Below are 57289 nucleotides of genomic sequence, written 5' to 3'. Positions count from 1 at the left end.
AGAAGTAATCTGCGTGATACCTGTGGACCATTTCGTGGAAGAGGAGTTCTTCCAGCGGATTAAAGAACTTGAGCAAATAATCAATGAAACCGATACGGACTTAGCCTTACTGGGTGTACGCCCGACACAACCGGATGAAAGATTCGGATATATCATACCGAAAAATCCAGGGGGGGCTGAAGGAAACTATCTACAGGTAGATTCTTTTATAGAAAAGCCCAATCTGAAACTGGCGGAGGAATTGATCGAAAAAAGTGCCTTGTGGAACTGTGGAGTGTTTGCTTTTAAGCTAAAGCATATGATTTCTGTCATCTCAAATGAAAAATGGCCGTTAGCGTATGAGAAAATGATAGACATATTTGAGAAATTGCCTAAAACAAGTTTTGATTATAAAGTAGTTGAAAAGACAGAGAGAATGATTGTTGTTCCTTATGCGGGTAAATGGCAGGATCTAGGCACTTGGAACTCATTAACGGAACAGCTCGATACAAACGTTTTAGGAAAGGGATTCATTAGCCCAGACTCAAAAAACACTCATTTAATAAATGAATTGAATCTTCCAATAACGATTTTAGGTTTATCAAATACAGTGGTGGCCGCAAGTCCTGATGGTATCCTTGTGTCCGAGAAACAAGCAAGTCCAAGAATCAAACAATTAACAGAAAACCACAATGAAAGACCCATGTATGAAGAAAGGCGTTGGGGCTGGTACAAGGTTTTGGATTACACTTCTTATGAAAAGGGAGATAGTGTGCTTACCAAAAAAATTGGGATCCATTCAGGTAAGAATTTAAGTTATCAAACCCACAAAAAGAGAAGTGAAGTATGGACGATTATTTCCGGAGTAGGGGAATTCGCCTTGAATGGAGATATTATCCAAATAAAAGCCGGTGATATTTTAATGATACCGGTGGGCGCGAAGCATGCCATTAAGGCCATTACTGATGTTGAATTAATTGAGGTTCAACGAGGAAGCGAGCTCATCGAGGAAGACATTGATCGACTTCTGTTAAGTTGGGAGGAGATCGAGAAACATTGTCGGAGAGTATAGTTGCTCTCTTTTTACGAAAGAGGGTAAGCTTGAATAGGATGATTGGCTAGAACATGTCTTTGCAGGTGCAAATTTTATTGGGAGAGATGTAAGTGAAACTGGGGATTATGTGCGGGATGCCACTTAGCGGAAAATCAACATACGCTAAAATGTTTCAGGAGCAAGGATGGGTACGTGTATCTCTTGATGATATCAGGCTAGCGTTACATGGGCAGATTTATAATGCAGAGGCTGAACCAGTCGTATGGGGAACCGCTGAACTCATGGTCAGGTCATTACTTAAAAGTGGACATAAAGTGATTGTTGATACGACAAACAGAACCAAAGAACGTCGTAAAAGATGGATACAGGTCGCTAAAGAATTCGGGCTTATTTTGGAAATTTACTACCTTGATACTGACTATGAAACTTGTAAAGAACGTAACAAAGCGCTAAATCGGCTATCTAAAAATTATCTAAAGCAAATATACAAAGAATTCGAGAAACCGACTTCTGATGAAGGAACCATTATTATGGTACTTTAGCCATAAAACTATCCAATATGGGACATGGGGGAGTTAAATGAAAAAGTATCTTTCTTTTGATATAGGTGGGTCAAAAATAAAACATGGACTCTTATTAGAGAATGGAACTATCCTTTCAAAAGATAGCTACAAAACCATGAACAATGATCTAGATATATTTTTAAAAGATATGGTAGAGACCATTAAACTGTACAAAAAAAATAACGATTTAAGTGGTGTTGCTATTAGTTTACCAGGATTTATTAATCCCAAAACAGGTTATTCCGAACGAGGGGGTGCTATTACAGCATTAGATAACCAGAATCTTAAAAAATTATTGGAAAAAAGGTTTTCCCTGCAAGTTGAAATTGAAAATGATGGGAACTGCGCTGCATTAGCAGAAAAAATAAGTGGTAACGCAAAAAATTGTACCGATTTTATTTGTGTAGTAATTGGTACTGGAATCGCAGGGGGAATCTTTGTCAACGGGAAAATTTTGAATGGTCACAGTTTTAGAGGCGGGGAAATTGGTTTTATCATTACCCAAACTGGAAAGGAATATTATGATTTATGGAATCACACAGGTTCTACTTCTGCTTTAATTCATTCTTATAAAAAACTAAAGGGTATTGATGAATACGAAAACATAAAGGGAGAGACAGTTTTTTTAGAAGCAGCTAAAAGCAATTCAGTACGAAAACTACTTGATGACTGGATTAAAATCAATAGTTATGGAATTTTTAACTTAGTTGCAACTTTAAACCCACAAAAAATTTTAATCGGTGGTGGAGTAAGCGCCCAACCAGGCCTGATCGATTCTATTAACGATGGACTTGACAAGATTTATCCTTGGAGAGACATTAAAGTTCCGGTTGAGAGTTGTAAATATCAAAATGACGCAGGGATGATTGGTGCCATGTACCATTTATTACAAAAACAAGGTCGGTTACGTTACTAAATGAATGACTCCCCTGTCTTTGCGGAGCTAAATAATGACTTAGTGTTTAAAAAAGAGAGCCTTTCACACAATCGAGATGAAAGGCTCTTTATATTTGACTATTTTCACTTTACGGCCAAACCTTATTTTACACTTTTCCAACAAACTAGCCCTTCGCTTGTTCTACAAACAAGCTGGTATCTTTCATTCTCTTTTTGATGCAGCATAATCGGTACTGCATCCTCATCAGTAATAAGATAGGGTCCTTTCCACTGGTAATCTTTAGCTGTGTTTTTCCGAATCCAATAGGCGATGCCACCAGTCTCTAAACTGCAAACAGCCATAAAATTCTTATCCTTATTCTCTATGAAAAGGGGTGTTCCTGTAATTCCTTTCGCAAATTTTTCAGTTTTGGTCCAGACATCTCGATCAGGGTCCTTCCAGTAATGCACTAAAGCCCCCCCTATTCGTACGACGATTTCTTTATAGCCAAAACTGCTTTCAAGTAACAGGGATGGTGATACGTCAACTCCAAACCAAGGATAATCTTCTGTTCTATATTGCGTTGTATATTTAATAGTTAAATGCTGAATTAACTTTCTTACGGGGTCTTCCTTATCCAAGGTGATCGGGTGGCAAAGCCAGCTTTCTTTGATATTATTTATATAGTATATTATTTCATCCAGAGTAAAATAAGGTCGATAACGAATTAATTTTGAATCTGTCTGATTGGGGTATCTTTTTACTCTTAATCCTAGTTTAACAGCCATGTTTACAAAGAGGAATTCATCTGTACCAAAAGAGATTGTTTCTTGAAGCGCCTTCTTAAGTTTTTCTTTTGTATCGGATTGAAGCAATGCTCTTACACATGATCTTCTCATGATTTGGCCTACATTAAAAATACCTAAAAAGGGATTAACATCAAATAATTCGTTCCATCTTGACAGGTCCTTTTTTAGTTCTTTTCCAATGTACCAATCACTCTCAGGTACCCTTAACTTCACGGCCATATAATCTATGCCCTGCATATGTGTTTGGACGAATTCTTCATACCCATGTCTGAAAAAAAGAGAATCCGAGTCAAGATTAATAAAATATTCATATTCGATTCCCAGCTCTTCCATCCATTCCATAGTTTCAAGAAAATATATGGTGGTATATCCCCGCTCAAGTTTTCTGCTTGTTGGGCAAACCGGTACATCTAGACCGTCACACAAATGGGGGTCTTTTCCGCCGTTGAATAAAACAATTGAACTATTCGGACAGTAGTACTTTACATTGTCAATCAATTGCTTCACCAGGTCACGGTTTTTATGAACTAAAATAGAGAAACAAATTTTACTTTTTGGGTTTCTTGTTATTTCGGTTTGTTTGATAAGGCTTTGTTGATTGCTTTGTTGCTGATATCGTTCACTAATAATTCTCATCGTTTCTTCCTTATTTCCACTAGCTTCAATATAACGGTTCAGCAAAGCAATGTTAGTTTTTCTGTTCGGATTCGAATGGTAGCTGGATGAAGGATGCCACAAGTGAAATATTGAGCCCTTATAATTAACGAAATAACCACAAATGGTATTAACTGCATGAGAAAAGGCATCATCTTCCCCTCCCCAACCAATAAATCGCTCATCAAACCCTCCTACTGCTTCAAAATTCTTTCTAGGAATGATGTTAATCTTTCCAGCAAACCCATTATATAGCCAATTTACTTTATTGCATTTTTCCTTGTTAATATCGATAGGTCCTGTTGGTTCTGTTTTCAACAGGTTTCTAGTCAATTCATAAGGAACATCATAGATCTTGGTAAATGGAACAACCCATGCTGCTTTATCAAGTAATTTAATTGATTCCTCTATAATTTCACGGGAAACAACAATATCAGCATCCAATATGACAAATATATCTCGGGTTGCTTTTTTTGCCGCTAAGTTTACAGCTTTTGCTTTATTTACATCATTTTCATTAATTGTTCCTATAACTATTTCCGCTTCAGGCATAACAATCGAATAATACTTTACAAGCCATTTAAAAGCGGCCTCTCTTGGTCCATTGTCTGTTTGGAATGGAATAATAATAGAAACGTTTTCAAACATTCAGCATTATCCTTTCTTATTTTTTCCATTGCAAATCAGCAATTCAGGACTTTTAAATAGGAAGTTCTTCTAGCCGTTTATTTTTATACATCACTGCTACAACATCATTGGTTAAAAGCATTCCCAATCCTTTGAATTACTGGTCCTTCTTGTACTATATATGCAGAATTTCATTATAAGTAACTGACACCGACCTACGAGCAGTATGTGAAAGTGGACAGATTGCCGCTTTAAATAAAGAACAGAAAGGATTTATATGTATTAATGGAAAAAATTTTGTTCGACCGTTGAAGATGTCTATATATGTTGTACAAGTTTTCATATTATACAAAGAATGGTTTATTAATTGAGGTGATTTATTTGAAAGGAATACTCCTATGTGCAGGACAAGGAAGTAGAATGCTTCCATTTACGTTAACAACGCCAAAGACACTTTTACCAGTAGTGAACCGCCCCATGCTGGACCATAGTATTGAAAAATTGAGGGATGCAGGTGTTAACGAGATTGGGGTGGTAATCAATCCATCACAAACTCAAATTATTGAACACTTAAACACCATGTATCCCTGTCAAAATATTAAGGTTTTTGAACAAACAGAGCCTCTTGGCGTCGCACATGCAATTCGTTCTATTCAAAAGTTTGTCGAAGAGGACCCATTTGTCCTGTTACTTGGTGACAACTTATTTGTTGAACCGCTAGATAAACTAATAAAGCTTTCCGAAGGAGGAAAAACTACTGTTCTTTTAGGGGAAGTTTCTAATCCTCAAGAGTTTGGAATTGCATTAATTGAAAAAGGTAAAATAGTCAAACTGGAGGAAAAACCAGCAAACCCCAAAAGTAATTTGGCTATTATGGGGGCTTATGTCTTCCAACCGAGCATTTTTGAAGCTATTTATAAAATTCCCCCTTCAACACGTGGTGAATACGAAATTACAGACGCAATTCAATGGCTGATTGATCAAAAACAGACGATATGTTATGTAAATTCAGAACTACCTATTTTTGATGTTGGTACTCTTGATCGATGGCTGGAAGCAAACTCATTTCTCTTGGCAGAAACGGATTCCAATATGTTGAAAGTAGGCACTAACACTCGTATAGAAGGTTGTAAAATAATAGGGAATGTGATAATCGGAGATGGATGTGATCTTACGGATGCTGTTATTGGTCCGAATGTAGCAATCGAGGATGGATGTATTGTCCGTCATTGTAGTATTGAAAATAGCATTCTATTAAAAAATACGTTAGTAGATACCCCATGTTTAATAATAAATAGCATTCTTGGGAGAGAATCCATCTTACAGGGTGGAAACATTGCACAAAAAATAGTTCGGTGTATCCTTGAGGATTATTCCATGTACAAGCTTAATTAACTGTGTCAGACGTTGATAAATCGGAGTGCAGTGCGCTGATAACGGTTTAATGGGCTGGGCCATGATTACTTCAATTAGTCCAACTAGCTTAGAGTTAATTTTTTTGAACCAATTCTTTTTAAAAAACCAATGCCCCTTGTGCTACAAGGAATTAGGCTATTCTTTAAAGTTAATTCAAAAGTGAGGTGGAATGAATTTGGAAGAAAAAGCGATGTTTTTGACTAGTAGTGATGTAAAGTTAATTCAATTGTGGATAGAAGGAATTGGAAGTCAAACATTTAAAAGAAGGGAAAGAATGGCAAGGAGGAATTACAACCATTTTATAGGACTTTCTTACAATATAATAGGCTATGGAATGTCCCGAGTCGTATTTGATTTAAACAATGGTTTTGCTTTAAAGGTTGCCACTAATGCTGAAGGAATTAATTGCTGTAAAGTAGAGAACATAATATACAATTTTGCGCCCTCTTCCGTGAAAAAGTACCTTGCTGAAGTCAAAGAGTATGGACATGGGTGGATTATCATGGAGAAGATGAATAAAGTTCCTGATACCGAGGAAAATAGGGAGAAGGTACTCCGCATGAAAGAAAAGTTCATAAAATACGGAATACATGCCGGTGATATAGTGGACGCAGAGAATAAGCCGAAATGGAAAAATATCGGTATAAACGAAGAAGGTAAAATCAAAGTGGTTGATTACGGCCATTTTATAATACTTCACAATAAGGGAGAATGGAACTAAGAAAGATAAAATACTAGGGTTCCTTCCGCTTTAGCTTCCGCATGTTTAATCCCCTTAAACGTCTCGAATAATGAATCTAGATTGTCCGCAGATTTTCGAACTGTCCTTTCCTTTTTCATATGATTTCCTGCTAGTTTTTCAGCCAAAATAAAAACGCCTCCTGTTCAGTTAAATAAACGGAACATAAGACGCATAAACCCAGCGCTACCCTGCCGAAAATAGGGGCGCAACACTGATGATAAGTCAACGCATAAGTCAACGAAAATAAAAAACGGTGAAACCTCGTGGCAACAACGAATTTCACCGTCCGGATGACCTGTACAGGGATCGAACCTGTGACCTCAACCCTGTCAAGGTTGCGCTCTCCCAGCTGAGCTAACAGATCAAATATAAATGGTATATATCTAATTATAATTAGAAAACCTAAAAAGTCAATAGCTTTTTGAAATCGAAAATCACCGCTAATACTTTTTGGAACATTTGTTCTTATTTTTATTGAATAAAGAACGAATGTTCGGATATAATAATAGTATAAATAAGAAAGGCGGCGAGTTTGATGGATGGGCTTTTTTTACGATCGATTGAAGAAAATATCCCGTTAGAGATGATTTATCTATCAGAAAATCAGGAGCTTTCCCAGCGAAAATTGATTGTGAAGGAAGTGAACGATGAGTATATTCGAGCTTATTGTCTGCTGCGCAACCAAATGCGTACATTCCGCCGCGAAAACATTCTATCCGTTATGCCGGAATCGCGCATGAAAGGCCGATGGCTTCATTGAGCTGTTTTTAACCTGCTAAGGGGGATTTCCCTGCTATTAAACTCCACTACTATCACCTCACTAAAAAATTTCTCCCCCCTCTGTTTGTAAAAAGGCATTTCCATTTCAATTATGATAAAATGCATGTGAAAGATTCGAAATTACGGAGGAAATTGTCTATGACATACCCAAAAGGAACAATCAAGGAGCATACCTTCCAAAGTACAGAGCTTAGAGAAGAGATGCAGCTGCTCATCTATCTTCCTGCTAATTTTTCACCGCTCTATAAATATTCCTTATTGATTGCACAAGATGGGAAAGATTATTTTCAACTTGGCCGCATCGGCCGATTGGCAGACGAGATGCTTTTTGAAAAACAAATTGAAAATCTAATCCTTGTTGGGATCCCCTACAAGGATGTAAAGGACCGCAGAAGAAAATATCATCCTGACGGGGAACAGAATGACCAATACATACGCTTTCTTGCTCATGAATTAATCCCATTTTTGGATCAGGAATTTCCAACCTACCATATGGGATCGACAAGGGCATTGATTGGCGACTCCCTCGGAGCCACTGTATCATTAATGACAGCCCTACAGTATCCGCATACATTTGGGAAAGTGATCCTCCAATCTCCATTTGTGGACAACCAGGTCATCAACCAGGTGGAAGAGTTTAGCGAACCGCATCTTTTGGACATCTATCATGTGGTCGGAACGGAAGAGACAAAGGTCCCGACTACCGATGGCGGCGTGAGTAACTTTATTGAACCAAACCGAAGGCTGGCAGAAATTATTGCTAAAAAGCAATTTACTCACTTTTTTGAGGAGTTTAACGGAACTCATACATGGACCTATTGGCAACCGGACTTGCGACGGGCGCTTAATATGATGTTTTAAGGCGGCTTCCTAAAACACTGGGCCTATGAGGAAAGTTACTTTATATTTTTTGAAAATTTGCTATAATATGAAGAAAGCTTTTAATGTAATAATTTTCATTTCGGACTCACCTAACTATTTATAGAAAATGATTCTATTAACGGAGGTATACGTATGAAATTTGGTGTTGTTATTTTCCCATCGAAAAAAATTCAAGATCTAGTGAATTCTTATCGAAAACGTTATGATACGCATTATGCCTTAATTCCACCACACTTAACCTTAAAAAATGCATTTGAGGCTAATGATGAAGAAGCAGCTCAATTAGCTGAAAAATTACAACGAGTCGCCCGTAATCACCATGCTTTTTCTATCAAGACTTCTAAAGTAAGCTCCTTTCAGCCTGTGAATAATGTTATTTATTTGAAAGTAGAACCAACGGATGAGCTTTCCCATTTGCATGCCGAAATCAATCATGTGTTAAATCAGCAAGACTCAGAGTATTCTTTTGTTCCGCATATTACACTTGGCCAAAATCTTTCAAACGATGAGCATTCTGATGTCTACGGTTCATTGCGAATGAAAAAATTCGAGCATGAAGAAACGATCGACCGCATCCATCTCCTCTATCAGCTGGAGAATGGCTCTTGGACCGTATATGAAACATTTCGTCTTGGGAAGGAACAATAGACAGTGACCGTTAAAATAGTGGAAAATCAACATGAATTAGAAGATGCATATTCGGTAAGAAGAACCGTTTTTATCGATGAACAATGCGTCCCTGAAGAAGAAGAAATCGATCAGCATGAAAATGAAGCCACTCATTTTGTGTATTATCAAGATGGCATTCCCATTGGTGCCGGCCGCTTTCGCTTTGTTGAAGGTTATGGAAAAGTAGAAAGAATTTGTGTGTTAAAGGAAGCGCGTGGAACCGGTGCCGGGAAAGCGATTATGAATGGGATTGAAGACTATGCCCATAACCAAGATATTCATAAATTAAAGCTGAATGCGCAAACTCATGCCATTCCTTTTTACGCCAGTCTAGGTTACGAGGTCGTCTCTGAGGAATTTCTGGATGCCGGCATACCACATAAAACGATGGTGAAAGAGATATAACATAAAGAAAAGACGTGTAAACTTGCACGTCTTTTCTTTATGTTAACTAAATTTGTTGATATCCGTTAAAAATCTGTCGATATTTTATATTTTTGTGTTGATATAATGAAAATTTGCGTTGATATCCTGGAAAAATATGTTGATATCTAAAAGTTTTGTGTCGATATCCGCTAGAAAAGTGTTGATAAAATCAAACCGCCTTATAATTCGATATTTTTTGCGAGTCCAAAAAGGAAAATGCTCTTCTTTGTCAACTCTTTTAGTTCATCTCATCATTTGATATGATTAAACATGTCTTTATTTTTCGATATAGAGGAAAAAACTATGAAAACAGCAATCTATCAAAATAAACAAATTGTTCTTGAGCAATTGGACCGAGACCAATATCAAAAAATATATCTGGCTGGAAAAAATGGTGAACTGTCTTGCTCAAGTTGCCAGGAGATGGTGCGGCTTTTCCTTGGCATTCAGGGCTCTCCCCACTTTTTCCATACAAATTCAGCCCTCAAGGATTGCCGAGAACCTGAAGTGAAGCCATTGCAAGCAACAGCCGAAGAGCCGAAACAAATTCATCAGGAAGTGAATGGATTTCGCCTACCACAGGGTAGAACAATTGTTGAAAACACGAGTCCTGACACCATTCATCCCTTCAAAACGGCTAAAAAACTAGAATGCAAGATTCCTTTTAAAAAATCCGTGCTATCTGCTATTCCTAATCAACAACCATATTTACAAGATTTAGCGGAACATCATGTTGTCCTTGATGATGCCCAGGCAGCAGCTGTTTTGGAAACTGAAGGTGCTTTGCTCGTTCTTGCCGGTGCCGGGAGCGGAAAAACGCGGGTGTTAACGGCAAGAACCGCGTACATGCTTGAGGTTAAACAAATTGACCCGCGCTCCATCATGCTTGTCACCTTTACTTCAAAGGCGGCATCGGAAATGAAACAGCGGCTTCTAACCTATCCAAGAATGCGCAGGGATCAAATCAATCAGCTCGTAAGCGGCACGTTCCACAGCATTTTTTATCGCATCCTCATGTTTCATGATGCTGCCAATTGGTCATCTGACAAGCTGTTGAAAAAGGATTGGCAGCGGGACAAGATCCTTAAAGTGGCTGGTAAAGAGCTGGATTTATCTGAAAAAGAGTTTGCTTATGATTTAGCCTTGCAACAAATTGGCTTCTGGAAAAACTCCCTTCTATTTCCAAATGAGGTGCGGCCCGAAAACGAGTGGGAAGAAAAGGTTGTGTTCCTTTTTCAAAAATATGAGGAATACAAAAAGCAGGAAGGATTGTTTGATTTTGATGATATGCTCATCGGCTGTTATCAATTGTTCCGCTCTAACCCATCCCTGCTCGAGCAATACCAGAATCGATTTCAATATTTTTTAATTGATGAGTTCCAGGATGTGAATAAAGTTCAATATGAGCTAATGAAGCTTTTATCCGGCAAGCATAAAAATGTTTGTGCTGTCGGCGATGATGATCAGTCCATTTATTCTTTCCGCGGCAGTGACCCGAGCTACTTGCTGGAATTTGAGAAGGATTTTCCTTATGCGAGGCTGGTTACGCTGGATCAAAATTACCGCTCCTCTCATGAGATTGTGGCAATGGCCAACCAAATGATTGCAGCCAATAAGGTGAGAAGAGCTAAAAAGATGAAGGCTCAATTTTCGACAGAGAATCCTCCTCTTTTATTTTATCCGTATGATGAAGAGGAAGAAGCGACGATGATTGTCACTGATTTACAGGAGCGGATTGCATGTGGGGCAAACCCTTCCGATTTTGCGATTCTTTATCGAACAAACGCAGGTTCAAGAGCTGTGTTTGAACGATTGGCGAGCTCTAATCTCCCCTTTAAAATCGACCAGGATGCTGAGGCCTTTTACGACCGATATATTGTGAAAAGTGCTCTCGCCTTCCTGAGAATCAGCTTAAACGAAGATGACAGCCAGGCTTTGGTTGATATTTTACCGCTGTTATTTTTGAAGCAGGCTGTTCAGAGAGATATAAAAGCCATTAGTATTTTACAGGACTGCAGTTTCCTTGAAGCCCTTACCCACTTAAAAACAAAACACGCCTTTCAGGAAAAACAAATAAAAAAAGCCGTTACGGTCATCCGAGGATTAAAACATACGACTCCGCTCGCCGCAATTGAAAGGATCGAAAAGGAAATAGGCTTTCTAGATTTCCTAAAGAAAAGGGGAAATGAAGCGAATAAGCTTGAAAAAGGCTCAGACGATTTAAAAGACCTAAAAGTGGCGGCGAAGAGCTTCGAAACGATTGGAGCATTATTAGACCACGCCAAGCATATGTCCGCGATGAACAAGGAAATGAAAAATTTGGGTAAGCACTTTACAGACGCGATTAGCCTCAGCACGATCCACCGCGCAAAAGGACTGGAATATCAAACCGTATATATTATCGGTGCTGTTGACGGGAGCCTGCCGCATGATTTTGCGTTGGATAGCAGCCGAAATGGCGATTTTTCCGCGCTTGAAGAAGAGCGAAGACTTTTCTATGTTGCCATGACTCGAGCAAAAGAACAGCTGTTTATTTCCATCCCGAGCAATCGCAGAGGAAAAAAAGCAAATCGCTCCCGCTTCCTCGCTCCCCTTAGAAAGAAACAGATGGAAATGAATGTAAGAATATAAAAGCAGGCTGTTTTAGAAAAATTACTGTTTTTATATAAGTTCAGTGAGAAGTTGATTGGAGCGGAGGGCGCTCGACTCCTCGAAAATGCTATCGCATTCCCTTCGTGCGTGGGCGGATTCAAGGATGTAATTCAATGTCCTGCGGGATGAAGAGGTCACGGGAGACCCCGCAGGCGCCAAAGCGCCGAGGAGGCTCCCGGACCTCCCCGCGGAAAGCGAGGCCACTTCGCTGAAATCAACTCCCCCTCTTTTTAAGTTAAACAACAACAAAAAGGCCAATTTCCTGCCTGGAAAGCGGCCTTTTTTGATTACTTTTTATTCATCATCTTAGAAATGGTATTGAAATCAAGAGACTTACCATCATTCACAATCGACTTTACAATTTGATCTTCTAAATCTTTGTTTACCGGTTTATTGGCCAATTTCGATACCCTTTGAATGACACTGCGTACAGTTGCTTCATCTTTAAAATTTGCATTCTGCAGCGAATTAGCTAAATCAAAAATGTCTTTCATATTTACGCCTGTTTTCTTTTCAATATTTTTAAAGAACCCATTATCCATATTCAACTCTCACGCTCCTTCATAAAACTACTTTTATTGTATGAAGATTGGGTGAAAAGGTGATTCGGTTACAAAGAAAGGGCTGGCCATTATTCTGGCCAACCCTCTCTCTGAGTGCAGTTCAGTATTTCTTAATAGAAGCTTGCACCAACAATGATTAAAAGAATAAACAATACAACGATTAATACGAAAGTAGAACCGCCGTAGAAACCGCCGTAGCCATAGCCGCCGTATCCGAAGCACATAGAAAGAGTCACCTCACTTTTGTAATCTCACTTATAACATATGAGATAACTCAAAAATGTGTATAGGCTGTGTCCTATCCAAAGTGCAGTTATCAAAAATGTACCTTGACCTACAATTTATCCTTTCGGCTTAAACAGCAGGGCACCTATAAAACCAAAAATGATTGCTGCCGAAATCCCAGAGCTCGTAACTTCAAACATTCCGGTTAATACACCCACAAGCCCATGCACCTTTGCTTCCTGAAGAGCTCCGTGCACGAGAGCATTACCAAAACTGGTAATCGGAATCGTCGCCCCGGCTCCGGCAAAATTAATAAGCGGTTCGTAGAGTCCAAATCCATCCAGAATCGCACCCGCCACAACGAGTGCACTTAATGTATGACCCGGGGTCAGCTTTGCCACGTCAAATAACAGCTGTCCGATCACACAAATAATTCCTCCAATCACAAATGCCCAAAAATACATAGCTAACATATCATCACTCCCCATTCATTTCGATTGAGACGGCATGAGCGATACATGGAATGGATTCTTTTTGCTGAAAGCTGATTGGCGATAATAAGGCGCCCGTTGCAACGACTAAAATCCGTTTATAAACTCCTTTTTTCATTTGGTTTAGCAAATGACCATATAAAACCGTTGCCGAACAGCCTGCCCCGCTTCCACCTGATTGAACAGGCTGGTCATCTTTGTAAAGGAGCAAACCACAGTCTTGAAATTGCCCTCTTTCTAATTTCAAACCGCTTTTATTAATGAGTTCAAACGCAGTATCATGTCCGATTCTTCCAAGGTCGCCTGTGACAATTAAATCATAATATGTAGGGTCGATTTCCAGATCGCGAAAATGGGCCATTATCGTATCTGCTGCTGCCGGGGCCATTGCACCACCCATATTAAACGGATCGGATAAACCCATGTCAATGACTTTTCCGATCGTAGCTGATGTAGTAACGGGAGCAGCTTTGGCTGAATCATTTGGAGCAACGAGGGCAACACCGGCACCTGTCACTGTCCATTGTGCGGTGGGCGGCTTTTGACCGCCATATTCCGTTGGATAGCGGAATTGCTTTTCAACAGCAGCATTGTGGCTCGAGGCACCCGTTAAAACATACTTGGCTCCTTGATAATTCACCACAAAGGATGCAAGGGCCAACCCCTCCATCGACGTGGAACAGGCACCAAAAAGACCAAAGTAAGGGACTTGCATCGTTCTAGCTGCAAAGCTCGTCGGGGTAATTTGGTTGATTAAATCTCCGGCAAATAAAAATTGGATTTGTTCTTTTTGAATTTTCGCTTTCGTAATCGCGGTTTTCATTGCTTCTTCCAGTAGAACACGATGGGCTTTTTCGTAGGATTCCATTCCCATCCATAAATCTTCATGTAGAAGATCAAAATCATTGGCTAAATTGCTGTTTGCTTCAAATGGACCTCCGGTTACACCTGTTTCCATGATCATTGGCCGATTAGAAAAGATCCAGGATTGATGACCTTTTAACAATTACAAAACCCCCCACATTGCCAGTAACGTTCTGATTAATGCCACCACAAAGGCTGAAAATACTCCAAACAGAATAACGGAACCGGCAAGCTTGAACATATTTCCCCCTACCCCTAATACAAAACCTTCTGTCCGGTGCTCAATCGCGGCTGAAATGACTGCATTTCCGAATCCTGTAACAGGAACGGCACTTCCCGCCCCAGCAAATTGCCCGATTCGGTCATAAACCCCAAATCCCGTTAACAGCATCGAGAAGAAAACCATTGTTGCCACTGTAGGATTACCGGCTGTTTTTTCTGTAAAGTTAAAAAAATAAATATAAAAATAGCTGACGGATTGACCAATGACGCAAATCAATCCTCCAACGAAAAAAGCCTTCAGACAATTTTTTAATACAGGTCTTTTTAGTTCATGTTTTTGTTGAAGCTTTTGATAATTTTGCTGCTGTGGAGTCATATTTTTTTGTTTGCTCGCCATTTATTATCTCCCCTTCTTATGTCATATCTTTTGTCATTTTAATTATTTGCTGCAGGCGTTTTTCCGCCTGGATATGAGATAATTTTCGGGCTTTCATCCGCTCATTTAACCTAACGGCCTCAAGAAAAATCTTATAGTCACTGGAAACGGTAAAATTCTCCTTCGGGAATCTCTTTTCAAGCTTTTGATTTAGTTTTTTTTCAATATTCTCCATTTTAAAGCGGTGCATATGCTTCACTTTATAGGCGACAAGCGTATCTTTTTTACCTTTGACAACGGCAACGTCATAAATTTCCGGAAATGAACTGACATCTTTTTTAATTTTCTCTACTTCATCGGTTCTTTTATTTCGATCCGTTGTTATGGGGCTTGGGTTAGTCGTTTTGATTAACGCCAATTGACTATCCTTTACCTTTTGGTTTTGGCTGCAGGATGCCAGCATTAATATACAAGTAAGTAAGATCAGACGTTTCATCCCATTCATCTAGTTCCCTTCCATTAACCAATTTTGGAATTACCTCTACACAATAGTTTTTTCGAGATATAAAAAAATTATGAATGAATGAACATAAAAAAACTGCCAGAATAACCAGCAGTTTCTTTTTCATCATTACCCAGTGACTGGCTGCCAAAATTATAAGGATGATTTTTTACCGCAGCCGCAGCCTTTTTTCTTATTCGATTTTGATTGTTTATTTGAATTAGACGTTGATTGAGTATTATCTTGGGTTGATGATTGGGTAGACTCTGTTTCCTTATCCATCATTTTGTCCCACTCCATTTTAGTTGATTCATATTAGTTAGCATATGTGATGAAGATAAAACTTGTACCTGCGAATAACCATTTTCCATTTATTTGTCTATTATTAGCTGAATCATACTTTCCAAAATAGAAGCAAGCCCGGCAATTGCCAATACCAGTATAATCGGATGAGAATACGCCGGAATCAAATAAAAAATTAACACTAAAGCGATTGATGACCAAATCCCGGTGCACCAGTAGCAGCTAAGCAGCTCGCCAATAAATTTTTTGATTGGCGTGTCTTTTGGCAGGTAATAGACTTCAATCACTCCTTCCTCATCTTCTTCCTTCACCTCTTGAAAAAATGGCCTGCGAAGAAATGTCGTTATTTTATCGAAAACAAGCAATCTTGTTAGTCTAAAGCTAGACAGGGCTAAAAGAACAAATTCAAATACACTGATTTTCATAAAAATATTCTCCTCTTGTTTTGTGTATTAGCCTAATTTTCTTAAAAAAGGCAATTGTCCGTAACCCAATTGGGTGCTGTGAAATATGTTAGTAATGTAAGATATATATCACGGATTAAGGAGGAAAAATAAATGGGTTGTGGGAAACATAATGATGATTTTCGCGGCAACTGTGTATGCGAAGTAGTGCGTGCCATTAAAGATATTCAAGATACTGCTGTTGAGCCAGAATGTCAAGAATGTACCAGTTGTTTTACTGAACCACTTGGTTCATTAGTATCACCAGCAAGTAGGAATCCGGTGGATACACGGGTATTCGTTTTAAGCGATGATGAAGGGAATCCCTTCCATGCGTTCTTCAGCGATGAAAATAATGCATGTGTATCGATCTTCTTCCGCGTAGAAGACGTATTCGATAATTGCTGTGCAACGCTTCGCGTTTTAGTCCCTGGCAAAAAAGAAGGTAATAACTTCGTACCGGTGAATCTAGTTACTAACGGGAAAATCGATCTATCACAAGTTTGTAAGGTTGATCGCTTCCGTGCCAGCAACGATTGCGTGACCGTAGATCTTAAATGCTTCTGCGCCGTTCAATGTATTGCTGATGTGAACTTGGGAATTTGTAATATGTGATTCATAAAATAAGCCAGTCGCGAAAACGGCTGGCTTTTTTCTATTTTTTTATGCCAATCATGATGACATTTTTTAATGAACTAAGCGGTATCGTTTTTGTGGATTGATCATGAAATAGGATGGTTATTTCTTGGTCTTGGTAATCTTGTAAATACCCCTGATAACTTTTATCCTTTACATAAAATACACATGGCTGGGGCGGTAATACCGTTGGAAAGTCAATTAAATACTCTAATTTTTCCTTTATATTCATATCCTTAAAGCTTTTTACCTTTTTAAATGAAAATTTTTGATTCTCATTTTCCTGTTTTTTTACCTCCTGGTTGATTACCTCCTGCTTTCCCGAAACCGTGACTTCGATCGGCACTGCTTCTTGAATTGGCACTTCCTTTTGCTGGTCCACTTCCTTCAAGCCCTTTTCCCGTCTGTTTGTATAAACATCCTGCATTTTAATTGAAGGAGTTCTTGCAAAAGGCTGGTAAATATAAAGCAAAGGACTTTGTTCTTTCTTTTCCGCCATAAAAGCACACCTCCATCATACGAATTCCTACACTCTATATGTATGCAGATTGCCCATAGCCGTTCACTTGAAAGTATTTTTTTCAAATTAAAAAGAGACTGACCCAGTTAAGGTACAGCCTCTTGTTAGATTATAAAATGTGGTATCCGGAATCAACGTGGATGTTTTCGCCTGTAATTCCACGGGACATGTCGCTGAAAAGAAATGCAGCTGTGTCGCCGACTTCTTCTGGTGTGGTTGTTCTCCGTAATGGAGCTTTTTCTTCAATTTCCTTTAAGATGGAGTTAAAATCCCCGACACCCTTAGCAGATAAGGTTCTGATTGGCCCGGCAGAGATGGAATTTACGCGAATGCCGTCTTTACCAAGGTCTGATGCCAAATAACGAACACTTGCATCAAGCGAAGCCTTTGCCACACCCATCACATTATAGTTTTGGATGGCACGCTCCCCGCCTAGATAGGTTAGAGTGACGATGCTTCCGCCTTCTGTCATTAATCCCCTTGCCTCTTTTGCAACTGCCGTTAAGGAGTAGGAACTGATATTTTGCGCTAGTAAGAAACCATCTCTTGTCGTGTTCAAATATTCGCCTTTCAATTCTTCCGTTTTAGCAAAAGCAATACAGTGAGCAATTCCATGAATCGTCCCAGCTGCTTCTTTTATTTCAGCAAAGCATTTTGCAATATCTTCATCACTTGTTACATCACAAGGCAATACAAGTGTCCCTTCTGCTTCTAATGAATTGGCCAAATCACGGACACTGCTTTCTAATCTTTCACCAGCATATGTAAAAATTAATCTTGCCCCGGCAGTATGAAGGGAGCGGGCAATCCCCCAGGCAATGCTGCGTTTATTGGCTACACCCATTACCACAAATGTTTTTCCAGCTAAAGAAAGTGTCATAAAATATATATCCTCCTATTACAAGTTATTAGCACTTGGTACTAATTTTACACTATTATAGAAAAATTGAAAAGTATGTACCTTCATTAGTTTTCCACTCAATTTTGCAAGTTATTACTTTCATCCGTACTCAAAAGGTTGAGAGTGAAATTAAAAGCAATAAAACTAACTACTTTAACAAAAAATAATTTGATGAAAGGGGTTCTTCTCATGGAAATCGATATTATCGGAGATATTCACGGTTGTTTCTTTGAATTTACTGAGCTTACAAAAAAACTTGGCTACGATTGGGAAAGTGGAATTCCGCTTCATCCTGAAAATAGGGTGCTTGGATTCGTTGGTGATTTAACAGACCGCGGCCCAGCGTCATTAAAGGTGATCGAAATTGTCTGGAGGTTAGTCATCGAGCAGGAAAAAGCTTATTATACGCCTGGAAACCATTGCAACAAATTATATCGATACTTTCTCGGCAATAAGGTACAGGTTACCCATGGGCTTGAAACGACAGAGGCCGAATATCAATTATTATCTAAACAAGATCAGCGAGCCATTCGAAATAAATTTATCGGCCTTTATGAAAAGGCTCCGCTGTATTTAATTTTGGATGGAGGACATCTGGTTATTGCCCATGCCGGAATCAAAAAGTCCTTAATCGGCCAAACGGGTTCCAAGGTTAAGACATTTGTTCTTTACGGTGATATAACAGGTGAAAAACATCCGGATGGATCACCGGTTCGCAGGGATTGGGCCAAAGAATATGACGGGTCTGCCTGTATCGTTTATGGTCATACCCCGGTGAAAAGTCCCCGGATCATCAATAATACCTATAACATTGATACCGGAGCCGTTTTCGGTGGAAGTCTCACAGCCATAAGGTATCCTGAAATGGAGATTGTTTCAGTTCCTTCTACTATGTCATATGTGGAGGAAAAATTTAAAGAATTTGCTTAAAAACAATGAAAGGCTGACCCAAGCTTACTGGTCAGCCTGTAAAACATTATGCATATCTTGAGGAAACGGCGCAATATAAGTCATCTCTTCACCAAAAAAAGGATGAACATAAGATATTTGCCGGCAATGAAGCGCCTGCCGATTAATTAACGACATCTCTCCTCCATATAAATCATCACCTAAAAGGGGATGCCCCAAAAAAGACATATGAACTCGAATTTGATGAGTTCTCCCTGTTTCAAGCCGAAGCTCGATATGTGTAAAGGTTTTATACCTTTCAAGGACAGTAAAATGCGTACAGGCATATTGTCCATCAGACCGTACTTCTCTTTCAATAATACTATCGCTTTTTCTGCCGATAGGCTCATTTATCGTACCTTGATCCAATGACAATATTCCCCCAGCAATAGCCTCATAGGTTCTTTTGACATTGCCGGCTTGCTGCTCTTTGCTGAATAAATGATGCACATGGCGATGTTTGGCAATTAAAACGATACCCGATGTATCACGGTCCAGCCTGGTAACCACATGGGAAGTGGCCATTAAGCCAATCTTCTGGTAATAGCCAACCAAGGCATTGGCAAGGCTCCCGGTCGGGTGCTCCCTTGAAGGAATCGTACTCATGCCGGCAGGTTTATTTACCACAAGAAGGTATTCATCCTCATAAAGTATATCCAAAGGAATATCTTCCCCTGTGACACCGGCGCTTGGGCTTTCTTGCGGGAAGATTATCGTAACGACATCACCCGCTGACAGCTTAAAGCGGACATTTACTTCTTCTGCATTTACAAGGATTGTCCCGCCTTTAAATTTGATATCGGTTAAAGCGGCGCGGGAAATTTCCTTCTCTTTAAGAAACTCCTTTAAAAGCCAACCAGTATGCTGTTGGTCGCTGATCCATTTTAGTTGAAAACGTGAAGACATGCTTTTGCCCCCGATTAATCCGATATAAACGAATCATGGACTCGTTTCCAGAAAGGAAAAGGCCGAAAGCGTGCAAAACGGATTTTTTCTTCCGGTACCCGGAATTGAATTGATTTGACATCCTTATGAAGAAGTGTAAGGTGGTCAATGGTCACTTGAAAATCGGATCGATTGACGGGCTTCAGCATACAAGTATGGTGCGAAGGCAAAATTAATGGCGACCCTACCGTTCGGAAAACTTTATTATTGATCGAGGCCATTTCCGCCACCTGAATAGCAGAAATGGACGGATGAATAATCGCTCCTCCCAGCGCCTTGTTATAGGCAGTACTGCCGGAAGGAGTGGATACGCAAAGCCCATCACCGCGGAAACGTTCAAAATGCTGGCCGCGTATCTCAAGATCCATGACTAAAGTGCCCTCGACACTCTTTACTGTTGACTCGTTTAATGCGAGATATCTGGATTCCTTACCTGCATGCTGGTAACGAATAATCACTTCAAGGAGCGGGTATTCAACCACCTGGTAAGGTGTTTTGGCAATGGCAATCACAAGCTTCTCAATCTCATCCGGGATCCAATCCGCATAGAACCCGAGATGACCGGTATGAATCCCCACAAAAGCCGTTTTATCCAAACGGCTGCTATATCGGTGGAAAGCATATAGCAGCGTTCCATCACCGCCAATTGACACGACAATATCTGGTTGGTCTTCATCATAAATAAGATCAAAATCAAGCAAGTATGTTCTCATTTTGTGCATCAGGATATTCGATTTTTGATCTCCTTTAGATGTAATCGCAAATTTCATTGGTATATGCTCCTTGTAGCGGTTATTAGTTACTATCTTCCTGCTTTAGTTCTTTCTTTCTCGTAAAAAAGGCTTGCGCCTCCTGGATTTCACCGCGAATTAATGACATTTCTTCGTCCAAGCGGAAGGCCGCCTCCGCCGCACGCTGCAGCCGCATTTTAATATCGGATGGAAAAACTCCTTTATATTTATAATTAAGCGAATGCTCAATGGTTGCCCAAAAATTCATCGCAAGCGTGCGAATTTGAATTTCAGCAAGGATCTTTTTTTCTCCGTGAATGGTTTGCACTGGGTAGCGGATTACAACATGATAGGAGCGGTATCCGCTTGTTTTTTTATGAGAAATGTAGTCTCTTTCCTCGATAATTTCTAAATCATTTCGATTTCTTAATAAGTTGACAACAGTGTGGATGTCATCGACAAACTGACACATCATTCGTAAACCGGCAATGTCCTGCATTTCTTCCAATTTTTCGAGCGGAATTCCTTTTTGAATGGATTTATCCAGAATGCTCGCGATTGGTTTCACTCTGCCAGTTACAAATTCTATAGGTGAATGACTTGAATCAAGCTCAAATTGACCTCTCATCCCTTTTAATTTTATTTTTAGCTCTTCAACCGCTTGTTTATAGGGAGCTAAAAATACTTCCCAATGTATCATGGTTTCCCTCCACCCCATTAGGCCAAGAAAAGCTTCTCTACTCTTGTGACCATTTCTTTTCCATAGTTACTATTTCCTTTTATATTACTGATAATATATTCCAACTCTTCAAGGAAATTTGTTAATTCAATATGTTCTTCATTATAAACGGCCAGTACTGGTATATGCTGCTCTAATGCGCTCTTTAAGACAGGCCATAGGTCTTCAGGAAAAGTAATATAGGTATAATCCTCTTTGTCCTCCATTAAATATATAAAAGTATAGTTCTCTGAATCCACAAGAATTTGTTCAGCAGGCACCAAGCCCTTTAATGATTCATTTACAGCTACACATAGTTTATTTTCTCTCATTGTTGAACTGATTATGGTGATTATTTTTTTCATATTATTCCCTCCATCTTTCACCCCCTTATTTTATCATAATCTAACCAATTCCCCCAAGATTTGCACAGTTTTTTAAAAGATAAGATAATAAAGAAAGACTTGACAGAAAGAAGTGAATTCGTTGTCAGAAACAATCGAAATTGAATTTAAAAATATGCTGACAGAAACAGAATATAACATGCTCCTTCAGGAATTTCAGATAACCGAAAAAAAAATCATCCCTCAAGAAAATCATTACTTTGATACATTGGATTTTGCTCTTAAGCAGCAAAATTCCGCCTTACGCATCCGCAGGAAAAAGGACCAATACGAAATGACATTGAAACAACCCGCACCTGTTGGACTAGTTGAAACAAATCAATTGTTAACCGAGGAAGAAGCCAATGTGGCCATTCAAACCGGGATACTTCCATCTGGAAAAATCAAGGAAATAATTATGAATTTAGGCATCTCTTTTCCACAGATCATCTATTTTGGTTCTTTAAAAACATATAGGGCAGAATTAAACTATAAGAACGGATTACTGGTTTTAGATCATAGCGTTTATTTATCTGCAGAAGATTTTGAATTGGAATATGAAGTGACTGATTATGAAGAAGGAAAAAGAGTATTTAACGAGATGCTGGAGTGGCTTAAAATTCCAAAGCGGCAAACGAATAATAAAATTCAGCGGTTTTATGAAAAGATGAGAAAATTACAATCCCAAAGCGATTTATTTGAGATATGAAATATCCATTGATAAAATAAAACTTACAAACATACATAAAGGAGTTGTCAACATGATTGAGAGTAAGCCTACACCATTCGAGGCCATCGGCGAACAAACCCTACACCGTCTTGTGGACACTTTTTATGGGCTGGTTGCACAACATCCTGACCTCGCACCAATATTCCCAAATTCTTTTAATGAAATTGCTCGCAAGCAAAAGCAATTTTTAACCCAATATTTAGGCGGCCCCTCGTTGTATACAGATGAACACGGTCATCCGATGATGCGGGCGCGTCATTTACCATTTCCGGTGACTCCAACTCGTGCAAAGGCTTGGTTATCATGTATGCAGCAAGCTATGGACATGGTTGGATTGGAAGGTCCATTAAGAGAAGAATTTTACTCACGGCTCCATTTGACAGCGCAGCATATGATCAATACGCCTGAGCCACAAGAATCTGGTGAAGAAAAGTGAGCAGTTATAAACATTCAAGCTCTAAACAGTATTGCAGTGGCAATGATAAAAAACCAATTGAAATATATATATTTATCGACCCATTGTGCCCTGAGTGCTGGGCGCTTGAACCTATTCTAAAGAAGCTTCAAATTGAATATGGACGTTATTTTTCCATTAAGCATGTACTTAGCGGGAGGATCGCTGATTTAAACTTAACCAGGAAAAAGAACTTTGAAAATATTGCGGACCAATGGGAAAAGACCGCAAGCAGATCAGGGATGTCGTGTGATGGCAGCCTTTGGCTGGAAGATCCGGTATCATCCCCTTATATCGTTTCAATTGCCATAAAAGCAGCCGAACTGCAAGGAAGAAGAGCAGGCTTCCGTTTTCTTCGGAAGCTTCAAGAGGTGCTTTTTTTAGATAAAAAAAATATTTCCAATCTTGAAATCCTTAAGGATTGTGCTAATGATACAGGATTAGATCTTGATGAATTTATTTCAGATATTCATTCTGAAAGTGCTGCCAAGGCTTTCCAGTGTGATTTAAAAATTACATCTGAAATGGATGTTAAGGAAATCCCCACACTCGTTTTCTTCAATGAAAATGTAGAAGATGAAGGAATCAAAATAACGGGTGCGTATCCGTATGAGATTTATGTTCAAATTTTAGAAGAAATGCTTTCTGAGCGTCCTATCCAATCGCCACCGCCCCACTTAGAAACATTTATGAAATTTTTTAAATTTGTAGCTTCAAAGGAAATCGCGGTCGTATATAATATGTCGATTTCACAAGTGGAACGGGAAATGAAAAAGCTGCTTTTAAAACAAATAGTCGAACAGATCCCGGCTAAATATGGTACATTCTGGAGATATATTGAGGAGTAATCTTTATTGATTCACGACACAGGCATTTATTTTTATTGAACGAAAAGGCCTTGCAGCACCGGTGCTGCAAGGCCTTTTTCTATAAATACGAACAAAGGGGATGGGAGAAATCTTTCACGGTCAAACAAAGGGGTTTATGTTTGTAGTGATCAACTTCACGAGATAAATATATCATGTGCTTTTAAGGGTTACAATAAGATTGTGCTTTGTTTCACAATATTGTCAAAATATCATAATTTCATAAATTGGACAATAGACTTATTGTAGATCTCTTCAATAAAATCAGAGGTGGCTTTCATTTATGACAAAACTTCCTATCGTTCTGATGCTTGTTTTTTTTATTTGCACCTTCATTCTTCATTTACTTGCATTACTTCATGTTTTCCCATTATTGATTAGTATCCCGCTTTTATTTTTGTCGATTTTTATCTTACTCTATTATGTAAATAATCGAAAACGATTTAAAGGCTTTTAAAGGGATGGGCCATTTGCCCATCCCCTTTTTATTAGGATAATAATTGTTCCAATTCACCCAGTTTTGCTTCAAATACTTTGCAGGCGTCTTTAATCACATCTGCATTTGTCATATCAACCCCGGCTTTTTTCAATACCTCAATTGGATAATCTGAGCTTCCTGCACTTAGAAAATCAATATAACGTTTGACAGCAGGCTCGCCTTCTTCAAGAATCTGCTTGCTTAATGCCGTTGCAGCACTAAAGCCGGTTGCATATTGGTAGACATAATAATTGTAGTAGAAATGTGGAATTCTGGACCATTCCAAGCCAATTTCCTCATCGATAACAATATCCTCTTCACCAAAATATTTTTGGTTCAAATTATAATATTCCTTTGTTAATAAATCAGCCGTCAATGCCTCATTATTTTGCAATTTTTGATGGATCAGATGCTCAAATTCTGCAAACATTGTTTGTCGGAAAACAGTGCCGCGGAATCCTTCTAAATAATGATTGAGCAGATAGATTCGCTTTTGTTCATCGTCAATGGTTTTTAATAAATAATCATTCAAAAGTGCTTCATTGCAGGTAGAGGCCACCTCAGCTACAAAGATCGAATAGTTTCCATATGGGTACGGCTGTGATTTTCTTGTGTAATAGCTATGGACAGAGTGGCCAAATTCATGTGCTAATGTAAACAAGTTGTTTACATTGTCCTGCCAATTCATGAGAATATATGGATTGGTTCCGTACGCACCGGATGAATATGCCCCGCTTCGCTTTCCTTTGTTTTCATGAACATCTACCCAGCGATTTTCAAAACCATCTTTTAATACTTTTGCATACTCCTCACCTAAAGGGGCTAAACCTTTTAGGACTAACTCTTTAGCCTCTTCATAGCTGATTTCCATATGAACATCTTTAACAAGCGGAGTATACAAGTCATACATATGAAGTTCTTTAAGCCCAAGTACCTTTTTTCTCAGCTTTATGTAACGATGTAATAACGGCAATTGCTCATTAACGGTATTAACAAGATTATCATAAACACTTTCCGGAATATTATTTGCTGCAAGAGCAGCTTGTCGTGCTGAATCATACTTCCTAATTCTTGCATTAAAATTATCTTTTTTCACATTACCGCTTAAAGTACTGGCAAAAGTATTACGGAATTTTCCATATGTTTCATACACCGCCTTAAAGGCATCATGGCGAACACGTTGGTCTTTACTTTCGAGAAAACGAATATATCGTCCATGGGTAATCTCTACTTCTTCCCCATTTTCATCTTTAATGGATGGAAACTCCATATCAGCATTGTTCAGCATTCCAAAGGTATTACTTGAAGCATCCATAACCTCTCCTGCCTCTGCTAACAATGCTTCTTGTTCAGCTGTTAGAACATGCGGCCGCTGAAGATTGATCTCTTCTAAAGAATGCTCATAGAGTTTTAATTCCGGTTTTTCATTTAAAAAGTCTTTTACTTTGCTTTCATCAATATCCAGTATCTCGGGAACGATAAAGGCAAGCCCGCTTGCAGCCTGGGAATACATATTTTTCATCCGATCGTCTAAGCCTTGATAGAATGAATTCGTTGTATCTTGATCATATCTCATGTGAGAGTATGCATAAAGTTTGCCAATTCTTTCAAGAAGCTTATCTTGAAATTGCAGGGCGTTATAAAGAGTCTCCGCACTTTCGCCCAGCTTTCCTTCATATTCCTTAATTCCTGGTATTTCTTTTTTAACGTCTTGAAATTCTTTTTCCCATGCTTCATCACTTGCAAAGATATCTTCTAATTTCCAGGTTTCCTCCACCGGGATTGCATTTCTTGCTTGCAGGGTTTTTACTGCGGTTTCGTTTGCCATTCTTTATCCTCCATTCAACATCGTTTTAAGAAAAAGACTCTTATAAATTATTCACCATTTCCTACCAAATCCCTTTATGAATTACTTTTTTATATTATGCCTCTATTAAGAATTTCATTTATTGTTTTCTATATTGTTCAAGATATTTTTGGAAAAAAAGTTGGTTCATCTCTTCTTTTTCCCGATTGGATTGGGGAATGGAAAGATTCTTTTTAAGTTGAAACCACTTATCCTTTCTAGACAAAACGTCGAGTTTTACCAGAATGTTAAGGTAATCTAAAACGGCATCTATTGGTTTCATTTCCTGAATCTGAGGAAGCTTTCGAATATGAATTTCTTTTCTCTTCATTCTTTTGATCAACCAACGCTCAATTTCATCCATATGAAATAAAAAGCCTGGCTTCTTTTTTTGCAATAGATCTATATAAAGGTAGGTTTGCCAAATGATTGGAGAGGTTTGAATAAAGGGGGAATGAAAGACAGGCAGGCCAATTTCCGGCGGTAATAAACTTAGATTTAAGTTATGATTATAAATCTCATGGAGAAAACCATCTCTTGGATTTGGATGGAGCGACCAATTCAATTTAAATCTGTCAATTTCATCATTCCAATGTTTAAAATTAAGCTGGCTCAGGATAGTTGGTTTCAATAGAGAAGATACATTCATCTCTTCAAGTGAACAAAAGGAAGTTTGTACAAATGTATTCTTTATGGAATAGGGTAAAATGGACCCAATGATTTGAAAGAGTCTTTTTTCGGGGCAGTAGGCAGGGATATAAAAACTTCCATCAGAAGCTTTCCGTAAAAATAAATATTGAAAGTTTGATAAAACGGCGATATTTTGTTTCTTTAAGTGTAGCTGTTTCCCATCAATAATCCAAATAGGTATATATTTATTTTGCCAATAACTGTTTGTTCTTTTTATGAAGATTTCTTCTTTGATCGTAGAGCATTGATATTCAATTACATATTTATTCCCTTCATATTCAAACATAATGTCGGGGCGCTGCTGGATGTCTTGATCATAAAACTCGAGAATAGCCGGTATTTTTTGATTCAATAGCCATTGATAAAGTTGGCGTTTCCCCTCCATATGATAGATTGATTCATTTTCGTATAAATCTCGGCAATTTCCTCCTTGTTTATGGGCAAAATGAAAAATCCGCTTATCTCCTAATTTGAGTAATACACGTTCACCACAAAGCGGACAAATGAATTCCTCTCTTTTACGTAATGTTAAGAGTGTCTCTTTTGGATAGTCATTGCCCAAACAAATTATTTTGCCACTCTTAGTACGTGCCTTCAGCACGATAAACCACCTCCTTTTTTCTTTATAATTCGATAATAATTAACAAAATCCTCCAAAAATACAAAAAAGCAATCAAATATTTTTTGATTGCTTTCACTATTTCCGATGATTAAAGTAATGGGGAAAGGAGCCGGGCCGTCGATTCTAATAAGCGATAGCCAATATGCCTTTGCTGGAATGTATTTAACTCAAGCTGCTTGGCATAATCAAGATCATTTACAAATTCAGCCACCAGCTTTTGTGTGCTCTTTGTTCGGAATAAAAAGGCATTTACTTCAAAATTCAAATGAAAGCTTCGCATATCCATATTGGAGGTCCCTATAGATGCCAGTTCATGGTCGACAATCACCATTTTACTATGCATAAAGCCTCTTTCATATTCATACACCTTCACTCCGGCTTCTAAGAGCTCTGGAAAATAAGACCGGGACGCATGGAAAACAATTCGTTTATCTGGTCGGTTGGGTACTAAAAGTCTCACATCAATCCCACTCAATGCCGCCACCTTTATGGCCGAGAAGATGTCCTCATCGGGAATAAAGTAGGGAGACGCAATCCAAACCGATTTTTCTGCTGAGGCAATCATTGAAAAAAAGATATTCTTAATGGCACTCCATTCATTATCAGGTCCGCCGGCAATTAACTGTACTCCGCCATGGTTTTGGTTATCCCATTGAGGCGATAAATACTCGGCTGTTAGAAAACTGTGATTGGTCATATAATACCAATCCTGCAAAAAAATTAACTGCAGCGTTCTAACCGCTTCACCCTTAAGCATTAGATGCGTATCTCGCCAAAAACCAATACTTTTCACTCTTCCTAAATATTCATCCCCGATATTTAACCCGCCAACAAATCCAACCGTACCATCTATCACAATGATCTTGCGATGATTGCGAAAATTAAATTTATTATTCAGAAATGGCAATTTAACAGGACCAAATGACACGGTCTCGATTCCGGCATTTTTCAATTCTATTATATACTTTTTAGATAACTGCCAGGATCCAACAGCATCAAAGAGGAAGCGGATTTTCACTCCTTCCATTGCCTTCTTAATTAAAATATCCTTAATTTCCTGACCAATTTGATCATGGCGGATAATATAATATTCAAGATGGATGTGATGTTTTGCTTTTTTTAGTTCCTCAAGGATGTGAAAAAATGTTTCTTCCCCATTCGTTAATACTTTTGTAGCCGTCTTAAATGAAATAGGACTATTGCCAAGTTTATGGGCTAACGTATATAATTTCCCTTGATTCTCGTCTAGTAATGATAATGTCTCCTGGCTCCGAACATCATTTTCACCCTCCACAGTCAGAAAGGCTTGCTTATCTAAAAAATATTTCTTTCGAAACATCTTTTCTTTTCGATAATTTCTGCCAAAAAGAAGGTAAAATATAAAGCCAACAAGCGGAAAACTTCCCAACACCACTAACCATGTAATAGTTTGAGTTGGATGGCGGTTTTCAAGGAATATTACAAAACCGATAAAAATAACTGAACACGAAATCATTAAGCTAAAAATTCCAAAAAAGCCACCTTGAATTTGATCTCTAAAGAAAAACATTAGTATGGATAATATCGTAAGAAAAAAAATAACCCTTACCGTGTTTTTCACGGCCTCCACCCGCCAATATAACAAAATAATGTTTATTGCTAAAAAATACCGATTTCAATTCTGAAATCGGCATGTGGTTTATCTAAAATGTTTTCTTAATTCAGCAAATACTTGATCCGAAATAATTTCTTTTCCATATTCCTGAATTCGATGGATTGTTAATTGAGTCTCATAACCATATTCCAGCAGAATACTTAGAATATCATCAATTTCATCTTCCGCGAACAAATCTTCAGGAAATTCAGTAAAAAGAAAGTATTTTCCTTCGAAGGAATAAAGCGTAGTAACTAATTCATCTAATCCCGGACGCTTCGAAAGCATAATTAGATCCTCTAGATCTTTAAAAGCCAATAAGAATTCAAGCGTATCTTCCTCAAGTAAGAGATCCTCTTCCTCAGCAGTCTTTGGATTAAAATGCTGATCCAAAATTTCTTCGATGTGCTCATCTACTGGCAAATCCTTTAATTTTTCGGCCGGAACAGGAAGCTCAAACTTCTGTCCATCCTTGGAGAGCTGCGCTTTAGTAACGAGAATTTCTAATCCTTTTTCGAGCGCTTGAACTTGAATCCAAAGCGGACCTTCAACAACAAATTCTTCTTCCTGGTGAACTTCATCCATCATTTCCCAAAAAAGTTCTTCACTTCGTTCGCGATTATACCAAATTTCTTCGCGGTCAAAGCCTCTGTCTTCTATATCTACATATGAAATGTAAAATTTCACAGTATTTTCATTTATTCTTTCAATCTCCATTTATACCTCTCCCTTCCATTATCCATATTGAAGGGACTAAATACCCCCAAGCAGATTTTGCTTAATAGCATTTACCCAATTTAGAAAGGACTTTTTTCTCCATGAGATTTTTGTAAAAAAGATGTAAAACCTTGTACTTTTATTTTATGATAAAAGTTGAAATAAGGGAAATAAAAATCACTAAATAATGAAAAACCCTTCATTTGCCTACTCATTAGATATTCATTTTATTGTAGCAAAATGCATGAAAAACTACAAACATGAAGGAGTAAATAGATAAAAAAGACCTTCCATTAAGAAGGCCTTTAAAGTTTAATTTACCATACGTTGTGCTTCGCGCAATTGGAAAGTTCTAACCCTTCTAGGCAGGAAGCGGCGAATTTCATCTTCATTATAACCCACTTGCAGACGCTTCTCATCAATTATGATAGGGCGGCGCAAAAGACCAGGATTTTCTTTAATTAATTCAAATAGATCCTGAAGTGGCATGGTGTCTACATTGACATCTAATTTTTGAAATGTTTTTGATCTCGTTGAGATAATTTCATCTGTACCATCTTCTGTCATGCGAAGAATTTCTTTAATCTCTTCAATCGATAAAGGCTCAGAGAAGATATTTCTTTCTTTGTATGGAATCTCATGCTCTTCAAGCCATGATTTAGCCTTCCTACATGATGTACAACTTGGTGAAGTGTATAGTGTTACCATCCGTCTTCACACTCCTATTCATTAACTAATCTAATTTAATAAGAAAGCGAAATATGTTAAAATGTTTAATGTTATAATTAAAATTATTATAAATAAGGAATTTATATTATTAATTATACACCAATGATTCTGAAAAAGGTACCCCTTTTCAAAATTAATCAAAATGCAGAGCAATATAAAATTTTTTTGCTATCATTATTATAAGACGAATAATACCATAAAAGGTTTCATTATATTTTATTTTTTTCATTAAAATTTTTCTATTTTCTTTTTTTCGCCGTTAAAATGTTCGTTTCAATCCATTTTTTTCTGTAGATAATATCTCATGGAACACTTATTAAATGGTATTTTACTATTTAAATCTTAATTAATTCTTAAATTCAATTCTCAATTAAAAAAAAATATTGAAAACGCTTACTTTTTTTGAATGATTGTCACAAAATTTCCCCAATCCAAAGGGAAATATCCAATTTACTTCTTTCAATTCAATCAAAGTTCTTTTAAAATATATCTATGGGGATATTTTATACAAGTGTTACGATTCATTATATTTTGAAATAATTGGAGGGGCTTTCTATGATTGGTGGTTATATAGCAGATTTTGCCATGTTCACTATTCTCGTTGTTGGGATTACAGCCATCATGGGGGTTATCACAAACGGTATTGGTGAAAAGGTTTTCGGTAGAAAGAATCGAAGAGAATTTTCCGGGCGAAGTGAAAAATACCAGGCGAATTGGAAAACGGTTGGAGGCAACAGAAAATAATAAAGAAAACGATCTCATTGTGAGATCGTTTTTTTATTTAAGTTGTGCCTTATATTGAAGAAGTTCTTTTTCGGAACATAGAACAAAATGGTTCGGAGATACCTCGCGAAATTCAATTTGTTCATTATCGTCATAATTATGACTTGCCGGATCATACGTTTTACGTTTTCTAGTCCGCTCGCTTATCGGATCTGGAGCAGGAATCGCAGATAATAATGACTGTGTATAAGGATGAAGCGGGTTCTTATACAGCTCATCAGCAGGGCAAAGCTCAACCATTTTACCGAAATACATAACACCTATACGGTCGCTAATGTATTTTACCATTGAAAGGTCATGGGCAATAAATAAATAGGTAAGACCTTTTTCATTTTGAAGTTTTTTCATCAAGTTTACGACTTGAGCTTGAATGGAAACGTCAAGAGCGGAGATTGGCTCGTCGGCAATAATGAATTCAGGCTCGACCGCCAGTGCTCTCGCTATCCCAATACGCTGACGCTGACCACCGCTGAACTCATGTGGATAACGGTTTGCATGCTCTTTGTTTAAACCAACTGTTTCCAGTAGCTCATAAACTCTATTCATGCGTTCTTTTTTTGATTTTGCTAATCCATGGATATCGATGCCTTCAGCAATAATATCTGCCACTTTTAATCTAGGGTTAAGTGACGCATATGGATCTTGGAAAATCATCTGCATTTTGCGATTAAATTCTTTTAATTCTCTAGGAGATTTTCTACCATGCACGTTTTCCCCATCATACAAAACCTCTCCGCCAGTCGCATTATAAAGGCGGATGATCGTACGTCCAGTGGTAGATTTTCCACAACCAGATTCACCAACAAGCCCTAATACTTCACCCTTATAAATATCAAATGAAACATGATCAACAGCTTTTACCTCATTTGGTCTACCAACATTGAAGTATTGCTGTAAATTTTTAATTTCAAGTAGTTTTTCTCTTTGTGCCATTTATTTTCCCACCTTTATACTAGGGAATTGCCCTTGACGTCGCTTAACAGCCTCTGGTGGTTCTACCTTCGGTGCATCGGGATGCAAAAGCCATGTTGCTGCATAATGAGTATCAGAAACTTTAAAGAATGGCGGCTCTTGTTCTAAATCAATTTTCAACACATATGGATTCCTTGGAGCAAATGGATCTCCTTTTGGCGGATCTAATAAATCCGGCGGTGTCCCAGGAATTGAAAATAACTCTTCATCATTTGTATCCATATCTGGCATGGAACTAATAAGCCCCCAAGTGTATGGATGTTTTGGATTGTAAAAAATATCATCTGAAGTGCCAATTTCAACAATCTTACCGCCATACATAACGGCTACACGGTCAGCGACATTGGCAACTACCCCAAGATCATGTGTAATAAATATAATCGAAGTATCGATTTTCTTTTGCAGGTCCTTCATCAATTCAAGAATTTGCGCTTGAATCGTAACATCAAGTGCGGTAGTAGGCTCATCGGCAATTAATACCTTTGGATTACATGCTAAGGCAATTGCGATAACTACCCTTTGTCTCATCCCGCCGGAAAATTGGTGTGGGTATTGATCCACACGAATTTCTGGTTTAGGAATACCAACAAGCTTCAATAATTCAATCGCTCTTTCCTTTGCCGCATGCTTGCTCATATTTTGGTGTTTAATGAGCGGTTCCATAATTTGATTTCCGACTTTCATTGTAGGATTTAATGAAGTCATCGGATCCTGGAAAATCATTGATATATCATGACCACGAATTTTTTGCATCTGTTTTTCTTTTAGCTTGGTTAAATCTTTACCATCAAATAAGATTTCACCTTTTTTAAATTCCGAATTACCTTCTGGAAGCAAACGCATGATTGATTTGGTTGTAACCGATTTTCCCGATCCGGATTCTCCCACAATCGCTAACGTTTCTCCTTTATATAAATCAAAGCTTACACCTCTTATTGCTTTAACTTCTCCAGCAAAGGTGTGGAAGGAAATATTTAAATCCTTCACCTGTAAGATTTTTTCCATGTTAATTCACCCGCCTTCTAATCACGCATTTTTGGATCTAGTGCATCCCTTAAACCGTCGGCAATTAAGTTAAACACAATCATGAGTAATGATATCATTATTGCAGGAATTATCATTTGGTATGGATATGCAATCATACTTCTGAATCCATCATTAATCAACGTACCCAATGATGCATTTGGCTCCTGCAATCCTAAACCAATAAAGCTTAAAAATGCTTCAAAGAATATAGCATTAGGAATTGAGAACATCGTATTAATAATAATGACACCAAACATATTTGGAATCATATGTTTAAAAATAATCGAAGCATCTGAGGCTCCCAAAGTTTTTGCCGCTAACACAAATTCCATATTCTTATATTTAAGAACTTGCGCACGTACAACACGAGCCATACTCGTCCAGCCTGTGAAGGCAATCGCAATAACAATTGGTAAAATCCCCGGTTTTAATACAAGTATCATTAAAACAACGATGATCAAATTAGGAATACCTATGATAATTTCTAAAATACGCTGCATGAAACCATCAATTTTACCGCCAAGATAGCCTGAGACAGCACCATAGGTAACCCCAACGAGCATATCAATCAATGCGGCAAAAAACGCAATGAATAAGGAAATTTGTGTCCCTTTCCAAATTCGGGCAAAGAGATCTCGCCCTAGACTATCTGTACCAAACCAATAATATTGTTTTACATTCTTTGTTTCATAAGGATGTAAGACAACACCTTGCCTATTTTTAAGCGTGCCATCAAACGGAAGCCAGCTTATATGTTCTAATCCTTGAATACGAGGAGGTAAATTAGCGTTATTGGTATTCTGTTGATCAAAGGCATATGGTGTTATTAGCGGACCAACAAATGCCATGATAATTAAGAGAACAACTATCACTAAACTGATAACAGCCCCTTTATTTTTCCTGACACGTAGCCATGAATCCTGCCAAAAATTTAAACTCGGCTTGGCAATTTTCTCACTCGTCGTGGTGTCAACATGGGCGGGTGTAAATAATTCTTTGGAGATAGTTGGTTGCTTATTAATCATTATGACTTACCCCCCGAAACTCTAATCCGTGGATCAATAACTCCATACAGAATATCCACAACTAAAATGACTGCCACAAATGCAGCTGCAAATAGAATCGATGTACCCATAATAACTGGATAATCGTTCACGGCAATTGATTTAACAAATTGTTCCCCTAGTCCAGGGATTGCGAAAATTTGCTCTATTACAAGCGAACCAGTCATTAAGCTGACAGCTAAAGGTCCTAAAACGGTAATAACCGGAATTAACGCATTTCTTAATGCATGCTTCACACTAATTTGAAAATTACTTGCCCCTTTTGCTTTTGCCAATGTAATGTAATCAGAGCCTAAAACATCAATCATTTCAGTACGCATAAAACGGGCAGCAATAGAAATTGGGAACATTGCAAGTGCTAAAGTTGGAAGAACGGTATACGATGGTCCATTCCAAAACATAACTGGGAGCCATCCTAATTTCACAGCGATATAAAATTGAAGTAAACCGGCAAAAACAAAGCTTGGTATAGATTTACCAGCGACGGCAATAAATGTCGCACCATAATCTACCCACGTATTTTGTTTTAATGCAGCGAATACTCCTAATATGATCCCAAGAATTGAACCGACAATCATCGCTTCAAATCCTAGAGTAGCTGATGGACCAATACGTTGAGCTAGTAGTGTGGTTACAGAGGTACCACCAAATTGGAAGGAAACACCTAAATCACCTTTAAACATGTTCATTATATAGTTAGCATATTGAACAGGTACAGGCTTGTCTAAACCGTACTTTTGTTTCATGATAAGAAGTTGATCAGGTGATAGTTTTGATGCAGCACTAAACGGAGTACCTGGAATCAGCTTCATAAGGAAAAAGGTTACTGATACAACGATGAAAAGGGTAAGAATCATATAAAGTACCCGTTGTAAAATATATTTTGCCATTCCCCCACCTCCTAATTATTAAAAGATTCATCATTTTTCGACAATTGTCTTACAGTTAAAAAGAGAGTATATCCTTAATATACTCTCTTTTTATTTGATTACTTATAGTTATTTTTTAGGATTTACAATCTTAATCCATTGATAACTAAAGTCTGGTCCATAACCATGGTGTGCAAGTCCTTGTACTTTATCAGAAACTAAAAGGTTTGCTGAACGTTGATAAAGCGGATCTATTGCAGCATCTTGATCTAAAATTAACTTTTCTGCTTGTTGTAATGCCTTAAAGCGTTCATCCGGCTTTGTAGCCAAAGTAGTTTGTGCATCTTTGATTAACTTATCAACAGCAGGATCTTTGTAGCTCATATGTTGTTGTTGGCTATCTGATGTCCAAATATCCATATACGTCATTGGGTCTGCATAGTCAGGGCCCCAACCGCTGAATAGGATATCATATTGTTGTTTGTCTTCACGGTCTAATTTGATGTTAAATGGAACACTTTGAATAGTTACATGTGCACCTGGAAGTGTTTTCTCAATTTGGTCTTTGATGAATGCATCAGTTTGTTTAGCTGAAGTAGTATCTTGACCAACATAAGTAAACGTTAAATCCTTCTTGCCGATTTCAGATAAACCTTTTGTCCATAATGCTTTTGCAGTTGCTTTATCAGTAGCATTATATGTGCCAGTATCTGCACGGAAGTCTTTGCCTGACACACTATTAAAGGCAAAATCTTTTGCTACTATATAATCAGCAGGTGTAGAACCATTCGCTAATACGTTGTCTGTAAGAGCTTTTTTATCAATTGCTAATGAAATTGCTTTACGAATATTCACATTAGCTAAAGCAGGATTTTTCTCGTTAAATTTCAACCAGAAAAGGGTTGGTTCTGAGTAACGTAGAAGGTTTTTAGATCCTTCATATTGTGAAATGATCGCAGGCTCTGCAAGTTTTGGTGTAATATCAGCTTCACCAGCTTCAAATGCATTCGCAGATGCTTGACCATCTTTAGATACGTTAAAGTTGATTGTTTTTAAAGAAACATCTTTTGCATCCCAATAAGTATCGTTTTTCACTAGAGTCCATTGAGTTGCTTGCGGACCATCCCATTTAGTCATTTTGAATGGACCATTAGATAGTAAGTGAGTAGCATCTTTTGCATAATTTGCACCTTGAGACTCAACATACTTTTGGTCTAAAGGATAGAATACTTGGAATGTTACGTAAGAATCAAAGAATGGAATTGGTTGTTCTAGTGTAATTTGTAAAGTATAATCATCTAATGCTTTGATTCCTAAATCAGTAACAGGTTTTTTCTTGTTTGCAATATCAGTTGCATTTTTGATTTTGCCTTCCATATAGTAAGGGCCGTATGGAGAAGCAGTTTTAGGATCGATAGCACGTTGCCATGCATATACGAAGTCATGTGCTGTTACAGGATCTCCGTTTGACCATTTTACATTATTTTTTAACTTGATTGTGTAAACGGTTCCATTAGAGTTCACCTGTGGTTTACCGTCAGCAACACCATCGATTACCTTTTGGTTTGGATCCAAACGATATAGACCTTCGTTTGTAGCATTTAGCATTGTGAAACTCACAACGTCTTGGGCCTGTGATTCGTCCATCGTTGGAATTTCAGCTGACTCTAAAACATTTAATACTTGTGCAGGAGCTTTATCCTTTGTTGTAGTACCAGCATTATTGTTTGTGCTTTTACCGCCAGAGCAAGCAGCTAGAACCATGCTAAGTGCTAGCGATGACGTTAAAAGTAGTGAAAGTTTTGATTTCTTCACTAGAAGACCTCCCTTTTCTATTATTCTGAAAAATTACTACATTCCCTATTATACATATTTTCAACTAATTGTACATTGTTTTTTTAAAATTAATTTTCGGAAAAAACATATTTTTTACAAATAGTTAACAAAAAGATTAAAACTTTTTAGTCTTGAGTTGATTTTTTTTTTTATTAGAGCTATATTTTTCCCTATAATATCAACGTTTTGGAGGGTTTCCGGTGAAAAAGAAAATTAAAAAAAATTTAATAATTTTGGCAGTATTCCAGCTTATCATTGTTGCACTTTCATTTCTTAATTATCACAATATTTCGTTATTAAGCTATATCAATATATCTTTTTACATCTCAGCCACTTTGCTGCTCACCTTCTTATTTGTCTTCACTATTCAAACTGGTTTTTTTGATGTTGTCTCAAAGTCATTTAGGATGGTGGCATCTCGTGGAAAAAACAAGCGCAAGTTTGATGAAATCCCCTCGCTTTCTGAACTTGTTTCTTTTAATAACAAACCGTTATTATTTTATGGACTTGTAACCGCCTTATTAATGTTACTTGCCCTTGGTCTCTATTATGGTTTACAGACTTGATTCTGAATATGCATTTCTTTATAATATGAATAAGTAAATAGCACTAAGCGATGATAAAGAGTAGTACGTATTTTTCAATCGTTCAAGAGAGTTTGTGGCTGGTGAAAACAAACACGAGAAAATACAGAATGGACTTTTGAGCTTCTTTCTGAACCTTATTTCAAATGATATAAGCAAGTAGGAAAAGACGTTGCCTAACGTTAATAGGAGCCATAACTTATTTATGGAACTGAGTGACTCTTTTTGAGTAATTTAGGGTGGTACCGCGAACCATTCGTCCCTATTGTTTAGGGATGAATGGTTTTTTTATTTAATTATGATTTTTCAAGGAGGATATTTGTCATGAAAACGATTTTTTCTGGCATTCAGCCAAGTGGTATTATTACACTTGGTAACTATATTGGCGCATTGAAACAATTTGTTGACCTGCAGGACGAATACAATTGCTTCTTTTGTATTGTAGACCAGCATGCGATTACAGTTCCGCAGGATCCGGAAACATTACGGAAAAACATCCGAAGTCTTGCTGCCTTGTATATTGCAGTTGGCATTGATCCGGAAAAAGCTACTTTATTTATTCAATCCGAAGTGCCTGCGCATGCACAAGCCGGTTGGATGATGCAATGTATTTCTTATATTGGTGAATTAGAAAGAATGACGCAATTTAAAGATAAATCAGCTGGAAAAGAAGCTGTTTCTGCTAGCCTTTTAACCTACCCGCCCCTAATGGCAGCGGATATTCTCTTGTATAACACGGACGTTGTTCCTGTTGGGGAGGATCAAAAGCAGCATATGGAACTAACCCGCGATCTTGCAGAAAGATTTAATAAAAAGTTCGGGGATATCCTTACCATTCCTGAAGTCCGCCTTCCTAAGGTCGGAGCAAGGATTATGTCCCTTCAGGAACCAACAAAAAAAATGAGCAAGTCCGATCCAAATAAAAAAGCGTTTATTACCCCGCTGGATGATCTTAAGCAAATTGAGAAGAAAATTAAAAGTGCCGTGACCGATTCAGAAGGAATTGTTAAATATGATAAAGAACAAAAACCAGGAATCTCGAATTTAATTTCCATTTATTCTATCTTAAGCGGTAAATCTATTTCTGAAATTGAAGATATGTATCATGGAAAGGGATACGGAGTCTTTAAAGGTGATTTAGCAGAAGTGGTAATAAACGTCATTAAGCCAATTCAAGATAAATATTTCAGTTTACTGGAATCGAGCGAACTTGATGCGATCCTTGACCGTGGTGCCGCAAAGGCTCGTGAAATAGCGAATCAAACCCTTATTAAAATGGAAAAAGCGATGGGGTTAGGCAGGACTAATCGATAACCTTCATCGTCCCATGATTAAAGCCTGACCCACAAAAGGTGTTTTGAACACGCCTTTTGGGTCAGGCTTTTAATTTACTCTTGGACCATGCTCCATTTCCCAAAGCTTTTCAAAGAATGGCTGTCCTTTTATTAAATTTTCGCAGAATGTTGCATGTTTATTTGTCCATCCATATTTTGTTTCCTCATAAAGCTGTTCCCAGGCCTCTTCAAAGTTTAGTTCCTGAATAATGGAATATCTCTCTGGACACCATTCGGTATACCAATAACGGACCTCTGCTTCATTTTTTGATGAATGAAGTTGATCAAGTGCCATAAATAACAGCTGTTTCAGCTGTCGTTCTTTTCTCGTTAAACCTCTCATTAATTCCGGCTCAGGAGAAAGGATGTGGAAATTTTTTAATACTTGATTCTGTTGATAAAAGTGATACTTCATGGATTCATGTGTCTCAATCATTTCATAGACAAGCTGTTCTTGTCTGGGGATTAACCTGCTTTTGCGAATCGGGATGTTATAACCGATTGTATCAACAGCCAATATACCAACACCATCGGTCACGACAAAGCAATAATCAAGCTGAATTCTTTCGTGGTTTTTTCTTAAATACGCCTTTTGAAAGATGTCATCTAGGAGTTGTTGTGGTAATTCTGATAAGTCATTTTCAATGTAATTAAATAATATCGGTTCAACCTTTAAAAGCGGAACCTGGTCTAAGAGCTCTACCCCATCATCCTTGCGCCATTCATGAAAGTTGCAGACATTATAACCGTTTTCTTCACCTTCAAACCAATTAACCCAAACATCATGAAGATACAACATTGTACAACCCCTCACTTCAAGAAACTGTTTGTCAATCAGTATGGGCAGACCTTAGTTAAATTATTCCTTTATATATATTTTGCTCCAGTCATGTTTTATTACTTGTTTTTGGAAAGTAAATACTTAGAGATACGATGATGATCCCAATTGGTAATAATAAACATGCTGATTGATGAAGGATAAACTGAAAGTATTCGATTACTTCATAACCAATGGAAAGTAAATTTAAGTAAGCGATTGAAATGATGCCTCCGGAAACAGCCATTAAATAACCAATTATATAGAAAAATATCCTAAATCCCACACCTATTTCCACTCCCATTTTTCCATATAAAACTTGTCCATTTTTTGGTTTACCATATGTATATGAATTATTTTTGTTTTCATTCTGCATCAAAAAAAAACCAGTCATGGTCGAATTCGCCATGAATGGTTTTTTTAATTATTCTGCATCAGGAGTGTTGCTTGAAACACCAACTTTTGACCATACAAAACTGCTATCTTTAGGATCAACAGTATAATCTGTTACACGATTATTTACTGCATAAATGACTGAACGGAACAATGTCGGAATGATCGGCATTTCATCGTTCATATATTTTTGCCATTGATCGTAAACTTGTTTACGATAAGCATGATCGAATGCTTTTTCTGAATGACCATCAGCTAATAACTGGTCATTTTGCGCACTTACGAAGTGAGAATAGTTAAATGGTACGTCTCTTCCATATAATCCGTATGGGTCTACGTCAGTACCAGTTCCCCATGCACCAGCATAAATGTCAACTTTAGGATCATCGTTTTGAACCATTTTATAGAAGGAGTTGAATTCTGCCAAACGTCCATCTACAAGCGATACATCTAAACCAACATTTTTCCAGGATTGAATATAGAAGTTAGCAAGTGGTTCCGCAACGTCTGAACCGCTCATGGACAAGAAATTGATATGGAATTTTTTACCATTTGGATCTTCACGAAGTCCATCACCATCAACATCCTTATATCCTGCTGCATCCAATAATTGTTTCGCTTTGGCAGGATCGTAACCAACTGAGTCCGCATTTGGGTTAGACCAGCTTGCGAATGATGGTGGAATTAGCGAAGTAGCAGGGAAACGCAGTCCATTGTATAGTTTTTCACCAACAGATTTTTCATCTAAAGCATAGGCCATCGCTTGACGCAATCTCTTGTCTTGGAATTTAGGGTTATCCATTACGTTAACACCTTTTTTAGCATCCCAGTGGCCTAATTTAAAGCCAATATAGCTGTACGCTAAATCAACTTTTCCGACAAAACTGAAGTTCTTAGCTCCTTTTGCAGCGGTGTATTGATCAACCGGATATTCGGCAATATCAATATCACCCGTTTTAAGTGATTGTAAAACAACCTTAGGGTTAACAACTTTAAAAATAATGCTTTTTAGCTTAGGTTTACCTGCATAGTAATCATCATTACGTACGAACTCAACTGATTCACCCGGAACCATCTTTTTAATCTTGAATGCACCAAAACCAAGTGGAGTCTTATGGATTTTATCAGATTTTGCTAAATCTTTAATAGGAATATCACCTAAGTAATGTTTTGGCATTGCATATGGCCATAAACCAGTTAATAAAGATGGGTTTGCTTTCGTGAAAGTAATCGAAAGTGTTTTGTTATTAATAATTTTGATACCTGAAATGTTTTTGGCTTTACCGGCATGGTATTTGTCCATACCAACAATGCTTTGGATAATAGCGTCACCGTAGCGTACACCTGTGTAATCTTTGTTTCCGATTACTAAAAATGAATATTCATAATCTTGTGCAGTAACAGGCTGACCATCTGTCCAATTTACATTGTCTTTAATTTTTACAGTAATGGTCTTATTGTTGTTTGACATTTGATAGGTTGCTGCACCATCATTGGTAAATTCATAGTCACCATTTGTGGAGAATAATGGCTCATCAAAAAATTGAAGAACGTCTGCGTCTGGCTGACCATCATAGAAAGCATAGTTTAACGTGCCCTCAAATGGAGTATCTGAAACTTCCCCATAATTTAGAGTTCCATCCGCTATTGGCTGTTTGTCTGCATTTTTAACCAATGGGAAGTTCCCGATGTTTTCTTGCGGCTTCTGACTTGAAGCAGTTGGTTTTTTACTGCCGCCGTCTGTGGAACTGTTGTTGCTCGTTGAACTGCTGCATGCTGATGCTACCAATCCTAGAGCAACGACAGGAGTAATAACCTTGACTAATTTACTTTTCTTCATCCTTCATTTTTCCCCCTTTTTTATCCTAATCTTTGCCTTGCATCGGCTGCGCGTTTAAATGCTTGGCCGATATAATTTATACTCAACATCATTACTAAAATTAGTAATGATGCAGGTAACCAGACCCACCATTTATTTTCTAAAACATCCGGATTTGTTGCATAGCTGATAAGAGTTCCCAAGCTTGGCGTACTCTCCGGCAGCCCGAATCCTAAATAAGTCAACCCCGATTCAATCCCAATATTACCTGCTAGATTAAGGGTTAGATTGACAATAATAATAGAGCTTAAGTTAGGGAGCACTTCTCGGAAAATAATTTTCCAATCGGGAGTTCCAAGTGTTTTGGAAGCACTTACATAATCAAGTTCTCTTTCAGCCAGGGTTTTTGACCTTATTAATCTAGCTTTCCCTGTCCACAAGAATGCACTCATAATTAACACAAAGGTGTAAACATTATATTTTGGAGCAATAGTAACAAAAACAATGATCAGCATTAAGCTTGGAAGGATTAGAAAAAAATCGATAATACGCATGATCATATTATCAACCTTACCGCCAAAATAACCTGCACATAATCCCATACAAAGACCAATACAGCCTGTCAATAAAGTAATAAATAATCCAATAGTAAATGAGTTTTTAGCCCCAATGATCAGCTGGCCAAATATATCTCTTCCCCCATAATCTGTCCCAAGCCAATGTTCCGAAGATGGAGGCGAGTAAATCGATAACAAATCTACCGTGACAATTTTTTCTTGATTTAATAGGATAGACGCTCCATAAACAATAATTAGAATGAGACCTAAAAGGATTAAGGATCCCAATGCCAATTTATCTTTCACAATCTCTCTCCACAAAATTGAAAGTACGCCGGTTTTATCCTTGGTTTTCACATTTTGTTTCTTAGGATTAACGATTTCAACTTTCATATCAAATCCCTCTCTACATGTTATTCAATTCTGATTCGTGGATCAACAGCACTTAAAATGATATCTGAAAGTAATGTTCCTACTAGTGTTGCCAAACCGGATATCATGACCAGTGCAGTAACAACACTAAAGTCACGCTGTGAAATGGAAGAGACGAATAACTGTCCAATCCCCGGATATCCATAAATTGATTCCAAGAAGACGGAACCGCCTATTAAATAGACAATTTCATAGCCAAGAAAAGCTGCTATAGGCAATAGAGAGTTTCTAAAAATATGTCGTGTATAAACTTTAGATTCGCTGACCCCTTTAGATCTTGCTGTCTTAACAAAGTCCTTAATTTTTGTATCTATGATTTCATTCCGTAAATATTGAATAGTAACGGTCGTACTGACAATAGCACCTGAAAATGCCGGTAAAATAAGGTGGTTAATTTTACTCATGTAATAGGCGAAAGTCCCATCCTGTACCCGAATGTCTACGCTGCCGCTGGTAGGAAACCAACCTAGAACAAAACCGAAAATAAATAATACTAATAATGCAAAAATGAATAGAGGTGTAGCAAACGTTACATAGTTGTAACCAACAATCATTTTATCTGCCAAGGAATTCGTGTATCTTCCACCAATAATTCCTAGCGGGATTGAAATGGCGTAACTAAGAATGAGGATGGCGAAACCTAATAGAACAGTGTTCCACATTTTCCCGGCCAGCAATTGTGTTACCGGTATTTGATGGATAATGGACAATCCTAAATCTCCATGAAACAATCCCTTAAGCCATCTGCCATATTGAACTGGTAACGGATCAAGCATTCCAAGTTTTTGTTTTAATTCATGCAGGGTTTGAGCATCCATTTTAGGATTGCTTGCCAATTGACCCGTTAATGCATCCCCAGGCATGGCCTTTGCTAATAGAAAGATTAGAATACTTAAAATAAATAACTGAGGGATCATCACTATGATTCTACGTAAAATAAATTTGAACATTTCTTACAAACCCCTCTCTATGGAAGTGCAACTGAATGTGTGTCCGTAATAGATTTAAGATTATAAACTTTTCCCTCATCATTAAAATACTTTTGATATGAATTTTCATATTCATTGCTAATCTCTTCCCGAAGCTGTTTTTGTTTCTCTCTATTTTTCGGATCAATATCCGGGATAGCGGAAATTAATCTCTTTGTATATATATGCTGAGGGTTTGTATATATATCTTTACTTGTCCCTTCTTCAACAAATTGACCGCGATACATGATCCCAATACGATCGCACATGTGCTGAATAATCCCTAAATCATGACTAATGAATAAGTAGGTCAGATTAAACTCTTTTTGAATATCCTGCATAAAGTTTAAAACCTGCGCTTGAACGGACACATCGAGGGCAGAAACGGGTTCATCAGCAATAATTAACTTCGGTTTAAGCGTCAGCGCTCTGGCAATCCCAATTCGCTGTCTTTGTCCGCCTGAAAATTCATGGGGATACTTGAAAATGGATTCTGGATTTAATCCTACCTTTTCTATGTAAAACTGCACTTTTTTTCTTTCTTCAGTAGGTGATAGTTTTTCAAAATTCCTCAGCGGTTCCGCAACGATATCCAACACTCGTTTTCTTGGATTTAAAGATGAATAGGGATCTTGAAAAATCATTTGAATATCTTGGCGATGCTTATGAAATTCTCTGCGGCTCAGATTCATCAGATTCTGGTTTTCAAAAAGGATTTCTCCTGAGGTTGCCTTAATGAGTCCAATTAATGCACGTCCAGTCGTTGTTTTCCCGCAGCCGGATTCACCAACAAGTCCATAAGTTTCGCCTTGTTTTAATTCAAAGCTGATATCGTCAACTGCCTTTACATGCCCCACTACTCTTTTGAAAAAACCACCGCGTATTGGATAATGCACTTTAAGATTATTAATTTTAAGAAATTCCATAGTTTACGTCTCCCATGTTTTTTTCTGGAAAGTGAAAGTTCTTAAAGCAGGTGCACCGGACATAATGGTTTGGTTCCACTTCTCTCATTACTGGATTTTCCTCATGTTCATGTTGATGGATCCATTCAATCCTATCTTTAAAGCGGCATCCTTTTCTTGGCAACTTTTGAAGAGAAGGAACAATTCCTTGAATGACATGCAATCTTCCCTTATTAGATGTAGATGATGGGATGGAATTTAATAATGACCTTGTGTATGGATGTAACGGATTTCCAAATAGTGTATTTACGTCTGCGATTTCGACGATTTCTCCTGCGTACATGACAGCAACCCGGTCCGCCATTTCAGCGACTACCCCGAGATCATGTGTAATGAGGATGATGCCTGCTTTCGTTTGCTTTTGCAGTTCTTTCAGCAAATCCATTATTTGCGCTTGAATGGTTACATCTAATGCCGTTGTCGGTTCATCTGCAATGACCAGCAACGGATCACAAGCAACAGCAATTGCGATTACGACACGTTGACGCATCCCTCCGGATAATTCATGAGGATATTGGTTGTAGGTTCGCTCAGGGTTAGGAATTCCAACCCTTTTCAAAAGACCAATGGTTTTTGCTCTTCTTTCAGAACTTGATAAATTCGTATGATTGACCATTGTTTCTTCAATTTGTTTTCCACATGTCATAAGCGGGTTAAGAGCTGTTAATGGGTCTTGGAAGATCATTCCTATCTCTTTTCCGCGAATTTTATTAATCTCTGCAGTTGAAAGTGAGAGCAGATTTTTCCCTTTAAAAATCACATCCCCTTCCTGCTTTGTTCTTTCCTTTGTGTGCAATCCCATTATTGACAAAGCTAACGCGCTTTTTCCGCATCCCGATTCTCCAACTATCGCAACCACTTCATTCTCATTAACTGTTAGATTGACATTATCTACTGCAGCAAAATAGTCGTTTTCTATTCGAAATGACGTACGAAGGTTCTGCACTTGTAAAAGTGGATGATTAAGCAATCTAAATCCCCCTTAAATCGATCAATCTATAAAAACCTTATCTCTTAAATAATAATAATTTCTATTTCTAACATTATATGTATTTTGTATATCTAATTAAAAGTTTATTACAGAATTTTTACAATTGCAATATTTTTTAGAAAATTATTATTTTTAAATTTTTGGAAAAAAAAAGAAAACCTGATATTCCAAGTTTTCTCCTTATTTATTCTATAAATTTTGTTGACGGGATCGAAAATGATAGTTTTGTAGAATAGTTATGATTACTATAGTATTTTTCCACTACGTTGAACCCAATCGCATAACCAAGCAGTTTTGGTATTCTTCCTCCACCATAAAGAAGTTCATCGTGAACTCTTTCATTTTTTCTCCGGTGTAATTGATTCACGATAAACACTTCCCATAGTTTTTCCATTTCTTTATCTGTATACATCTCACACCATTCGGCCAAATATTTTCTGCCGCAATTTTTTAGTACAGCATATTCCGCAAGTCCTTCAATCACAATGGAATCTAACAGGGTATAAGCCTCCATTTTTTTATTCATCCTGCTCAGCCTGCAGACATGATGATATTCATGAACGAAAAGCGCTTCCAGTTCCTTAGGGTCCTCAAAATCTGAAATAAACAGAAACATTTTGTCTGGATAAGAAACCCCTGATTTATTTCGTTCCTGTCTGAAAAAAAAACCTCTTGATTGGCCGATTGGAAAAAGAAAGATGGGTATATCCGGACCAGCCCATTTATTTTTGTAATACTGTAATAAGCCTTCCACCTTATCCCATGCTTTCTCCTTTAGCATCAAATTGAAATTGTTCTTCGTAGTCATTGATGGGCGGTACATCCCATATTTCAATAATTGGTTATAAATATCGGTCGGATCCATTCCTTTAAAATGTGGAAGGAGTTTTTCGCAGATTTTCGCGGGGCGGTCAAATTCATCCTTCATCCACTGGTCTGTACGAATGATTCCCATTTCCTCACTCCATTTTTTCCAGTATCTTCTGTTAATAGTTTATGTCGAAGGAGAAGAGTGGTTCTTTTTATTAATCATACATAATAAAAAGAGACTGTCTCAAAAAGGTTTTCCCTTTTGAGACAGTCTCTTTTATTATTTTTCGTATTTTCTAAACACGATTGTTGCGTTGTGTCCGCCAAAGCCTAACGAATTGCTCATTGCTGCTTTTACTTCTTTTTGCCGTGCTTTATTTACTACATAATCAAGGTCACATTCAGGGTCAGGCGTTTCATAATTAATTGTCGGTGGGAGGATGCTGTCTCTCATGGTCAGCACGGTGAAAATTGCTTCAACACCGCCGGCAGCCCCGAGTAGGTGCCCTGTCATTGATTTTGTTGAGCTCATCGCCAGTTTATAGGCATGTTCGCCGAATACTTCCTTCACTGCAAGAGTTTCAAACTTATCATTATATTCGGTACTTGTACCGTGAGCATTAATATAGTCAATATCTTCCGGCTTTAATCCGCCGTCGTTTATGGCCATTTTCATTGCCCTTGCTCCACCCTCGCCTCCAGGAGCAGGTGCCGTTATATGATACGCATCACCTGTTGCACCATATCCGATAATTTCTGCATATATTTTAGCGCCTCGTGCTAAAGCATGCTCTAATTCTTCTAATACAACAATTCCTGCTCCTTCACCAATAACAAAACCATCACGGTTCTTATCAAACGGACGGCTGGCAGTCAATGGATCTGGATTTGTCGATAATGCTGTATTGGCACAGAAGCCGGCAACAGACATTTTCGTAATTGGGGCTTCAGCACCACCTGAAATCATTACATCTGCATCGCCGCGCTGGATGACTTTGAAGGCATCTCCAATGGAATTGGTCCCGGTTGCACAGGCCGTAACAGTACAGGAGTTAAACCCTCTGGCTCCAAGAGTAATGGAAACTTGCCCTGTTGCCATGTCAGGAATCAGCATAGGAACAAAGAAAGGGCTGACTCGGCGGTATCCTCTTTTTTGAAAGGTTTCAAATTGTTCTTCGAACGTTTCCATGCCGCCGATACCTGAACCAATCCAAACTCCAACACGATCTGAATTTTCTTCATTTATAGTAAGGTTGGCATCTTTTACAGCCATAATGGAAGAGGCTACAGCATATTGGGTAAACCGGTCCATTTTTCTTGCTTCTTTTCGATCCATGAAAACTTCTGGATTAAAATCATTAATTTGAGCGGCAACTTTAGCCGGATACTCATCAGCATTCACTCTGGTTAATGGTCCTACCCCAGATTTTCCTTCAATAATATGTTTCCAGGTAGTTTCAGCATCAAGTCCAAGCGGTGTTACTGCACCAATGCCGGTAACCACTACTCTACGTTTTTCCATAAAATCCAACTCCTTGTCTATCTAACTTTCCCTATTTATATTATTTATAAAAAACTCTCATTATTTTCCCCAGCGAATCGCAATAGCCCCCCAGGTTAATCCACCGCCGAATCCAACCATGACAATGACATCGTCATCTTTTATTTTGCCTGCTTCTACCTCTTCGACGATTGAGATTGGGATCGAGGCGGATGAGGTATTGCCATACTTATGAACTGTTTTTGACATTTTTTCTGCAGGAAGCTCCAATCTTTGACGAGATGCTTCCATAATACGTATATTAGCTTGGTGCGGAATAAGAAGGTCTACATCCTCATTTGTTAGTCCAGCTTTTTCAAGAACATTTACACAGCTTTCTCCCATTTGGCGGACTGCAAATTTGAAAACTTCTCGACCGTTCATTATTATATATTCATCTTGATAGAGGTGCTTTGCCCCTACACCATCTGCGCCAAGTTCAAAGGAAAGAATTCCTCTATCACCGGAAACAGGTCCAATGATGGCCGCTCCAGCTCCATCCCCGAATAAAACGGCGGTATTACGATCATTCCAGTCGGTGATTTTTGAAAGTTTTTCAACACCTACTACAAGAATATTCTTATAAACTTCTGATTCAATAAACTGCTTTGCTGTAATAATTCCATACATAAAACCGGCACATGCCGCACTAATATCCATGGCGGCTGCTTTTTTTGCGCCTAGACGCTCTTGAATCAAGCAAGCAACAGATGGAAACGGGTGATCTGGTGTGACAGTAGCTACAAGTATTAAATCTATATCCATAGGAGTTATTCCGGCATCTTTAATAGCATTTTGTGCTGCCTCATAAGCCATATCAGAGGTGTCAATATTATCCTCGGCAATTCTTCGCTCTTCAATACCCGTTCTTGTTCGAATCCATTCATCTGATGTATCCATCACTTTTTCTAAATCAGCATTAGTTACAACTTTTTCTGGTAAATATCTTCCTATCCCTACAATACCAGCTCTCATCGAAGCCATCTCCTTCTGTATTTGTAATCCTGCAATAAAACTCCTTAGGCTTATTATCAATTATTATGACTTGGTACTAATTTTAGCAAAAAGAACTATATTTAAGCAACTGTTAAATACATCATTATCATCCGCAATTGCCCATCCATTTTATGAATTTAATTTTCATTATCTATTAATAGAAAATTTCTGTATAGTCATCTTTATTGGAATGAGTTTGAAAAAAAATAAGCTGCCTGGCAGCTTATTTTTTAGCCTTGATTACTGACCTTTTGTGCATCAGCTAAACCAAGCTCATAGGCCTCTTGCATTACTTTTGAAAATAAGTTCATAAATGGCTGAATTAAATCCATCGATAATTCAATACCAGCCTTGTCCAACTGGTCCTTGGCTTCAGGTAAATACTTCATAGCGATTTGCATAAATTGTAATGACTTTTCATCCATATTCATATGTATTCTCCTTCAATTCTGTTGATTTTAAACTTTGTAATTAGCGTTGGAATATGCTGTACATTCCAAATATAAAGGACGGAATGTCAGTGACATTTCGCCCTTTATATTCTACCTTTTATGAAATGAAATGAAAAGTTATATCGCTAACCATAAGATGCAGTATTATTATCTATATTGATCTTTTTCGAGCAATCTTTGCCAATGGATTGTTTGCTTTGTGAGAGAATCATCTATAGATGTAACATTTTTTATTGGAACTCTTTTGATTTCTTCTTCACCTAAATCCAATTCAAGCTTGTTCTTTTTCCCGGGATTATTATCAATATTTAAATATGCAGCGCACCTTTGCCAATGATTTTTCTTGCCGCTTTCAATCAAATAACTTCCTGGGATCCTGCTATCGATAATTTCCACCATCGTTTCAATGGCATCCTCCACAAATAAAGCATCCATTGTTCCTTCACGAATTTCCGTTAAATTCTCTTGCAGATTCATTTTTGTCAAGATAGCTCGTTGAAAAAGAAAGGTTTGTGGCTGCCAAGGACCATAAATGGAAGGTAAATAAATAAGCTGAAGCTCTTGTTTAACTGCGAGTGATTGTTGTAAAAAATCACGCAATGGTCTGAAGGCTCTTTCGTCAAGTGGATATACGGCCATTTGGGCCGGTAATAAAAATGATGCGATTGTGCTTTTTTCTTGATTTTGCTTTAATAAATCAAGAATTGGCTTTGTCACTGCCTCATTTCGTAAAATATCTTCCTTACCGTCCATGTATAGATCATATAATGAAAAAACAATGGCTTCCCCACTGTCATGTTGATTATTCCATTCCATTATTGATTGCTCATAAAAATTAGCGTTCCTGCCTATTTCAAACCTTTTTTCATCAAGATAGGGTACCCTATCGATATTCTCAACATGGATCCCCTTTACTTCAATGCCTTTTTCAAGTAAAGTCTTACAAACATGAAAATTGATAAAATCAAATACGCCAAACAGAATTACCTTGTCCATTTACCCGTCCTCCCCAAATATTCCTTATTGAATCCTATGCAAGGAATGAAGGAAATATTTCTTTTGGAGAGGAAGCAGGTTATAAGACATCTTCATACTTTTTATAAAATTTCATAAACATTTTTCCGAGTTGCGGCTTTTTTTCTGGCAGGACAAAAGTTGGACTTATTGTTGTCCCGCTTACTAATTTCTGAAGGAGCTTTGATTGGTTATAAGATTTTCCACCAGACAAAACTTGGATCATTTGAATCGGGACTACCGGCTCTCGAGTAATTTTCCCTTCAAATTTCATTAACTCCTCCTCTAGCATTGCTTGATCCATTTGATAGGCGGCTTCCAGTTCCTTCACTAATTTCTTATAAAAAAATTTGTTTTCTTTTTCCTGTTCCAGATGACCTTTAAGCGATAAAATTGGATTCAGTAATGCCACTGATCTAATTTGTCCGCTCATTTTTTCCAATAACCTAATAGCAACAAGAGCTCCCATCCCTTCTGCTAAAATATGAATTTTGTTATTTAGGATTTCGCTGCGAATTACATATTGGTATAATCTTTGTGCGAGCTCGACGGCCCTTTCACTTCCCCAGTTTCGCCCATAAAGATTTGAGGAAAAAATGGTATACCCTGATTTCTTTAATTCATCGATTATGGCCAGCTTTCCTTCGTTTTGCATCCAAAAGCTGTTTTGTTCATCCACAAAATGTCTTTCATCACCGATGATTAATATGGCAAAACCTGTTGGTCTTTCAGGGTAATGGATGATGTTCCACTCTGAATCCAATAGGAAATTCCGGTTCTCCATTGCTATTTCTCCTTTTACATATTTCCTCAGCATATTGTATGTGGTTTCACAAAAGATGAACGGGGATTTGCCTATTTCAACACATCTTGTATGATATTAATAAAAACACATTGACTAATCACAAAAATGAAAATTAGCGTTTATTATTTTAATATGCTATGGTAAGATTAAAAGAAGATGCAATAATGTTAGAGGTGAATTTTGTGCGATATTTTTGGACTTTTTTCTGGGCTCTATTATTGGTTGAAATGGTAACTTACGTAGTCAGCTCTATGACGGGCACTGCTTTCAATGTTCAGGTTGGTGCCGTTTTAGCCGTCGTCGTAACCATTTTGGTTTACGCTATATCAGCAATGATTCCAAATGAACCTGTTGAAAAACATTAATTCTCTAAAAAGAGTCTGCCCCGTGACTACGAGGCAGACTCTTTTTCTTCAAGATTGAATTTGCACCATTATTTCCCCATTATTAGTTTCTAAGACAACCTTTGAATGGTCGTGAACATTCCCGGCGATAATTTCCCTTGCAAGCTTTGTCTCAATATTTCTTTGAATGTATCGTTTTAATGGCCGTGCACCATAAATCGGATCAAAACCATTTTCAGCGATATACTCCTTGGCGTCATCATTGATCGAAATTTCGATATTCTGCTCTTTAAGCCTTTCCTCAAGCTCCTTAATCATCTTCACTACAATGCTCTTTATTTCTCCCAATGATAAAGGTTTAAACAATATCGTCTCGTCAATTCTATTAAGAAATTCGGGACGGAAATGCGCCCGTAATTGTGAAAACACCTTTTCCCGTGCGTTTTCTTTCATTTCAAATTCATTATCATGACCTTCTAACAGAAACTGAGACCCTATATTGGAGGTCATGATAATTACGGTATTTTTAAAATCTACGATTCGCCCTTGAGAATCTGTAATCCGTCCGTCATCAAGCGCCTGTAATAAAATATTAAAGACCTCTGGATGTGCCTTTTCGATTTCGTCCAGCAATATAACAGAATATGGCCTTCTTCTCACAGCTTCGGTTAACTGGCCACCTTCTTCATAGCCAACATAACCTGGAGGCGCTCCAATCAATCGGGAAACAGAAAACTTTTCCATATATTCAGACATATCGATGCGGATGATTTGTTCTTCACTATCGAAAAGTGATTCTGCCAAGGCTTTTGCAAGTTCTGTTTTCCCCACTCCTGTTGGACCCAGGAAAAGGAAGGAACCAATTGGACGATTAGGGTCCTTAATGCCCGCACGTGCGCGAAGTACTGCATCTGCAACTAATTGAACGGCTTCATTTTGTCCGATAACCCGTTCATGTAACAGAGAATCGAGCTTTAAAAGTTTTTCTCTTTCACCCTCCACAAGCTTTGAAAGTGGAATCCCTGTCCATCTTGAAACAATATTGGATATTTCTTCACCGGTTACCTCTTCACGGAGCAGCTTTTCACCCTTAGCCGCCTGAGCTTCTAATTCTTTTAGCTCTTTTTCTGCTAACGGAATTTGCCCATGGCGAAGCTCTGCCGCACGATTTAAATCATACTTGTCCTCAGCCTGCTGCAGCTCCCAGCGAAGCTTTTCAATTTGTTCTCTTTTCTCCTGCAGCTTTTGAATGCTCCCTTTTTCCTTCAGCCATTTTGCTTTCATCGCATCGGCTTGTTCCTTCAGGTCAGCCAGTTCTTTTAATAAAGCTTCTAACCGTAGTTTACTCGCCGCATCCTCTTCCTTTCTTAAGGCTGCTTCTTCAATTTCCAACTGCATGACCCTGCGCGTCACTTCATCCAACTCTGTGGGCATTGAATCAATTTCAGTCCGAATCAGGGCACACGCCTCATCCACTAAATCGATTGCTTTATCTGGTAAAAAGCGATCCGTAATATAACGATTCGATAAAGTGGCAGCGGCTACAAGGGCATGATCATGAATTTTTACACCGTGGTGCACTTCAAACCGTTCTTTTAAACCGCGGAGGATCGAAATGGTATCCTCTACATTCGGCTCTTGTACAAGGACTTGCTGAAATCTGCGTTCGAGCGCTGGGTCCTTTTCAATATATTTTCGGTGTTCATCAAGTGTTGTGGCTCCAATACAATGCAGCTCACCGCGGGCGAGCATCGGCTTTAACATATTACCTGCGTCCATTGCCCCTTCTGTCTTACCTGCCCCCACTATGGTATGAATCTCATCAATGAAAAGCAAAATTCGCCCTTCGCTCTTTTTTACTTCATTTAATACAGCCTTTAGCCTTTCCTCAAATTCCCCTCTAAATTTTGCCCCTGCTATCAGCGCACTCATGTCCAGTGAGAAAATCGTTTTATCCTTTAGACCTTCCGGAACATCCTTTCTGACAATTCTTTGAGCAAGTCCTTCCACAATCGCTGTTTTTCCTACTCCCGGTTCTCCGATCAGCACAGGATTATTTTTTGTTTTTCGAGATAAAATTCTTATGACATTGCGGATTTCGGTATCCCTTCCAATCACAGGGTCCATTTTCCCTGCTTTCACTTCCGCAACCAGATCCCTTCCATATTTTTTTAGGGCATCATAACCTGCTTCAGGATTTTGTGATGTCACTCTTTGGTTCCCCCTTATCTCTTTAATTGCCTGCAAAATATTCTCAGGCGTTTTTCCATTGCTTCTTATGATTTTTTTTAATACGGAATCTTCCGAATTGACCGCCGCCAATAAAATATGCTCTATCGATAAATAATCATCTGAAAATTTAGCTTCAAACTCTTCTGCACCTACAAACAATCGCTGCAGTTTTGCCGTAATATATAGCTTCCCCTGTTCCGCGCCGCTTCCTGTAACCTGTGGCTTTTTGTTCAATTCATTCATTATTTGTTCCCGAACAAGGTCTGAAGATAATCCTATTTTTTCAAAGATTGAATGAATCAAGCTATCCTCTTGATTTATAAGGGTAAAAAATAAATGGGACTCATCAACCTCCTGATGATTCTTTTGGATGGCGAGTGTCTGGGCATCCAACAAACCATTTTGTAATCTTTCTGTCATTCGGTTTAAATCCATTTCTTCACTCCTTGATTTGACCATTTTTGACTAATTAACTTAATTATAATGGAAGTGTTATCCTAATGTACAGTTTGTTGACATATGACATAAAAAAGTCATCCGCTTGGATGACTTTTTCTTGCTGCTTCATGGTTTCCGTTGATAGGTCCAATGCCGGTTATCATTTGATGTTTCCGGAAACGCGTCCCCTGCTTTTAGCTTTATTTTTTTGGGATTGAGCACATTGTCTCCCGTTTCGCCAACTTCAATATATACCCCATTATTAGGTGCTTTTTGCCCGGATTTAAAATGACGATTTTGCCCCATTTATTTCCCTCCTTCTCATGTACAATTTTATTATTTCCATTTCATTTGTGGTCATTAAAGGAAGTTCTTTCAAATTACTTCTTCAATCGACAATATTTCCTATGCAATAATGACAGGCTGCTTTTAGTTTTTGACGATTGTATGAATTTATTCCTCATTTATTGCTAATTATCTTTTATTACCAATATAATTATAGTGATATCTATATTGTTCAACTTGACTGTCATGGTTAATTATTTATAAAATTTTGCGATTTATTTCGCCCCTTTAAGGTGGTTGGTAGGATGCAGTCAATTACAGAAGTAATTACAGAAGTACCCATGGAGTTAAAACAACTTTTTGATTCTGTTCATAACATAAGAAAAATGGAGAAAGGTACCTTTCTTTTTCAAGAGGGATCACCCGCAGATGAGTTTTATATTATTCGCGAGGGAATCCTCCATATCAGTAAAATCATCCCTGATGGAAGAGAATTAACCCTGAGGATGTGTTCAAAAGGAGACTTCGTTGGAGAACTTAATATTTTTTCCTCCTCTGATCGAAATTTATTAAGTGCACGTGTTATCGAAAGTGGAGAAGTAGCCGTTATCAAGAAGGATGTTTTAGAAGAAATGCTTTCAAAGGACCTTTCCCTTTCACTCGAATTCATGAAATGGATGAGCCTGCAATTTCGCAGAACACAAACGAAATTTCGTGATTTGGTTCTTCATGGAAAAAAAGGGGCATTATATTCTACTTTAATCCGTCTATCGAACAGCTATGGTATTAAAAGCGATGATGGAATTTTAATACGACTTCTATTAACGAATCAGGAATTGGCCAATTTTTGCGGAACATCACGAGAGGTGGTTAACCGTTTACTGAGCGACTTACGAAAGGAAAAGATTATTTCAATAGAAAAAGGTTCCATAACGATTCATGATCTTGACTTTTTAAAAACAGAAATTGATTGCGAAGATTGTCCAATTGAAATATGTAAAGTAGATTAAACACGACCAAAAAGCGCCTTCGAAGGCGCTTTTTTTAATGTAAGAATCTAATTTGAATTTGGATGGCCATGATAACGAAAAAGACGGCTGAATTTATGATTTCGTATATGCCAATTTGTTTAGGTGTTAATGGTTTTCCATAAAAAATGACTGCCCGTATTAAACTTGGGATATAGGCAACAGCCACAATTGGATGGCCTAAGATTATCCAGGCAAAAATTAATAATAGATGATAACTCCAAGAAATCCACTTAAACTGAAGATTTTTCTTTTCACGAATCATTGTCTTAACATAAAATGTACAGCCTACAAAAAACAGGATAGAAGCAAAAAACAGTAGGATCGCTTCGACGGTTATAATCCCTAAGCCAAAAAAACTTGTTGCTAATCCGGCTATCGAAAAAGCAAAAATCGCACTAAAATCATTCATTAAGGCACGGTCTTGATTTTTAGAAGAATAAAAAGCATTAATAATAAAGAACGGTATCATTAAAAGACCGAAATAAATGATGGAAGGCCGTTTAAAAAGTGGGAGCAGCAGCAACAAACATGCTGGGACCATGTAAAGAAATGCCCATTTTGTATAAAAGGGAATTTTCTTTCCTTTAAAAAGAAGGAGAATCGGAAAGGTTCCCAAATACAATAGAATCCAACCGATGAAAAAAGGGATATCCTGCCATAAAAGGCCCCCATTTATCACCCCCAGCCAAAATGGGATAATCGTCATTGCCCATGCACCATGCTGCTTTGGTAAACATAACTTCATAACACGTTCACTCCCTTTTCTATCTACCTTAAATATAAGGGAGTGACATGGAAAAATAAGTGAAACATATCACATAACAAAATGATAAAAGAAGGCTTCAGCCTTCTTTTGGTCCGATTCTCTCCACTATGAAAACAAACATACTCCCCATTTCCCAGTCTACAAAGGAGTCGATTTAGGCCGCAGTGACAAAACTAACATTATTGACAATTTTATTAACATTATTAGCAAATTTTTAACTAGCCCTTTAATAATCCAATTACGTACTGTAGGGCTGTTTGATCAAAAAGTGAAAAGCATGGAATATCCAGCTTCTCTCTAAGATAGGCGTTCAATTCATCGGTCCAACAAATGATCACCTTCACATTGGAAATTGTAGTTAAAAGCGTTAGGTCTTCCGTGTCCCTTAACATTAGCATTTTGGGATAATTCTCATGCTTGTGCCCCTCGATTAATATAATATCAGGTTGCAGCGCTTCTAAAAGCGTTAATTGATCAACAAGAGTAAACCGAGATTTTTC

64 protein-coding genes, 1 tRNA gene and 1 other annotated feature (2 of these 66 only partly in view) are annotated in these 57289 nt (G+C 37.9%); of the genes, 21 read left to right on the top strand and 44 right to left on the bottom strand.

What is annotated here, in order from left to right:
• The 3 genes from ACZ5XR_RS05540 to ACZ5XR_RS05530 all read left to right on the top strand — a co-directional run.
• On the top strand, positions 1-1051 hold the 3' portion of the coding sequence (locus ACZ5XR_RS05540; RefSeq protein ID WP_464500677.1) for a sugar phosphate nucleotidyltransferase. It extends 323 nt beyond the left edge of the window; the window shows 1051 of its 1374 coding nt (coding positions 324-1374); the start codon falls outside the window, past its left edge; its stop codon occupies positions 1049-1051.
• A gap of 92 nt (positions 1052-1143) precedes the next feature.
• The gene (locus tag ACZ5XR_RS05535) at positions 1144-1575 is read left to right on the top strand and encodes an AAA family ATPase (RefSeq protein WP_464500676.1); all 432 of its coding nucleotides are present in this window, start codon (positions 1144-1146) and stop codon (positions 1573-1575) included.
• Positions 1576-1612: 37 nt separating this feature from the next.
• Entirely contained in the window at positions 1613-2512 is a 900-nt protein-coding gene (locus ACZ5XR_RS05530) for an ROK family protein (protein ID WP_464500675.1), read from the top strand.
• Positions 2513-2634: 122 nt separating this feature from the next.
• Here the strand turns inward: ACZ5XR_RS05530 and ACZ5XR_RS05525 are convergent, their stop codons facing one another.
• Complete coding sequence (locus ACZ5XR_RS05525) at positions 2635-4584, bottom strand: glycosyltransferase family A protein (protein ID WP_464500674.1); 1950 nt, start codon at positions 4582-4584, stop codon at positions 2635-2637.
• A 303-nt stretch (positions 4585-4887) separates the two neighbouring features.
• Here ACZ5XR_RS05525 and ACZ5XR_RS05520 point away from each other — a divergent pair, with 303 nt between their 5' ends.
• Positions 4888-5958, top strand: a complete 1071-nt coding sequence (locus ACZ5XR_RS05520; RefSeq protein ID WP_464500673.1) for a sugar phosphate nucleotidyltransferase — start codon at positions 4888-4890, stop codon at positions 5956-5958.
• Between the two features lie 196 nt (positions 5959-6154).
• On the top strand, positions 6155-6700 hold the full coding sequence (locus ACZ5XR_RS05515; RefSeq protein ID WP_464500672.1) for a hypothetical protein: 546 nt from the start codon (positions 6155-6157) through the stop codon (positions 6698-6700).
• Here ACZ5XR_RS05515 and ACZ5XR_RS05510 read toward each other — a convergent pair.
• Complete coding sequence (locus ACZ5XR_RS05510) at positions 6697-6846, bottom strand: hypothetical protein (protein ID WP_464500671.1); 150 nt, start codon at positions 6844-6846, stop codon at positions 6697-6699. The two genes, ACZ5XR_RS05515 and ACZ5XR_RS05510, sit on opposite strands and share 4 nt — an antisense overlap.
• Before the next feature lie 166 nt (positions 6847-7012).
• Positions 7013-7085 (bottom strand) — tRNA-Val (locus tag ACZ5XR_RS05505).
• Positions 7086-7256: 171 nt separating this feature from the next.
• Here ACZ5XR_RS05505 and ACZ5XR_RS05500 point away from each other — a divergent pair.
• The 5 genes from ACZ5XR_RS05500 (at position 7257) to ACZ5XR_RS05480 (ending at position 12109) form a co-directional block, all read left to right on the top strand.
• Positions 7257-7481 (top strand): hypothetical protein, encoded by a 225-nt coding sequence (locus ACZ5XR_RS05500; RefSeq protein WP_464500670.1) that lies wholly within the window; start codon positions 7257-7259, stop codon positions 7479-7481.
• Between the two features lie 158 nt (positions 7482-7639).
• A complete protein-coding gene (locus ACZ5XR_RS05495) occupies positions 7640-8362 on the top strand; it encodes an alpha/beta hydrolase (RefSeq protein WP_464500669.1) in 723 nt (240 codons plus the stop codon).
• A 153-nt stretch (positions 8363-8515) separates the two neighbouring features.
• Positions 8516-9031, top strand: a complete 516-nt coding sequence (locus ACZ5XR_RS05490) for a YjcG family protein (RefSeq protein ID WP_464500668.1) — start codon at positions 8516-8518, stop codon at positions 9029-9031.
• Between the two features lie 3 nt (positions 9032-9034).
• Positions 9035-9457: a GNAT family N-acetyltransferase gene (locus ACZ5XR_RS05485; RefSeq protein WP_464500667.1), complete on the top strand. Its 423-nt coding sequence runs from the start codon at positions 9035-9037 to the stop codon at positions 9455-9457.
• 324 nt (positions 9458-9781) lie between these two features.
• Positions 9782-12109 (top strand): ATP-dependent helicase, encoded by a 2328-nt coding sequence (locus ACZ5XR_RS05480; protein ID WP_464500666.1) that lies wholly within the window; start codon positions 9782-9784, stop codon positions 12107-12109.
• Positions 12110-12417: 308 nt separating this feature from the next.
• Here ACZ5XR_RS05480 and spoVIF read toward each other — a convergent pair whose 3' ends face one another.
• The 8 genes from spoVIF to ACZ5XR_RS05440 form a co-directional block, all read right to left on the bottom strand.
• Complete coding sequence (gene spoVIF / locus ACZ5XR_RS05475) at positions 12418-12672, bottom strand: sporulation-specific transcription regulator SpoVIF (protein ID WP_464502231.1); 255 nt, start codon at positions 12670-12672, stop codon at positions 12418-12420.
• A 131-nt stretch (positions 12673-12803) separates the two neighbouring features.
• A complete protein-coding gene (locus ACZ5XR_RS05470; RefSeq protein WP_464500665.1) occupies positions 12804-12917 on the bottom strand; it encodes a YjcZ family sporulation protein in 114 nt (37 codons plus the stop codon).
• 117 nt (positions 12918-13034) lie between these two features.
• Entirely contained in the window at positions 13035-13391 is a 357-nt protein-coding gene (gene spoVAE, locus ACZ5XR_RS05465) for a stage V sporulation protein AE (protein WP_464500664.1), read from the bottom strand.
• A 4-nt stretch (positions 13392-13395) separates the two neighbouring features.
• Positions 13396-14415 carry a stage V sporulation protein AD gene (gene spoVAD, locus ACZ5XR_RS05460; protein WP_464500663.1) on the bottom strand — a complete coding sequence of 340 codons (1020 nt, stop codon included), beginning with the start codon at positions 14413-14415 and terminating at the stop codon, positions 13396-13398.
• Positions 14416-14892 (bottom strand): stage V sporulation protein AC, encoded by a 477-nt coding sequence (gene spoVAC, locus ACZ5XR_RS05455; protein WP_464500662.1) that lies wholly within the window; start codon positions 14890-14892, stop codon positions 14416-14418.
• A gap of 16 nt (positions 14893-14908) precedes the next feature.
• Positions 14909-15376 (bottom strand): YhcN/YlaJ family sporulation lipoprotein, encoded by a 468-nt coding sequence (locus tag ACZ5XR_RS05450; protein ID WP_464500661.1) that lies wholly within the window; start codon positions 15374-15376, stop codon positions 14909-14911.
• 150 nt (positions 15377-15526) lie between these two features.
• Entirely contained in the window at positions 15527-15658 is a 132-nt protein-coding gene (locus tag ACZ5XR_RS05445; protein WP_464500660.1) for a hypothetical protein, read from the bottom strand.
• A gap of 86 nt (positions 15659-15744) precedes the next feature.
• Positions 15745-16101: a DUF1360 domain-containing protein gene (locus ACZ5XR_RS05440; protein ID WP_464500659.1), complete on the bottom strand. Its 357-nt coding sequence runs from the start codon at positions 16099-16101 to the stop codon at positions 15745-15747.
• Positions 16102-16233: 132 nt separating this feature from the next.
• Here ACZ5XR_RS05440 and ACZ5XR_RS05435 point away from each other — a divergent pair, with 132 nt between their 5' ends.
• Positions 16234-16734 carry a CotY/CotZ family spore coat protein gene (locus ACZ5XR_RS05435; protein WP_464500658.1) on the top strand — a complete coding sequence of 167 codons (501 nt, stop codon included), beginning with the start codon at positions 16234-16236 and terminating at the stop codon, positions 16732-16734.
• Positions 16735-16774: 40 nt separating this feature from the next.
• Here the strand turns inward: ACZ5XR_RS05435 and ACZ5XR_RS05430 are convergent, their stop codons facing one another.
• Together ACZ5XR_RS05430 and fabI are read right to left on the bottom strand one after the other, a co-directional pair.
• Positions 16775-17254 carry a CotO family spore coat protein gene (locus ACZ5XR_RS05430; RefSeq protein ID WP_464500657.1) on the bottom strand — a complete coding sequence of 160 codons (480 nt, stop codon included), beginning with the start codon at positions 17252-17254 and terminating at the stop codon, positions 16775-16777.
• A 130-nt stretch (positions 17255-17384) separates the two neighbouring features.
• The gene (fabI, locus tag ACZ5XR_RS05425) at positions 17385-18155 is read right to left on the bottom strand and encodes an enoyl-ACP reductase FabI (protein ID WP_464500656.1); all 771 of its coding nucleotides are present in this window, start codon (positions 18153-18155) and stop codon (positions 17385-17387) included.
• A gap of 210 nt (positions 18156-18365) precedes the next feature.
• Here fabI and prpE point away from each other — a divergent pair, with 210 nt between their 5' ends.
• Positions 18366-19106, top strand: a complete 741-nt coding sequence (gene prpE, locus ACZ5XR_RS05420; RefSeq protein ID WP_464500655.1) for a bis(5'-nucleosyl)-tetraphosphatase PrpE — start codon at positions 18366-18368, stop codon at positions 19104-19106.
• Between the two features lie 24 nt (positions 19107-19130).
• Here the strand turns inward: prpE and ACZ5XR_RS05415 are convergent, their stop codons facing one another.
• The 4 genes from ACZ5XR_RS05415 to ACZ5XR_RS05400 are packed head-to-tail and all read right to left on the bottom strand — an operon-like array spanning position 19131 to position 21883.
• Positions 19131-20030, bottom strand: a complete 900-nt coding sequence (locus tag ACZ5XR_RS05415) for an RluA family pseudouridine synthase (RefSeq protein ID WP_464500654.1) — start codon at positions 20028-20030, stop codon at positions 19131-19133.
• 14 nt (positions 20031-20044) lie between these two features.
• Positions 20045-20839, bottom strand: a complete 795-nt coding sequence (locus ACZ5XR_RS05410) for an NAD kinase (protein WP_464500653.1) — start codon at positions 20837-20839, stop codon at positions 20045-20047.
• Between the two features lie 25 nt (positions 20840-20864).
• Positions 20865-21500 carry a GTP diphosphokinase gene (gene yjbM, locus ACZ5XR_RS05405; protein WP_464500652.1) on the bottom strand — a complete coding sequence of 212 codons (636 nt, stop codon included), beginning with the start codon at positions 21498-21500 and terminating at the stop codon, positions 20865-20867.
• Positions 21501-21517: 17 nt separating this feature from the next.
• Positions 21518-21883, bottom strand: coding sequence for a UPF0738 family protein (locus ACZ5XR_RS05400; RefSeq protein ID WP_464500651.1), 366 nt, complete (start codon positions 21881-21883; stop codon positions 21518-21520).
• A 112-nt stretch (positions 21884-21995) separates the two neighbouring features.
• On the opposite strand from ACZ5XR_RS05400, the gene ACZ5XR_RS05395 reads away from it, so the two are divergent.
• The 4 genes from ACZ5XR_RS05395 (at position 21996) to ACZ5XR_RS05380 (ending at position 24408) form a co-directional block, all read left to right on the top strand.
• Entirely contained in the window at positions 21996-22610 is a 615-nt protein-coding gene (locus tag ACZ5XR_RS05395) for a CYTH domain-containing protein (RefSeq protein WP_464500650.1), read from the top strand.
• A gap of 52 nt (positions 22611-22662) precedes the next feature.
• A complete protein-coding gene (locus ACZ5XR_RS05390; RefSeq protein ID WP_464500649.1) occupies positions 22663-23067 on the top strand; it encodes a globin domain-containing protein in 405 nt (134 codons plus the stop codon).
• A complete protein-coding gene (locus ACZ5XR_RS05385; RefSeq protein ID WP_464500648.1) occupies positions 23064-23933 on the top strand; it encodes a ClpXP adapter SpxH family protein in 870 nt (289 codons plus the stop codon). Before ACZ5XR_RS05390 ends, ACZ5XR_RS05385 begins: the two co-directional genes overlap by 4 nt.
• 301 nt (positions 23934-24234) lie before the next feature.
• Entirely contained in the window at positions 24235-24408 is a 174-nt protein-coding gene (locus tag ACZ5XR_RS05380) for a hypothetical protein (RefSeq protein ID WP_464500647.1), read from the top strand.
• Between the two features lie 31 nt (positions 24409-24439).
• Here the strand turns inward: ACZ5XR_RS05380 and pepF are convergent, their stop codons facing one another.
• The 5 genes from pepF to spxA all read right to left on the bottom strand — a co-directional run bounded on the left by pepF (position 24440) and on the right by spxA (position 30645).
• Positions 24440-26257 carry an oligoendopeptidase F gene (gene pepF, locus ACZ5XR_RS05375; RefSeq protein ID WP_464500646.1) on the bottom strand — a complete coding sequence of 606 codons (1818 nt, stop codon included), beginning with the start codon at positions 26255-26257 and terminating at the stop codon, positions 24440-24442.
• 118 nt (positions 26258-26375) lie between these two features.
• Entirely contained in the window at positions 26376-27566 is a 1191-nt protein-coding gene (locus ACZ5XR_RS05370) for a competence protein CoiA (RefSeq protein WP_464500645.1), read from the bottom strand.
• 109 nt (positions 27567-27675) lie between these two features.
• Positions 27676-29187, bottom strand: coding sequence for a cardiolipin synthase (gene cls / locus ACZ5XR_RS05365; RefSeq protein WP_464500644.1), 1512 nt, complete (start codon positions 29185-29187; stop codon positions 27676-27678).
• A 78-nt stretch (positions 29188-29265) separates the two neighbouring features.
• Complete coding sequence (gene mecA, locus ACZ5XR_RS05360; RefSeq protein ID WP_464500643.1) at positions 29266-29937, bottom strand: adaptor protein MecA; 672 nt, start codon at positions 29935-29937, stop codon at positions 29266-29268.
• 312 nt (positions 29938-30249) lie between these two features.
• Positions 30250-30645, bottom strand: a complete 396-nt coding sequence (spxA, locus tag ACZ5XR_RS05355) for a transcriptional regulator SpxA (protein WP_464500642.1) — start codon at positions 30643-30645, stop codon at positions 30250-30252.
• Positions 30646-31221: 576 nt separating this feature from the next.
• On the opposite strand from spxA, the gene ACZ5XR_RS05350 reads away from it, so the two are divergent.
• Complete coding sequence (locus ACZ5XR_RS05350) at positions 31222-31410, top strand: hypothetical protein (RefSeq protein WP_464500641.1); 189 nt, start codon at positions 31222-31224, stop codon at positions 31408-31410.
• 33 nt (positions 31411-31443) lie between these two features.
• Here ACZ5XR_RS05350 and ACZ5XR_RS05345 read toward each other — a convergent pair whose 3' ends face one another.
• The 5 genes from ACZ5XR_RS05345 to ACZ5XR_RS05325 all read right to left on the bottom strand — a co-directional run bounded on the left by ACZ5XR_RS05345 (position 31444) and on the right by ACZ5XR_RS05325 (position 37195).
• A complete protein-coding gene (locus ACZ5XR_RS05345; protein WP_464500640.1) occupies positions 31444-32382 on the bottom strand; it encodes an ABC transporter ATP-binding protein in 939 nt (312 codons plus the stop codon).
• Positions 32383-33426 (bottom strand): ABC transporter ATP-binding protein, encoded by a 1044-nt coding sequence (locus ACZ5XR_RS05340; RefSeq protein WP_464500639.1) that lies wholly within the window; start codon positions 33424-33426, stop codon positions 32383-32385.
• 17 nt (positions 33427-33443) lie between these two features.
• Positions 33444-34472 carry an oligopeptide ABC transporter permease gene (gene opp3C / locus ACZ5XR_RS05335; RefSeq protein ID WP_464500638.1) on the bottom strand — a complete coding sequence of 343 codons (1029 nt, stop codon included), beginning with the start codon at positions 34470-34472 and terminating at the stop codon, positions 33444-33446.
• Entirely contained in the window at positions 34472-35401 is a 930-nt protein-coding gene (gene opp3b, locus ACZ5XR_RS05330) for an oligopeptide ABC transporter permease (RefSeq protein WP_464500637.1), read from the bottom strand. Before opp3b ends, opp3C begins: the two co-directional genes overlap by 1 nt.
• Before the next feature lie 108 nt (positions 35402-35509).
• Complete coding sequence (locus ACZ5XR_RS05325; protein WP_464500636.1) at positions 35510-37195, bottom strand: peptide ABC transporter substrate-binding protein; 1686 nt, start codon at positions 37193-37195, stop codon at positions 35510-35512.
• A 221-nt stretch (positions 37196-37416) separates the two neighbouring features.
• On the opposite strand from ACZ5XR_RS05325, the gene ACZ5XR_RS05320 reads away from it, so the two are divergent.
• Positions 37417-37782, top strand: coding sequence for a DUF3899 domain-containing protein (locus tag ACZ5XR_RS05320; RefSeq protein WP_464500635.1), 366 nt, complete (start codon positions 37417-37419; stop codon positions 37780-37782).
• Positions 37783-37823: 41 nt separating this feature from the next.
• Positions 37824-38067: a binding site (T-box leader), on the top strand.
• 57 nt (positions 38068-38124) lie between these two features.
• A complete protein-coding gene (gene trpS / locus ACZ5XR_RS05315) occupies positions 38125-39114 on the top strand; it encodes a tryptophan--tRNA ligase (RefSeq protein WP_464500634.1) in 990 nt (329 codons plus the stop codon).
• 69 nt (positions 39115-39183) lie between these two features.
• Here trpS and ACZ5XR_RS05310 read toward each other — a convergent pair whose 3' ends face one another.
• The 13 genes from ACZ5XR_RS05310 to ACZ5XR_RS05250 form a co-directional block, all read right to left on the bottom strand.
• Positions 39184-39933, bottom strand: coding sequence for a DUF3603 family protein (locus tag ACZ5XR_RS05310; RefSeq protein WP_464500633.1), 750 nt, complete (start codon positions 39931-39933; stop codon positions 39184-39186).
• An 88-nt stretch (positions 39934-40021) separates the two neighbouring features.
• Positions 40022-40345, bottom strand: a complete 324-nt coding sequence (locus ACZ5XR_RS05305; protein WP_464500632.1) for a hypothetical protein — start codon at positions 40343-40345, stop codon at positions 40022-40024.
• A 30-nt stretch (positions 40346-40375) separates the two neighbouring features.
• On the bottom strand, positions 40376-42184 hold the full coding sequence (gene opp4A, locus ACZ5XR_RS05300) for an oligopeptide ABC transporter substrate-binding protein (protein ID WP_464500631.1): 1809 nt from the start codon (positions 42182-42184) through the stop codon (positions 40376-40378).
• A 20-nt stretch (positions 42185-42204) separates the two neighbouring features.
• Positions 42205-43113, bottom strand: coding sequence for an ABC transporter permease (locus ACZ5XR_RS05295; protein ID WP_464500630.1), 909 nt, complete (start codon positions 43111-43113; stop codon positions 42205-42207).
• Between the two features lie 20 nt (positions 43114-43133).
• Positions 43134-44102, bottom strand: coding sequence for an oligopeptide ABC transporter permease (opp4B, locus tag ACZ5XR_RS05290; RefSeq protein WP_464500629.1), 969 nt, complete (start codon positions 44100-44102; stop codon positions 43134-43136).
• Between the two features lie 17 nt (positions 44103-44119).
• Positions 44120-45046: an ABC transporter ATP-binding protein gene (locus ACZ5XR_RS05285; RefSeq protein ID WP_464500628.1), complete on the bottom strand. Its 927-nt coding sequence runs from the start codon at positions 45044-45046 to the stop codon at positions 44120-44122.
• Entirely contained in the window at positions 45033-46055 is a 1023-nt protein-coding gene (locus ACZ5XR_RS05280; protein WP_464500627.1) for an ABC transporter ATP-binding protein, read from the bottom strand. Before ACZ5XR_RS05280 ends, ACZ5XR_RS05285 begins: the two co-directional genes overlap by 14 nt.
• 205 nt (positions 46056-46260) lie before the next feature.
• Complete coding sequence (locus ACZ5XR_RS05275; RefSeq protein WP_464500626.1) at positions 46261-47031, bottom strand: DUF2268 domain-containing putative Zn-dependent protease; 771 nt, start codon at positions 47029-47031, stop codon at positions 46261-46263.
• A 135-nt stretch (positions 47032-47166) separates the two neighbouring features.
• The gene (fabF, locus tag ACZ5XR_RS05270) at positions 47167-48408 is read right to left on the bottom strand and encodes a beta-ketoacyl-ACP synthase II (RefSeq protein WP_464500625.1); all 1242 of its coding nucleotides are present in this window, start codon (positions 48406-48408) and stop codon (positions 47167-47169) included.
• A 60-nt stretch (positions 48409-48468) separates the two neighbouring features.
• The gene (locus tag ACZ5XR_RS05265; protein ID WP_464500624.1) at positions 48469-49401 is read right to left on the bottom strand and encodes a beta-ketoacyl-ACP synthase III; all 933 of its coding nucleotides are present in this window, start codon (positions 49399-49401) and stop codon (positions 48469-48471) included.
• Between the two features lie 251 nt (positions 49402-49652).
• Complete coding sequence (locus ACZ5XR_RS05260; protein WP_464502230.1) at positions 49653-49847, bottom strand: ComZ family protein; 195 nt, start codon at positions 49845-49847, stop codon at positions 49653-49655.
• Positions 49848-50021: 174 nt separating this feature from the next.
• Positions 50022-50870 (bottom strand): Rossmann-fold NAD(P)-binding domain-containing protein, encoded by an 849-nt coding sequence (locus ACZ5XR_RS05255; protein ID WP_464500623.1) that lies wholly within the window; start codon positions 50868-50870, stop codon positions 50022-50024.
• Between the two features lie 79 nt (positions 50871-50949).
• Positions 50950-51672: a lipase family protein gene (locus ACZ5XR_RS05250; RefSeq protein ID WP_464500622.1), complete on the bottom strand. Its 723-nt coding sequence runs from the start codon at positions 51670-51672 to the stop codon at positions 50950-50952.
• Positions 51673-51875: 203 nt separating this feature from the next.
• Between ACZ5XR_RS05250 and ACZ5XR_RS05245 the strand changes: the two genes are divergently transcribed.
• Entirely contained in the window at positions 51876-52058 is a 183-nt protein-coding gene (locus ACZ5XR_RS05245) for a YjzD family protein (RefSeq protein ID WP_464502229.1), read from the top strand.
• A gap of 48 nt (positions 52059-52106) precedes the next feature.
• Here the strand turns inward: ACZ5XR_RS05245 and clpB are convergent, their stop codons facing one another.
• Together clpB and ACZ5XR_RS05235 are read right to left on the bottom strand one after the other, a co-directional pair.
• Positions 52107-54704 carry an ATP-dependent chaperone ClpB gene (gene clpB / locus ACZ5XR_RS05240; protein WP_464500621.1) on the bottom strand — a complete coding sequence of 866 codons (2598 nt, stop codon included), beginning with the start codon at positions 54702-54704 and terminating at the stop codon, positions 52107-52109.
• Between the two features lie 129 nt (positions 54705-54833).
• On the bottom strand, positions 54834-55013 hold the full coding sequence (locus tag ACZ5XR_RS05235) for a YjzC family protein (RefSeq protein ID WP_464500620.1): 180 nt from the start codon (positions 55011-55013) through the stop codon (positions 54834-54836).
• A 320-nt stretch (positions 55014-55333) separates the two neighbouring features.
• On the opposite strand from ACZ5XR_RS05235, the gene ACZ5XR_RS05230 reads away from it, so the two are divergent.
• Positions 55334-56002, top strand: a complete 669-nt coding sequence (locus ACZ5XR_RS05230) for a Crp/Fnr family transcriptional regulator (protein ID WP_464502228.1) — start codon at positions 55334-55336, stop codon at positions 56000-56002.
• 34 nt (positions 56003-56036) lie between these two features.
• Here ACZ5XR_RS05230 and ACZ5XR_RS05225 read toward each other — a convergent pair whose 3' ends face one another.
• Positions 56037-56768 carry a YwiC-like family protein gene (locus ACZ5XR_RS05225; RefSeq protein WP_464500619.1) on the bottom strand — a complete coding sequence of 244 codons (732 nt, stop codon included), beginning with the start codon at positions 56766-56768 and terminating at the stop codon, positions 56037-56039.
• 239 nt (positions 56769-57007) lie between these two features.
• On the bottom strand, positions 57008-57289 hold the 3' portion of the coding sequence (gene mobB / locus ACZ5XR_RS05220) for a molybdopterin-guanine dinucleotide biosynthesis protein B (protein ID WP_464500618.1). 234 nt of this gene lie beyond the right edge of the window; 282 of the gene's 516 nt are visible here — the last part of the coding sequence; its start codon lies beyond the right edge, outside the window; its stop codon occupies positions 57008-57010.

Source organism: Neobacillus sp. Fa239 (genome assembly GCF_055395235.1).
The sequence above is the reverse complement of the archived record's forward strand: the minus strand, read 5'-3'. Positions and strand labels throughout refer to the sequence as shown.

Excerpts from the sequence above, each read along its gene's own strand:
- yjbM (WP_464500652.1), bottom strand. The coding sequence starts at position 21,500 with ATGATACATTGGGAAGTATTTTTAGCTCCCTATAAACAAGCGGTTGAA.
- ACZ5XR_RS05470 (WP_464500665.1), bottom strand. The coding sequence starts at position 12,917 with ATGTGCTTCGGATACGGCGGCTATGGCTACGGCGGTTTCTACGGCGGT.
- ACZ5XR_RS05445 (WP_464500660.1), bottom strand. The coding sequence starts at position 15,658 with ATGATGGATAAGGAAACAGAGTCTACCCAATCATCAACCCAAGATAAT.
- ACZ5XR_RS05285 (WP_464500628.1), bottom strand. The coding sequence starts at position 45,046 with ATGGAATTTCTTAAAATTAATAATCTTAAAGTGCATTATCCAATACGC.
- opp4A (WP_464500631.1), bottom strand. The coding sequence starts at position 42,184 with ATGAAGAAAAGTAAATTAGTCAAGGTTATTACTCCTGTCGTTGCTCTA.
- ACZ5XR_RS05265 (WP_464500624.1), bottom strand. The coding sequence starts at position 49,401 with ATGAGAGCTGGTATTGTAGGGATAGGAAGATATTTACCAGAAAAAGTT.
- mecA (WP_464500643.1), bottom strand. The coding sequence starts at position 29,937 with ATGGAGATTGAAAGAATAAATGAAAATACTGTGAAATTTTACATTTCA.
- fabF (WP_464500625.1), bottom strand. The coding sequence starts at position 48,408 with ATGGAAAAACGTAGAGTAGTGGTTACCGGCATTGGTGCAGTAACACCG.
- ACZ5XR_RS05225 (WP_464500619.1), bottom strand. The coding sequence starts at position 56,768 with ATGAAGTTATGTTTACCAAAGCAGCATGGTGCATGGGCAATGACGATT.
- ACZ5XR_RS05345 (WP_464500640.1), bottom strand. The coding sequence starts at position 32,382 with ATGGCACAAAGAGAAAAACTACTTGAAATTAAAAATTTACAGCAATAC.
- ACZ5XR_RS05390 (WP_464500649.1), top strand. The coding sequence starts at position 22,663 with ATGATTGAGAGTAAGCCTACACCATTCGAGGCCATCGGCGAACAAACC.
- ACZ5XR_RS05415 (WP_464500654.1), bottom strand. The coding sequence starts at position 20,030 with ATGTCTTCACGTTTTCAACTAAAATGGATCAGCGACCAACAGCATACT.
- ACZ5XR_RS05350 (WP_464500641.1), top strand. The coding sequence starts at position 31,222 with ATGATTGGTGGTTATATAGCAGATTTTGCCATGTTCACTATTCTCGTT.
- ACZ5XR_RS05380 (WP_464500647.1), top strand. The coding sequence starts at position 24,235 with ATGACAAAACTTCCTATCGTTCTGATGCTTGTTTTTTTTATTTGCACC.
- trpS (WP_464500634.1), top strand. The coding sequence starts at position 38,125 with ATGAAAACGATTTTTTCTGGCATTCAGCCAAGTGGTATTATTACACTT.
- clpB (WP_464500621.1), bottom strand. The coding sequence starts at position 54,704 with ATGGATTTAAACCGAATGACAGAAAGATTACAAAATGGTTTGTTGGAT.
- ACZ5XR_RS05440 (WP_464500659.1), bottom strand. The coding sequence starts at position 16,101 with ATGAAAATCAGTGTATTTGAATTTGTTCTTTTAGCCCTGTCTAGCTTT.
- ACZ5XR_RS05490 (WP_464500668.1), top strand. The coding sequence starts at position 8,516 with ATGAAATTTGGTGTTGTTATTTTCCCATCGAAAAAAATTCAAGATCTA.
- fabI (WP_464500656.1), bottom strand. The coding sequence starts at position 18,155 with ATGACACTTTCTTTAGCTGGAAAAACATTTGTGGTAATGGGTGTAGCC.
- ACZ5XR_RS05275 (WP_464500626.1), bottom strand. The coding sequence starts at position 47,031 with ATGGGAATCATTCGTACAGACCAGTGGATGAAGGATGAATTTGACCGC.
- ACZ5XR_RS05255 (WP_464500623.1), bottom strand. The coding sequence starts at position 50,870 with ATGGACAAGGTAATTCTGTTTGGCGTATTTGATTTTATCAATTTTCAT.
- opp3b (WP_464500637.1), bottom strand. The coding sequence starts at position 35,401 with ATGGCAAAATATATTTTACAACGGGTACTTTATATGATTCTTACCCTT.
- ACZ5XR_RS05295 (WP_464500630.1), bottom strand. The coding sequence starts at position 43,113 with ATGAAAGTTGAAATCGTTAATCCTAAGAAACAAAATGTGAAAACCAAG.
- ACZ5XR_RS05495 (WP_464500669.1), top strand. The coding sequence starts at position 7,640 with ATGACATACCCAAAAGGAACAATCAAGGAGCATACCTTCCAAAGTACA.
- ACZ5XR_RS05305 (WP_464500632.1), bottom strand. The coding sequence starts at position 40,345 with ATGACTGGTTTTTTTTTGATGCAGAATGAAAACAAAAATAATTCATAT.
- ACZ5XR_RS05530 (WP_464500675.1), top strand. The coding sequence starts at position 1,613 with ATGAAAAAGTATCTTTCTTTTGATATAGGTGGGTCAAAAATAAAACAT.
- ACZ5XR_RS05340 (WP_464500639.1), bottom strand. The coding sequence starts at position 33,426 with ATGGAAAAAATCTTACAGGTGAAGGATTTAAATATTTCCTTCCACACC.
- spoVAE (WP_464500664.1), bottom strand. The coding sequence starts at position 13,391 with ATGTTAGCTATGTATTTTTGGGCATTTGTGATTGGAGGAATTATTTGT.
- ACZ5XR_RS05435 (WP_464500658.1), top strand. The coding sequence starts at position 16,234 with ATGGGTTGTGGGAAACATAATGATGATTTTCGCGGCAACTGTGTATGC.
- ACZ5XR_RS05310 (WP_464500633.1), bottom strand. The coding sequence starts at position 39,933 with ATGTTGTATCTTCATGATGTTTGGGTTAATTGGTTTGAAGGTGAAGAA.
- prpE (WP_464500655.1), top strand. The coding sequence starts at position 18,366 with ATGGAAATCGATATTATCGGAGATATTCACGGTTGTTTCTTTGAATTT.
- spoVIF (WP_464502231.1), bottom strand. The coding sequence starts at position 12,672 with ATGGATAATGGGTTCTTTAAAAATATTGAAAAGAAAACAGGCGTAAAT.
- ACZ5XR_RS05525 (WP_464500674.1), bottom strand. The coding sequence starts at position 4,584 with ATGTTTGAAAACGTTTCTATTATTATTCCATTCCAAACAGACAATGGA.
- ACZ5XR_RS05410 (WP_464500653.1), bottom strand. The coding sequence starts at position 20,839 with ATGAAATTTGCGATTACATCTAAAGGAGATCAAAAATCGAATATCCTG.
- ACZ5XR_RS05500 (WP_464500670.1), top strand. The coding sequence starts at position 7,257 with ATGGATGGGCTTTTTTTACGATCGATTGAAGAAAATATCCCGTTAGAG.
- opp4B (WP_464500629.1), bottom strand. The coding sequence starts at position 44,102 with ATGTTCAAATTTATTTTACGTAGAATCATAGTGATGATCCCTCAGTTA.
- pepF (WP_464500646.1), bottom strand. The coding sequence starts at position 26,257 with ATGGCAAACGAAACCGCAGTAAAAACCCTGCAAGCAAGAAATGCAATC.
- spxA (WP_464500642.1), bottom strand. The coding sequence starts at position 30,645 with ATGGTAACACTATACACTTCACCAAGTTGTACATCATGTAGGAAGGCT.
- ACZ5XR_RS05430 (WP_464500657.1), bottom strand. The coding sequence starts at position 17,254 with ATGGCGGAAAAGAAAGAACAAAGTCCTTTGCTTTATATTTACCAGCCT.
- ACZ5XR_RS05400 (WP_464500651.1), bottom strand. The coding sequence starts at position 21,883 with ATGAAAAAAATAATCACCATAATCAGTTCAACAATGAGAGAAAATAAA.
- ACZ5XR_RS05235 (WP_464500620.1), bottom strand. The coding sequence starts at position 55,013 with ATGGGGCAAAATCGTCATTTTAAATCCGGGCAAAAAGCACCTAATAAT.
- ACZ5XR_RS05450 (WP_464500661.1), bottom strand. The coding sequence starts at position 15,376 with ATGAATGGGATGAAACGTCTGATCTTACTTACTTGTATATTAATGCTG.
- ACZ5XR_RS05230 (WP_464502228.1), top strand. The coding sequence starts at position 55,334 with ATGGAGTTAAAACAACTTTTTGATTCTGTTCATAACATAAGAAAAATG.
- opp3C (WP_464500638.1), bottom strand. The coding sequence starts at position 34,472 with ATGATTAATAAGCAACCAACTATCTCCAAAGAATTATTTACACCCGCC.
- spoVAC (WP_464500662.1), bottom strand. The coding sequence starts at position 14,892 with ATGGCGAGCAAACAAAAAAATATGACTCCACAGCAGCAAAATTATCAA.
- ACZ5XR_RS05480 (WP_464500666.1), top strand. The coding sequence starts at position 9,782 with ATGAAAACAGCAATCTATCAAAATAAACAAATTGTTCTTGAGCAATTG.
- ACZ5XR_RS05250 (WP_464500622.1), bottom strand. The coding sequence starts at position 51,672 with ATGGAGAACCGGAATTTCCTATTGGATTCAGAGTGGAACATCATCCAT.
- ACZ5XR_RS05260 (WP_464502230.1), bottom strand. The coding sequence starts at position 49,847 with ATGGATGAAAAGTCATTACAATTTATGCAAATCGCTATGAAGTATTTA.
- ACZ5XR_RS05520 (WP_464500673.1), top strand. The coding sequence starts at position 4,888 with ATGTTGTACAAGTTTTCATATTATACAAAGAATGGTTTATTAATTGAG.